This is a genomic window from Pseudomonas sp. (assembly GCF_035497915.1).
Classification (GTDB): Bacteria; Pseudomonadota; Gammaproteobacteria; order Pseudomonadales; family Pseudomonadaceae; genus Serpens.
Map to the genome: position 1 here is coordinate 1 of NZ_DATJCS010000033.1, position 41,833 is coordinate 41,833.

The following is a 41,833-nucleotide window of genomic DNA, read 5'->3' on the forward strand; positions in this document are numbered from 1 at the left end:
CCATGCGCCGGGTCAGGCCGACCACGCGGTAATGGTTGCGGCGGATCTTCAGCTCGTCGCCGAGCCGAAAGCCCGTGGCGATGTCGGCCACCGCCTCGTAATGGCCACGGGTGATCTGCCGGCCGGCGATCAGATACGGCGGCCACCCCGGGGTGGCGCCGGGCTGGCCGGGGGCGATGCCCACCACCATGGTGCGCACATCGCGCTCGCCCTGGCGCACCTGCATGGTCAGGTAGGTCACGTTGGCGGCGCGGGCAACGCCCGGCATGGCCAGCACGGCGCGATACAGGTCGTCGTTGAGGCTGGAGGGTTCCGCATACGGGCCCAGGGTGTCCTTCTGCACCACCCACAGGTCGGCGCCGCTGTTGTCCAGCAGGGCCCGGCCGTCGGCCACCATGCCCCGGTACACGCCGGCCATGACCAGGGTGACGCCGATCAGCAGGCCCAGGCCGACGCCGGTGAACACGAACTTGCCCAGTGAATGCAGGATGTCGCGCCCGGCCAGGCTGATCATCGCAGCGCTCCGGCCATCTGCTCGACCACCTGGATGGTGCTGCCCTCGCTCAGCGCCTTTTCGCTGTAGACCACCACCTGATCGCCGATGGCGAGGCCCTCGCGCACCTGCACCGCGCCGTCCAGGTCGGTGGCGCCGAGCGTCACGGGGATGAAGCGCAACGCGCCGGACTCGACCCGCCAGACGCCGATGCGGTCGCCCTGGCGGCGCACGGCGGCATTCGGGATGGTCGGCGCGGCCGGCAGCGCGGCGAGTTCGACCGTCACCTCGGCCAGCTCGCCGACCGGCGGGAACGGTTGCGGGAGCTGGTCGAAGACCACCTTGGCCAGCGTTTCCTCGGTCACCGCGTCGGCCTTGGGTTCCACACGCAGCACCCGGCCCGGCAGCAGCTGGCCACCCTGCGAACGCAAGGCGATGCGTGCCGGCAGCCCGCTAGCCAGACCCGCCGCGCTCAGTTGGTCGAAGCGCACGTTGATCCACAGGCTGGCGGGATCGATCACTTCCACCACGGTCTGGCCGGCGACCAGGGTTGTGCCGGGATCGGCGTCACGCTGCACCACCACGCCCGCCACCGGCGCAATCAGGCGCAAGTTCCCGCGCTGCGCCACCAGCGCTTCGCGTTCGGCGTCCACGCGGGCCAGCTCTTCCTGCGCGACCGCCAAGGCGGCTTCGGCGATCTGCAGTTCCTGCCGCTTGGTGGCGGCGGTTTCCTCGCTGGTCGAGCGCACTGCGAAAAGCCGCTCGTAGCGCTGCGCCTGGCGGGCGGCGTGGTCGTGGCGCGCCTGGGCCTCGCGCACCAGCGCCTGGGCACGCTTGAAGGCCGCCTCCTGGGCACGCACCCGGTGGTCGAGATCGACCGGGTCCATTTCGCCGAGCAGCTGTCCGGCCTGGACCGCGTCACCCACATGCACGTCCAGGCGCTTCACGCGGCCGGCCGCCGTCGGGCCGATCTTGTAGACGTAACGGGCTTCCACCGCGCCGATGCCGAACAGCGCCGGGCGGATTTCGCTCGCTTGTACGCTGGTCAGCGTCACCGCCACCGGCGCGAGCGGGCCGGAGCGCACGCCGACATAGATGAACAGCGCCAGCAGCGGCACGATAATGGCCAGCAGCGCCAGGCTGCGGCCGCGCAGGGGCAAGCGTTTCATTGCGGGCACCTGATGCCGTTCCGGTAGATCGCAAAGACCCGCGGCGCATCGCGGCGCATGCGCGCGACGTCTCCAGCCAGCAGCGACTGCATGACCAGGCCCTGAATCGTGCCGATGAACAGGATCGCCGCCGCCTCGCTGTCCAGGCCGGAAGGCAGTTCGCCGTCGCTCTTGGCCGTCTCGATCAGGCGATGCAGGCGCTCGCCATAGCGCTTGAGCAGGGTCTGCACCATGCGCTTGGCCGGGGTCGGCTCGGCGCGCTGCAGCTCGCCGAAGAGCATGCGCGGCACGCCGGGGTGCTCGATCACGAACTCGACATGGCTCATGAACATCGCCTCCATGGCCGCCAGTGGTGACGCGATGCCTTGGGCGGATTGGTCGATGCGCTTCAGCAGACGCTCCGCCACCCACTCCATGACGGCCTGCCAGATGGCTTCCTTGCTGGGAAAATGCCGGAACAGCGCGCCCTGGGTCACGCCCATGTGCTGGGCGATGGCTGCCGTGGTGATCTCGCTGGGATTGCTCGCGCCGGCCAGCTGCACCACGGCCTCCACGGTCAGGGTGCGGCGCTCGTCGGCCGGAAGGTGCTTGCTGTGGCTGTTCATGCTTGCCCCGAAAGATAGTAATCGGTCACTACCTTATCACCGGGCAGTCACGCCGGTAACCCCGTCGGCGCAGGTTGCGGGAACTCGCCGCGCCGGCCAGCTTCGTACTGTTGCAGGGATGCCGTTCGTTCCCACGCCGGAGGGCCTACCCACAGGAGCCCAGCATGCTCTCAAGCCATCCATACGATGCGGCGGCGGCGGACGACGCGGATCGCGTCCGCCGCTCCACGTCAGACGAGGTCAACGACGAGATCGATCGCCGGACCCAGCAGAACATCCACCATTTCAGCGGCCTGGACCGCGACGACATCCTGCGGCGCATCGACGCGCTGGAGCGGGAATGGGATGTCGAGCGCATTCTCGAGGTCAATGCCTCGACACTCGCGCTGACCGGCCTGGTGCTGGGGCTCACCGTGAACCGCAGGTGGTTCCTGCTGCCCGGCGTGGTGCTGCCCTTCCTGCTGCAGCATGGCCTGCAGGGCTGGTGTCCGCCGCTGCCGATCCTGCGCCGCCTGGGCGTGCGCACCCGGGGCGAGATCGACCGGGAGAAGTTCGCCCTGCTGGAAGCCCTGCAGGGCAGCCGCACCCGCCCGTGACGCTCAACGCTGCGCCGCGAACATCGGCGACTGCGCGAACGCCTCCACCAGGTAGTCGATCATCGCGCGCACCTTGGCCGGCGGGCGGCGGTCCGGCGGATACAGCACATGGATGCCGCCCAGGGTGCAGGTGGGCTGGTCCAGCGTCACTTCCAGCAGGTCACCCCGCTCGAGGGCATCGGTGACGATGAACAGCGGCTGGTAGATCAGCCCCTGGCCGCCGATGGCCGCCGCCGTCAGTGCGTCGCCATTGTTGGCGGCCAGGTCGCCGGTGACCGGCACCCGCACGCCGCCATCACGGCCGAACGCCCATTCCTTGCCGCCCGCCCAGGACGACAGGCTGTAGCCCAGGCAGTTGTGCTGCACCAGCTCGGCCACGCGCCGGGGAATACCGCGTTGCTCCAGATAAGCCGGAGCGGCACACACGCACATCGGACAATCACCCAGCTTGCGCGCTTGCATCTGGCTATCGGCCAGGTGGCCGATGCGGACGATGAGATCCCAGCCGCCTTCGAGCATGTCGACCTGGCTGTCGGTCAGTCCCAGCTCGATGCGCACGGCGGGATGGCGGCGACTGAATGCCGGCAGCAAGGGCGCGATGAAACGACTGCCGAACGACAGCGGCGCGTTGAGGCGCAACAGGCCGCGCGCCTCGATGCGCTGCGAGGCGGCCACGGCCTCGGCCTCATCGATCTCCGGCAGGATTCGCTGGCAGGCCTCCAGGTAGTCGCTGCCCGCTTCGGTGAGGCTCAAGCGACGCGTGGTGCGGTGCAGCAGCTTGACGCCCAGGCGCGACTCCAGCGCATCGATGTGCTTGGTGGCCATGGCGGCGGACATGTCCAGCTGGCGCGCCGCCGCTGACAGACTGCCGGCGGCAACCGCCCGCACGAATACCCGCATTCCAGTGACCCGATCCAGCATGATTTCCAACCCTTGGTTAAAGGTGAACCCTCAGATCGGCCGATTATCACTTCTTCGACAGCAAGAGATACTGCCTACAGAACTATTTACCGGAGCACGCCCATGGCCACCGCCGCCCCCCTTCGCCAACCGACGCTGTTTATCCCCCATGGCGCTGGCCCCTGCTTCTTCATGGACTGGAACCCGCCGACCGCATGGAACCGCATGGCCGACTACCTGCGCAGCGTGGGCGACACGCTACCCGAGCGGCCGCGCGCCATCGTCATGGTCTCGGCGCACTGGCTGGAGCCGGCGTTCGGCGTGACAGGTACGCCCCGCCCCGAGCTGATCTACGACTATTACGGTTTTCCGCCGCACACCTACGAACTGCGTTACCCCGCGCCCGGCGAACCGGCGCTGGCCGAACGGGTGGCCACGCTGCTCAATCAGGGCGGCCAGCCCGCCCGGGTGGATCCGCAACGCGGCTTCGACCATGGCATGTTCATTCCGCTGAAGCTGATGTTCCCGGATGCGGACATCCCGGTCATCCAGCTGTCCCTGCGCCATGACCTGGACCCGCAGGCCCACCTGGACGCCGGCCGCGCGCTGGCGCCACTGCGCGACCAAGGCGTGCTGATCATCGGCAGCGGCATGAGCTTTCACAATATGCGCGCCTATGGCGACGCCCGTTTCGGGGCGCCGTCCGAACAGTTCGACCGCTGGCTGACGGAAACCGTGGAAGCCGAGCCCGCCGAGCGCTACCAGCGCCTGGTCGACTGGGCGCAGGCACCCGCCGCGCGGCTGTGCCATCCGCCGCGCGCCGAGGAGCATCTGATCCCCTTGCTGGTGGTGGCGGGTGCCGCGGACGAAGACCCTGGCCGGCGCGCCTTCACCGATCAGGTGCTTGACGTCACCCTTTCCGCATTCCACTTCGGCTGAGGGTCTTTAACAATGCCGGAATCCAACACCCAGATCGCCACGGACAATCCACAGCGCCTGATCACCCGCCTGAGCAATCACTGGGCGCACAAGTTCCCCGTCACGCGCGGGGAAGGACGCAGCGAAATATCGCTGAGCCTTGGCCTGTGCCAGCTCGAGGCGCACGGAACCACACTGCGGGTGCGACTGAAAGGCGAGGAAGACGCGCTACGGCAACTCGAGACGGTGGTGGCCAATCATTTGCAACGCATGGCGACCGAACCTTTGCCCGAGTTCATCTGGAACCCAAGTCACCCCGATTCGACAAGGAGCAACCCATGAACGACTCAGCCCACCGCTATGGCAGCGTGAGCCGCATCCTGCACTGGGGCATGGCCCTGCTGCTGACCCTGCAATTCCTCAAGCTGGGGGACCGCATCGACGAAGGCGATCACTGGATCGGCCAGACCCTGGTGCCCACTCATGTGAGCATTGGTGTCTTGCTGCTGGTACTGGTGCTGCTGCGCCTGACCTGGGCGGTGGTGCAGCGGGGTCGGCGACCGCAGCCGGCGGGGCCGCTGGGCGGGCTGGCACGCATCGGCCACGGCTTGCTGTATCTGTGCATGCTGGCGATGCCGCTGCTTGGCCTGGCCGTGATGCTCGGCAACGGTTACGGCCTGAAGGTGTTCGGCGTGCAACTGGTGGCCCGCGGCGGCGAGGAAATTCCCTGGCTGGCCAGCCTGGGCAGCCTGCACTCGCCGCTGGCCTGGTTGTTCCTGTTGCTGGTCCTCGGCCACGTTGCCGCGGCGCTGTTTCACCATTTCGTGGTGAAGGACGACACCCTGCGCCGCATGGCGGGTTGAAGACGGAGCGGGCATTGCGCCCGCTCCCTGCCCCTCAGCCCAGCGCATCTTCGATGGCCTGCACGAGCAGCGGATCATCCGGCGCGGTGCGCGGCGCGAAGCGGGCCAGCACGCGACCGTCCGGAGCCACCAGGAACTTCTCGAAGTTCCAGGTGATGTCGCCGGGAAACTCCGCGCCCTCGCCGGCCAGCAGGCGGTACAGCGGATGGCGGCCCGGCCCGTTGACTTCGAGCTTGCGGCTCATGGGAAAGCTCACCCCATAGTGCTTCTCGCAGAAGCGTGCGATCTGCGCCTCGCTGCAGGGCTCCTGGGCACCGAACTGGTTGCAGGGCACGCCCAGCACGCTGAAGCCGCGCGTGGCGTAGCGGCGCTGCAGCTTCTCCAGCCCGGCGTACTGCGGGGTCAGCCCGCACTCCGAAGCGACGTTCACGATCAACAGCACCTTGCCCTCGTAGGGTTTGAGGGGTAGCTCCTCGCCCGTGAGGCTCGTCAAGGTAAGGTCGTGCAGGGCACTCATGGAAAACAACTCCTTTCTCGCACGCAAATAAAAAAGGCGCCCCGCTGGGCGCCTTCTTGAGCAGTCCAGCCCGGGCTGCAATCAGTGGTGGTGACCACCTTCGCCATGGATGTGGCCATGGGCGATTTCTTCGGGGCTGGCTTCACGCACCTGCACGACCTTGACGTCGAAGCTCAGGCGCTGGCCGGCCAGCGGGTGGTTGCCGTCGACGGTGACGTCGTTGCCTTCGATGTCGCGAATGGTGACGACCTGCATGCCGCCGTCCGGCGCCGAGGCGTGGAACTGCATGCCGACTTCCAGTTCGTCGACGCCTTCGAACATGGCGCGGTCCAGCACGGCGACCAGTTCGGCGCTGTATTCGCCGTAGGCGTCTTCGGGTTCGATGGTGACGGTCAGCTGATCGCCAGCCTGCTTGCCTTCCAGTGCCTTCTCCAGGCCGACAATGATGTTGCCGCAACCGTGCAGGTAGACCAGCGGCGCGCCGCCAGCGGAGCTGTCGATCACCTCGCCGGCATCGTTGGTGAGGGTATAGTCGATGGAGACAGCCTTGTTGGCGGCGATCTGCATGGGGAAGACCTTTTGATAGAGAGTTTGGAGCGCGCAAGTTTACCCGCGCGGGCAGCTGAAAGCGAACCATACGCGGACAGGCGGGTCGCGCCGGCGCTGCTCGGCTACCGCCAGGACGATGAGGGCCACTGGGTTGCGCTACTGTCATGTGGACACACCCAGCACCTGCGTCATTCGCCGCCCTGGCAGTCGCGGCCCTGGGTACTGAATGCCGCCAGCCGCGCCCGCCGCATCGGTCAACCGTTCGATTGCGGCTGGTGCCGGCAGGCCGGCCCTGCCGAGGGAGTCCCCGATGGGTGCGCGCAACGTTCTGGTGATCAATTGCGGTAGTTCGTCACTGAAGTTCTCGCTGCAGTGCGAGGCCCATTCCCGGCCGTTGCTCAGCGGCCTGGGCGAACGCCTAGGCAGCGCCGAGGCCAGCCTGCGCTGGTGGCGCGGCGAAGCCATCCGCCAGCAGCGGGCGCTGCCCGGCGCGGACCACGGCGAGCTGCTGCGCCAGCTGCTGCCGATGGTCAACGAAGCCTGTGGCGGACGACTGCACGGCGTCGGCCACCGGGTGGTGCATGGCGGGGAGCGTTTCACCCAGTCCTGTCGCATCGACGCCGAGGTGATCGACACCATCCGCGCCACCGTGCCGCTGGCGCCGCTGCACAATCCGGCCAACCTGCTGGGCATCGAGACGGCCATGCAGGTCTATCCCGATCTGCCGCACATTGCCGTGTTCGACACCGCCTTTCACCAGAGCCTGCCGGAACACGCCTTCCGCTATGCCCTGCCCGATCAGCTGTACCGGGAACAGGGCGTGCGCCGCTACGGCTTCCACGGCACCAGTCACCGCTACGTCAGCCGACGTGCCGCGCAGTTCTGCAACCTGGCGGTCGGCGACAGCTGCTGGCTGGTCGCGCACCTGGGCAACGGCAGTTCCACCTGCGCCGTCGTCGATGGCCAGAGCCGCGACACCAGCATGGGGCTGACGCCCCTGGAAGGCGTGGTGATGGGCACCCGCAGCGGCGACGTGGACCCGAACCTGCACGGCCACCTGGCCCGCACGCTGGGCTGGAAGCTGGAGGATGTGGAGCGGCTGCTCAATCATCAGAGCGGCCTGCTTGGCCTCTCGGGGCTGTCCAACGACATGCGCACCCTGGAACAGGCGCGCGGCGAGGGGCATCGACTCGCGACCCTGGCCATCGAGGTGTTCTGCTACCGGCTGGCCAAATCGCTGGCAGCCATGAGCTGCGCCCTGCCGCGCCTGGACGGGCTGTTGTTCACCGGCGGCATCGGCGAGAACTCGGTGCTGGTGCGCGCCCGCACCGTGGCCTGGCTGCCGCTGTTCGGCCTGGCCATCGACCCGCAGGCCAACGCCATCTGTGTCGGCGGGGTGATCGGCGCCATCCACCGCCCCGGCACGCCGCGCATCCTGGTGGTGCCGACCAACGAGGAAAAACAGATCGCGCTGGATACCCTGGCCCTGCTCGATTGACGCACGAACGGCTCTGAACGGCGGTTTTCGTGACCATTCGGTCACTCGTGACGCTTGCAGTTGAGTGCACAATCGTTAACCTTGCGGCCAATTTTCCCTGACGAGAGTCGGCCAATGCTGAGTTTTCTCCCCGCCACCCTGCGCGGCATCATCGCCGGCCTGATCCTGGCGCTGAACACGCTGATCTGTTGCTGGCCGCTGTTCGCACTGTCCCTGCTCAAGCTGCTGCTGCCCATCCCGGTGGCGCAACGCGCGTTGCGCCATGGCATGCACTGGATCGCCGAGAGCTGGATGGCCATCAACAGCTTCTGGATGGACCTGGTCTGCCGCACCCGCTGGGATGTACAGGGCCGCGACCTGGTGGACATGCGCCAGTCCTATCTGGTGAGCAGCAACCACCAGAGCTGGGCGGACATCCTGGTCCTGCAGTACCAGTTCAACCGCCGCATGCCGATCCTCAAGTTCTTCCTCAAGCAGGAGCTGATCTGGGTGCCGGTGATCGGCCTGTGCTGGTGGGCGCTCGAGTTTCCGTTCATGAAGCGCTACAGCAAGGAATACCTGCGCAAGTATCCGCACAAGCAGGGCCAGGACCTGGCCACCACCCGCAAGGCCTGCGAGCGCTACAAGACCAACCCGGTGTCGGTGTTCAACTTCCTGGAAGGCACCCGCTTCACCCCGGCCAAGCACGACCAGCAGCAGTCGCCGTTCCAGCACCTGCTCAAGCCCAAGGCCGGCGGCATCGCCTTCGTGCTGGACGCCATGGGTGAACAGCTGGAGTCGATGGTCGACGTGACCATCCACTACCCGGCCGGCCGGCCCACCTTCTGGGATCTGCTGAGCGGTCGTATTCCCCAGGTGGTCATGCGCGTGCGCAAGCGCGAGATCCCCGCGCAATTCATCGGCCGCAGCTATGACAGCGACCCGGAGTACCGCCTGGCCTTCCAGCAGTGGGTCAACCAGCTGTGGCAGGAAAAGGACGCGGAACTGGAGCAGCTGAAGCAGCAGTTTCCCGGCTGAGATCCCGCGCCGGGACGGCCCGCTGGGTGGTCAAGGCAAAGCCTTGGCCACCGGAGGGATGCTTCACACCGTACGGCGACCAGACCAGCGCTGAGCCGGCCGGCGTAAAGCCGGCCCTACAGGAGAGCAAGGCGCTTCGGCCTTGTGTAGGGCCGGGTTTATCCCGGCCGACGGTGTTAAGACCCACCACAGGTTTTCAGCTCATACCACCAGCGCCGCCAACCAGCGGCTCAGCCCGCCCAGCAGCACCACCACCCCCACCGTCATCAACAGCAGAAACAAGGGCCGGAACGGCCGACGCTCGACCCGGTGCTGCGGGGCGTTGAGGTACTCGTTCACGCGCTGCTGATCTTCGCTGCTCAGGCGACTCGGCATGGCTCCATCCTCCGACAGGTTCCCCACCGGTATAGCCCAGGATGACCAGCACCTATAGTGTGTCGAGCATTCATTCCACGGAGCAGCGCCATGGGCAAATGGATCGGCATTCTCCTGTTGGCCACGCTGGCTACGCTCGCGCGCGCCGCCGACTATCCCAGCGAACAGGGCACTCTGCAGGTCGATGAAATGATCGGCGGCCTGGAACATCCCTGGTCGCTGGCCTTCCTGCCGGATGATCAGGGCCTGCTGATCACCGAGCGCCCCGGGCGTTTACGCCTGCTGAAGATCGGCGGCGCACTGTCGCCGCCCATCGACGGCGTGCCGGCGGTGTATGCCCGGGGCCAAGGCGGCCTGCTGGAGGTGGCGCTGTCGCCGCAGTTCGCACAGGACCGGCTGATCTACCTCGCCTACGCCGAAGCCGGCGACGGCAAGGCCGGCACCGCCGTGGGCCGCGGGCGATTGAGCAATGACGGCGCCCGCCTGGAGAACTTCCAGCGCTTCTTCCAGCAGCAGCCCAAGCTCTCCACCGGCATCCATTTCGGCGCGCGCCTGGTGTTTGATCGCGACGGCTATCTGTTCATCGCCCTGGGCGAAAACAATCAGCGCCCCACGTCCCAGGACCTGGACAAGCTGCAAGGCAAGCTGGTGCGCCTGCACGCCGATGGCCGCGTGCCGGCCGACAACCCCTTCGTGAACCGCCCGGGCGCGCGCCCGGAAATCTGGTCCTATGGCCATCGCAACCCGCAGGGCATGGCCCTCGATCCGCGCAGCGGCACGCTGTGGCTGCACGAGCACGGCCCGCGCGGCGGTGACGAGATCAACATCCCGCGCCCCGGCCGCAATTACGGCTGGCCGCTGGCCACCCACGGCATCAACTACAGCTTCACAGCGATCCCGGAGGCCAAGGGCAAGCAAGTCGAGGGCACCGAGCCGCCGCATTACGTCTGGGAAAAATCACCGGCGATCAGCGGCATGGCCTTCTACAGTCACACGCGTTTCCCCGCCTGGCGCGACAACCTGTTCATCGGTGCGCTCAAGGGCGAGCTGATCCGCCTGCAACTGGACGGCGAGCGCGTCGTCCACGAGGAGCGCCTGCTCGGCCAACTGGGCAAGCGCATCCGCGACGTGCGCCAGGGGCCGGATGGCTTCCTGTATCTGCTCACCGACGAGCCGAACGGCAAACTGCTGCGTGTCGGCCTGAAGTAGGAAACCGCGTAGAATGCGCGCCCTGACGTAGCGAGGCACACCCCAACATGGCACTGATCGGTCGATTCAATTCACTGCAGGTCACCAAGCACACCGACTTCGGCCTGTATCTGGACGACGGTGCCGGCGACGAAATCCTCCTGCCCAAGCGTTACATCCCCAAGGATGAGCCCAGCGAGGAAGGTGACTGGCTGAACGTCTTCGTCTATCTCGACAGCGAAGACCGCCCCATCGCCACCACCCTCAAACCCAAGGTGGAAGTCGGCGGTTTCGCCAGCCTCAAGGTGGTGGAGATCAACCGCATCGGCCTGTTCCTCGACTGGGGACTGCCCAAGGATCTGCTGCTGCCGCATTCGGAAGAAAAGCGCCCGCTGCAGGTCGGCGACTACTGCGTTGTGTATGTCTACCTCGATCCGCGCACCCGGCGCATCACCGCCACCGCCCGCCTGGATCGCTACCTGGACCAGACCCCGCCGCGTTACACCCGTGGCCAGCAGGTCGACCTGCTGGTGGCGGAGAAGACCGACCTGGGCTTCAAGGCCATCATCGACAACAGCCACTGGGGCCTGATCCACAAGAACGAGGTGTTCAAGTTCCTGCGCCCCGGCTCGCGGGAGACCGGCTACATCCGCGAAGTGCGCGAAGATGGCAAGATCAGCCTGAGCCTGCAGCCGCCGCCCGAGCAGGTGCGCGACAGCCTCGGCGAGCAGATTCTCGAAAAACTGCGCGCCAATGGCGGCAGCCTGCCGCTCGGCGACAAAAGTGACCCGCAGCTCATCGCCCAGCATTTTGGGGTCAGCAAGGGCAACTTCAAGAAGGCCATCGGCGGACTCTACAAGCAGGGGCTAATTCAGATCCACGACGACCAGATCGAACTGAGCTGACCACGCTTCAAGGAAGAAACCATGCCCTGGAAACGCCTGCTCGGCCCGCTGCAACGCTTGCCCGCCTCGCCCCTGCCGGCGTGGTACGCCCAGTTGCAGGAACAGGCCCAGGGTTTGTCGACTGCGCAAATGGCCATCCTTGGTGGACGCCTGTCCGCCACTCCGGGGCTGGCCTTTCTCGCCGGTTACCAGGCGGCGCTGCGCGCGCTCTGGCCGGAAGCGCCGGCAAGTCTTGGTGCTTTCTGCGTGACGGAACGGCGTAGTGTGCGTCCGGCGGATATGAGCACTCGGCTGGAGAATGGCCGGCTGAGCGGCTGCAAGGATTTCGTCACCGGCGGGACCGAGGCTGACTGGTTTCTGGTTGCCGCGCGCAGCGAGCCGGAGGGCGAGGCTGTGCGCATCAGCCTGTGCCATGTTGCGCGCGATACTTCCGGGGTCGCGTTGGAAAGCCTGCCGCCGCTGCCCATCGCCACGGACATCCCCCACGCCCGCCTGCTGCTCGATGCCGCCGTGGCGCAGGCATTGCCCGGCGATGGCTGGGATGACTACGCCAAGCCGTTTCGCACGCTGGAGGATGTTCACGTGCTATTGGCATTGAGCGCCTGGCTGTATGGGGTCGGCCTGGAATGCCAGTGGCCGCAGGCGTTGCGCCTGAAACTGGCCGGCGTGTTGGCGGCAGGCAGCGAAGTCGCCCGCCTTGATCCCCGTGAAGCCGCGACGCATCTGCTACTGGGCGGGGTGTTTGCGCAGTTCGAATCCCTGCAGGCCGAACTCGACATCGCCTTGGACAGCGCAGGTGAATGGGCCGCACTCTGGCGGCGCGACAGCGGGCTGCTGAAGATCGCCGGATCGGCGCGGCAAAAACGTCTGGAAAAGGCCGAAGCAGCGGTGATGAACGCCCCGCTCCTGTAGGAGGGGCTTCAGCCGCGACCCGGCGCGCACCAAACCCAAAAGCTCGCGATTGAATTCGCTCCCACAGGTTGTGTGAGTTCCGCCTCGCCCTCTTTTCGCCGCCCCGTAGGGTAGACAACGGCAAAGCCTTGTCTACCGGGACGCCCTTGCGGTGGATAATCGCTGCGCGAGTTATCCACCCTACACCCTGTCCCTTTTTTTGTACGGCTGATCCCAGCCGGCTGACATCCACAGCAGCGGTACCCCGTGAAAATTGGCAAGCTTAAACGACAAAGCCCCGCCAAAAAGGCGGGGCTTTGGGAGAGCAGAGGCAGAAATAAATCTGTCCCCTTTGGATGCTTTTCTTCTTAATTTACTTACAGGAGCCAGGAAGGTATTTAGCAGGAACACCGGCGGCACCAGCACCAGGCATGCACTTCCAAGATACAACTGCCTTACCCAAATCAGTAGCTACGGCCATAGCTACGGTCGAGGCAGCATCAGAATACGGGGTCATAGTAATAGTCTTACCGTCAATAGTAGCGTCGTTAAAGCCTTGAGTAGTTACAGTAACAACACCATTCTCAGTGGTGGAAACAGACGCCACGTATTTGGTAGTTGCTGTTGCCGATTCGCAACCCCAACCATTTGCACCGGGACCCGCAGTGCCACTCATGCTCTGATACGACTCAGTAATCGTAGTGCGGCATGCACTGCCCGCCAGAACAACTTCTGCCATTTTGGCTTTAACGGTGTAATCCTGATACGCCGGCAGCGCCACCGCCGCCAGAATGCCGATGATCGCCACAACGATCATCAATTCGATCAGGGTAAAACCTTTCTGCATTTGAGCTTTCATGCTGTATCTCCCTTGGGATTGTTCAAGGTCCGATGACCTGCCCAGGAAGCAGCAGCCGGCGTGCCAGAAAGCCGACATGCCTTGGCCCGCTCAGCGCTCGAAACTCATCTCATATCGACATAACTCATTGTTTAATCAGTCTTTTATCGAGAAAACAAACAGCCTTTGAACTGTCATATTTGTGACGCGCAATAAAAACCCGCAGAGATGCCGATCACGCTAAAAAATGGCCATCTGATATCAAACAGTTGCCATCCTCGCCGAACATTCCGGCAAACACCCATTAGCGGACACTCTCCGACCAGAAAGTGACAACCCGCGTCACTGTGTGCGCCAGGTTTCAGAAGTCGCTGCGTGGCTGCGTTATAAGGCGGCCATTGCCACGGAGTGTGCCGATGAATACCGCCCTTTCCCTTTCCGGTCTGGCCCGCCAATTGGTGCAGGCCGGGCTGCTCGATGAGAAGACCGCCCAGCAGGCGCAGGTGCAGGCCCAGCGCAGCGGTCAGTCGCTGATCAGTTATGTGGTGCAGAACAAGCTGGCCCGAGGCCGCGCGGTGGCCGAGCTGGCCGCCGAGCAGTTCGGCGTGGCCCTGCTGGACCTCGGCGCCATCGACCGGGAGCAGCAACCCAGGGAGCTGATCAGCGAGAAGCTGGCCCGCCAGCATCGCCTGCTGCCGCTGTGGAAGCGCGGCAACAAGCTGTTCGTGGCGGTCTCCGACCCCTCCAACCAGCAGGCCATCAACGATGTGCAGTTCAGCACCGGGCTGACCACCGAGGGCATCCTGGTCGAGGACGACAAGCTGGGCGTGGCGCTGGACAAGTTCTTCGAGAACGCCACCTCGTCGCTCAGCGATCTGGACGATGTGGACCTGGATGGCCTGGACATCGAGAGCGGCAACGACGACAAGGCCGCCCGCGACGATGGCGAAGCGGCTGACGACGCTCCGGTGGTGCGCTTCGTCAACAAGATGCTGCTGGACGCCATCAAGGGCGGCTCCTCGGATCTGCATTTCGAGCCCTACGAGAAGACCTACCGGGTGCGCTTTCGCACCGACGGTGTGCTGCACGAGGCGTCGCGTCCACCGATCCAGCTGGCCACGCGCATCGCCGCGCGCCTGAAGGTGATGGCCGGGCTGGACATCTCCGAGCGGCGCAAGCCGCAGGACGGCCGGATCAAGATGAAGATCTCCAAGACCAAGGCCATCGACTTCCGCGTCAACACCCTGCCGACGCTGTGGGGCGAGAAGATCGTGATGCGGATCCTCGACCCCACCAGCGCGCAGCTGGGTATCGACGCCCTGGGTTACGAAGAGAATCAGAAGGAACTGTACCTGCAGGCGCTGCAGCAGCCGCAGGGCATGATCCTGGTCACCGGCCCCACCGGCTCGGGCAAGACCGTTTCCCTGTATACCGGCATCCACATTCTCAACACGGCGGACATCAACATTTCCACCGCCGAAGACCCGGTGGAAATCAACCTGGAAGGCATCAACCAGGTGAACGTCAACCCGCGCCAGGGCATGGACTTCGCCCAGGCGCTGCGCGCCTTCCTGCGCCAGGACCCGGACGTGATCATGGTCGGGGAAATCCGTGACCTGGAAACCGCCGAGATCGCCATCAAGGCGGCGCAGACCGGCCACATGGTGATGTCCACCCTGCACACCAACAGCGCGGCGGAAACCCTCACGCGCCTGCGCAACATGGGCGTGGCGGCGTTCAACATCGCCACCTCGGTGAACCTGATCATCGCCCAGCGCCTGGCCCGCAAGCTGTGCGCCAGCTGCAAGAAGCCGGTCGAGGTACCGCGCGAGACGCTGCTGCGCGAAGGCTTCCGGGACAGCCACATCGGCAAGTTCAAACTGTATGGCCCGGTCGGCTGCGAACACTGCAAGGATGGCTACAAGGGCCGCGTCGGTATTTATGAAGTGGTTAAAAATACCCCCAACCTGCAGCGCCTTATCATGGCCGACGGCAATTCCATCGAAATCGCCGCGCAGATGCGTGAGGACGGTTTCAACGATCTGCGCACTTCCGGTCTGCTGAAAGTGATGCAGGGCGTGACCAGCCTCGAAGAAGTCAACCGGGTGACCAAGGACTAACCATGGCCGAGAAAGCATTGAAGACCAGCCTGTTTACCTGGGAAGGCGTCGACCGGCGCGGCGCCAAGGTAAAGGGCGAGCTCAGCGGCAGCAACCCGGCGCTGGTGAAGGCCCAGTTGCGCAAGCAGGGCATCAACCCGACCAAGGTGCGCAAGAAGGCCGTGTCGATCTTCGGCGCGGGCAAGAAGATCAAGCCGCTGGACATCGCGCTGTTCACCCGCCAGATGGCCACCATGATGAAGGCCGGTGTGCCGCTGCTGTCGGCCTTCGACATCATCGGTGAGGGCTTCGACAACCCCAACATGCGCAAGCTGGTGGACGACGTGAAGCAGGACGTGGCGGCGGGCAACAGCCTGGCCAGCTCGCTGCGCAAACGCCCGCAGTACTTCGACGAGCTGTACTGCAACCTGGTGGATGCCGGCGAGCAATCCGGTGCGCTGGAAACCCTGCTGGACCGGGTGGCCACCTACAAGGAGAAGACCGAGGCGCTCAAGGCCAAGATCAAAAAGGCAATGAACTACCCGATCGCGGTGGTGCTGGTGGCGATCATCGTATCGGCCATCCTGCTGATCAAGGTGGTGCCGCAGTTCCAGTCGGTGTTCGCCAACTTCGGCGCCGAGCTGCCGGCCTTCACGCTGATGGTCATCGGCCTGTCCGAAGCGCTGCAGGAATACTGGCTGATGCTGCTGGTCGCTTTCTTCGCCGCCGGCTTCCTGTTCAAGGAAGCCCACAAGCGCTCGCAGAAATTCCGCGACTTCGTCGACCGCTCGGTGCTCAAATTGCCGATCGTCGGCGACATCCTCTACAAGTCCTCCATGGCGCGCTATGCCCGCACCCTGGCGACCACCTTCGCCGCCGGTGTGCCGCTGGTCGACGCGCTGGACTCGGTGGCCGGCGCCACCGGCAACATCGTGTTCAAGAACGCGGTGCTGAAGGTCAAGCAGGATGTGTCCACCGGCATGCAACTGAACTTCTCCATGCGCACCACCGGCGTGTTCCCGGCCATGGCGCTGCAGATGACCGCCATCGGCGAGGAATCCGGTTCGCTGGATGGGATGCTCGACAAGGTGGCGACCTTTTATGAGGCTGAGGTCGATAACATGGTCGACGGCCTGACCGCGCTGATGGAACCGATGATCATGGCGGTGCTCGGCGTGCTGGTCGGCGGCCTGATCATTGCCATGTACCTGCCGATCTTCCAGCTGGGCGCGGTGGTGTAAGGCGGGCTGGCGCTTTTCGTGTGGGAGCGGACTTGTCCGCGAGCTTTTCGGCTGTGGGTACTGGGCCTGCCCAGGAGCTCGCGAACAAGTTCGCTCCCACAAGGAGGCCATACAATCATCTGGCGTTTAAAGAGGGTTGACGATGTCCCTTGCCGCTTACCTGGCCAGCCACCCGCTGGCCTTTGTCTTGTGCGCCCTGCTGCTCGGCCTGCTGGTTGGCAGCTTCCTCAATGTACTGGTCTATCGCTTGCCGCTGATGCTGCAGCGCGACTGGCAGCAGCAGGCCCGTGACGTGCTGGCGCTGCCCGCCGAACCCGCCGGGCCGGCCTTCAACCTGTTGACGCCGAACTCGACCTGCCCGCACTGCGGCCACGCCATTCGCCCCTGGGAGAACATTCCACTGCTCAGCTGGCTGGCGCTGCGCGGCAAGTGTTCCAGCTGCCAGGCCGCCATCAGCGCGCGCTACCCGCTGGTGGAGCTCGCCAGCGGCCTGCTGTCGGCCTTCGTCGCCTGGCACTTCGGTTTCGGCTGGGCCTGCGCCGCCATGCTGCTGCTCAGCTGGGGCCTGCTGGCCATGAGCCTGATCGATGCCGATCATCAGCTGCTGCCCGACGCGCTGGTGCTGCCGCTGCTCTGGCTGGGCCTGATCGCCAACCACTTCGGCCTGTTCACCAGCCTGGAAGACGCCCTGTGGGGCGCGGTCGCCGGCTATCTGAGCCTGTGGTCGGTGTACTGGCTGTTCAAGCTGCTGACCGGCAAGGAGGGCATGGGCTACGGCGATTTCAAGCTGCTGGCCATGCTCGGCGCCTGGGGCGGCTGGCAGGTCCTGCCGCTGACCATCCTGCTGTCCTCGCTGGTCGGCGCGGTACTCGGGGTGATCCTGCTGAAGCTGCGCGGCGCAGCGCACGGCTCGCCCATCCCCTTCGGCCCCTACCTGGCCATCGCCGGCTGGATCGCGCTGATCTGGGGCGATGCGATCACCGCCAGTTACCTGCGTTTCGCCGGATTCTGATCCCGGGCCTGAACTATGGTTACAGGCACGCTCACCTGCGCAGGGGATATGCCATGGAACAACCGGTCCACAGCCTGGCCAGCCTGTTCAAGCAACTCGGCCTGGAATCCGATGAGGCCAGCATCGACGCCTTCATCGCCCGCCATTCGCCGCTGCCACCCGGCATGAAGGTGGGCGATGCGCCGTTCTGGACAGCTTCCCAGGCGGCATTGCTCAAGGAGGAAATCCTCGACGACGCCGACTGGGCGGTGGTGGTCGATGAACTGAACATGCTGCTGCACCCGCATCGCTGACGCGCTGGCGCAAGGCTCCTCTTTTCCCTGGGCGGCGGAATGCCGCCCACCGTCTCGACGCCGGCCGGAGGTGCTGCGTGCCGCTCAAGGATGTGTTGCTGGCCCTGGTGGTGATCACCGTCTGGGGGCTGAATTTCGTGGTCATCAAGATCGGCCTGCAGGGCGTGCCGCCGCTGTTGCTCGGCGCGCTGCGCTTTCTGCTGGTACTGTTCCCGGCCATCTTCTTCATCCCGCGCCCGCGGCTCCCCTGGCGCTGGCTGCTGGCCTACGGCCTGACGATCTCGCTCGGCCAGTTCGCCTTTCTGTTCTACGCCATGTCGGTGGGCATGCCGGCCGGACTGGCCTCGCTGGTGCTGCAAGCGCAAGCCTTCCTCACCCTGCTGTTCGCCGTGCCGCTGCTCGGCGAACGGGTGCGCACCGGCCAATGGCTCGGCTTGCTGGTCGCCGCCACGGGGCTGACGCTGATCGGTTTGCAGAGCGGCCAGGGCATGACGCTGGCGGGCTTTGCGCTGACCCTGTGTGCCGCGTCCATGTGGGCACTGGGCAATATTGTGTCGCGACGGATTGGCCGCGTGGACATCCTGGGCCTGGTGATCTGGGGCGCGCTGGTGCCGCCGCTGCCGTTCCTGGCGCTGTCCCTGTGGCTGGAGGGGCTGGCGACCCTGGAGCGGGCATTGCTCGGCCTCGATCTGACTTCACTGCTGGCCATCGCCTACCTGGCCTTTGCCGCCACCATGCTCGGCTATGGCCTGTGGGGCCGACTGCTGAGCCGCTACCCGGCCAGCCAGGTCGCGCCTTTCTCGCTGCTGGTGCCGGTGGTGGGCCTGAGCGCCTCGGCCCTGCTGCTGGGGGAGCGTCTGGACACCCAGCAGGGGGCCGGGGTCGGACTGGTGCTGGCCGGCTTGTTGGTCAATCTGTACGGCGCACGCCTGCCGGCACGCGCCCCGGCGCGGTAGCTGCGCTTAGCTCGGGGCATGGCTGCCCAGCAGTGTCGCGCCCGACTTCCTGGCCCGCTTGGCCTGGCGTTTCTCCTGCAGGGTGCGCTGGGGTTTCTTCTTGCCCTGCTTGCGGGTTTCATGGCCTTTCATGACGGTAATCCTCGGTGGATGACGCCGTAACAGCATAGTTCAGCCTGACCACCGCGCCGCGCTCGACTTGCACGCCCGCCCTGCGCCACACTCCCCGCCATTCATGAACACTGCTCATGGGCGCGCCGTCGCTCCGGGAGAGTTGCGCAATGCTGGAAATCCGCCACCTGAAAACCCTTCATGCGCTACGCGAGGCAGACAGCCTGGTGGAGGCGGCCGAGCGTCTGCATCTGACCCAGTCGGCGCTGTCCCACCAGTTCAAGGAACTGGAGGAACGCCTGGGCATGCCGCTGTTCGTGCGCAAGACCAAGCCGGTGCGCTTTACCAGCGCCGGCCTGCGCCTCCTGCAACTGGCCGACGCCGTGCTGCCGCAGTTGCGCGGCACGGAACGCGACCTGGCGCGCCTGGCCGGCGGCACCGCCGGCCGCCTGCACATGGCCATCGAGTGCCACAGTTGCTTCCAGTGGCTGATGCCGACCATCGACCAGTTCCGCGATGCCTGGCCGGAAGTGGAGCTGGACCTGGCCTCGGGCTTTTCCTTCGCACCGCTGCCGGCGCTGGCCCGGGGCGACCTGGATCTGGTGGTGACCTCCGATCCGCTGGAGCTGTCCGGCATCACCTACGTGCCGCTGTTCACCTACGAGGCACTGCTGGCGGTGGCCAACCAGCATCCGCTGGCCAGCCGTCCCTACGTGGTGCCGGAAGACCTGCAACGGGAAACCCTGATCACCTACCCGGTGGAACGCGACCGGCTGGACATCTTCACCCGCTTCCTGGAGCCGGCCGACATCGAGCCCGGCCAGGTGCGCACCGCGGAGCTCACGGTGATGATGATGCAGCTGGTGGCCAGCGGGCGCGGCGTGTGCTGCCTGCCCAACTGGGCGCTGCACGAGTACAGCTCGCGCGGTTACGTGACGGCCAAGCGGCTGGGCGAGAAGGGCCTGTTCGCCACCCTGTACGCGGCGATCCGCGCCGACATGCTGGACGCGCCCTTCATGCGCGACTTCCTGCTCACCGCCAAGGACACCTCCTTCGCCACCCTGGAGGGCGTCAGCGCGGCGACCCGGGTGCGCTGAACAGCGGCACAGCCCTGCGCCAAGATGTCGCAGGTCGGGCACAGGGTCAGGTGCTGGCTGGGCTACAGGGTGCGGCGCATAATGCCGCGCCCCGCCCCTCCCCCGTTTTACCCCCTGGATATCCCCCCTGAATGATCGTTCGCCCGCGCCCCGGTGCGTTGCAGCTGTTCTTCATCCTGCGCGGTTCCATCCTGCCCAAGATCGCCGCCAAGATTCTCTTCATCAGCCTGCTGGCCTGCGTAACCGTCTGGTTCTACGAACATGGCGACCTGGAATCGCTGCGCACCCTGAGCGCTCCGGCCTTCTCGCTGCTGGGCGTAGCCCTGTCGGTGTTCCTCGGCTTTCGCAACAGCACCTGCTACGACCGCTGGTGGGAAGCCCGCAAGCTGTGGGGCGAGCTGGTCATCCAGAGCCGCGGCCTGGCCCGTGACACCCACGCCCTGCTCGGTGACGAGGCCCATGCCGCCCTGCGCGAGCGCACCCTGCGGCGCTGCATCGCCTTCGCCCATGCGCTGGCCGCCTCGCTACGTGGTCAGGACCCTTTGCCCGCGGTGCGGCCGTGGATCGGCGCCGAGGACGCGGCTGCGCTACGGAGCCGCCATCAGGTGCCGGATGGCCTGCTGAACAGCATGGCCAGTGACCTGGCGGCCTGCCTGCGCCGGGGCGAGCTCAGTGACGTGCTCTACCAGAACCTGACCCGCCGGCTGGATGGCATGAGCACGGCGCAGGCCAGCTGCGAACGGATCAAGAGCACGCCGACGCCCTTCGCCTATTCGCTGCTGCTGCACCGCACCGCCTGGCTGTTCTGCCTGATGCTGCCGTTCGGCCTGGTCAGCTCGCTGGAGCTGATGACCCCACTGGTGGTGGCCATCATCGCCTACACCTTCTTCGGCCTGGACGCGCTGGGCGACGAGCTGGAGGACCCGTTCGGTTTCGCCGACAACGACCTGCCGCTCGATGCACTGGTGCGCGTCATCGAGCGGGACGTGCTGGAAGTGCTCGGCGAGCCGCTGCCGGAGGCCGTGCAGCCGAAGGGCTTCGTGCTGAACTGACACGCTGCCTGACCTGTGGCGGCCGGGTTTATCCCGGCCAAGGCTGGCGCAGCCGGCCTGGATTGCACAACCTCAGCTCCGTCGGCCGGCGTTAAGCCGGCCCCACAGGAAAGCAATCCCACAACACGGAGCGGCACCAACCGGTGTGGGGCCGGGTTTATCCCGGCCAAAGGCCGGCGTTAAGCCGGCCCTACAGGAGGTAATCCCACGGCACGGACCTGCGCCAAACTGTGTGGTGGCCGGGTTTATCCCGGCCAAGGCTGGCGCCAGCCGGCCTGGATTGCACAACCTCAGCTCCGTCGGCCGGCGTAAAGCCGGCCCCACAGGAAAGCAAAGCAATCCCACAACACGGAGCGGCACCAACCGGTGTGGGGCCGGGTTTATCCCGGCCAAAGGCCGGCGCCAGCCGGCCCGCCGCCTCAGATGTGCGCGTCCTGGTATTCCTTCTCGGCAATATCGAAGCGCCGCTGGATGTCCGCCGTCGGTTCCTTGCCCATCAGGCTGACCACGTAGATGGTCAGGCTGGCCAGGATGAAGCCCGGGATGATCTCGTACAGGCCCAGGCCGATGAAGTTCTTCCACACCACCACGGTGATGGCGCCCACCAGCATGCCGGCCAGCGCGCCGTTGCGGGTCATGCGCTTCCACAGCACCGAAATCAGCACCACCGGCCCAAAGGCCGCGCCGAAGCCGGCCCAGGCGTACGACACCAGGCCCAGCACCTTGCTGTCCGGGTTGGAGGCGATGCCGATGGCGATCAGCGCGATCAGCAGCACCATGCCGCGGCCGACCCACACCAGTTCGCGCTCGGAGGCCTGCTTGCGCAGGAAGGACTTGTAGAAGTCCTGGGTCAGCGCGCTGGAAGACACCAGCAACTGGGCACTGAGGGTACTCATCACCGCCGCCAGCACCCCGGACAGGATCACCCCGGCCACCCAGGGGTTGAAGAGGATCTTCACCAGCTCCATGAACACCCGCTCACCGTTCTCGGTCACCGGGCCGGCCTGCTCGGGATGGCCGGCGAAATAGGCGATGCCGAGGAAGCCGACCGCCACGGCGCCGGCCAGGCAGAGGATCATCCAGGTCATGCCGATGCGCCGCGCCCGGGGAATGGCGCGCACCGAGCTGGCGGCCATGAAGCGCACCAGGATGTGTGGCTGGCCGAAATAGCCGAGCCCCCAGCCCATCAGCGAAATGATGGCGATGAAGGACAGGCCGCGGAACATGTCGAAGTTGGACGGGTCCTGGGCGGCGATGGTGTCCATCGCCACGCCCAGGTCGCCGAGGGCGAGAATCACGAACAGCGGCGTGATCAGCAGCGCCAGGATCATCAGCGAAGCCTGCACCGTGTCGGTCCAGCTCACCGCCAGGAAGCCGCCGACAAACACGTAGAGGATGGTGGCCGCCGCGCCGAGCCAGATGGCGTACTGGTACGGCACGCCGAAGGTGGTTTCGAACAGCCGCGCCCCCGCCACCACGCCGGAGGCACAGTAGATGGTGAAGAACACCAGGATCACCAGCGCCGAGAAGATGCGCAGCAGGCGACTGTTGTCCTCGAAGCGGTGGGTGAAGTAATCCGGCAGGGTGAGGGCGTTGTGGTTGTGCTCGGTGTGTACGCGCAGCCGGCCGGCAACGAACAGCCAGTTGAGCCAGGCGCCGATGATCAGGCCGATGGCGATCCAGCTTTCCGACAGGCCAGCGACGAAGATCGCCCCCGGCAGGCCCATCAGCAGCCAGCCGCTCATGTCCGAGGCCCCGGCGGACAACGCCGTGACAAAACTGCCCAGACTGCGACCACCGAGGATGTAGTCGTTGAAGTTCTTCGTGGCGCGGTAGGCGATGAAGCCGATCAGCACCATCGCCAGGATATACAGCACGAAGGTTATCCAGGTGGGGTTGTTCCAGGACATGGGCGTGTTCCTCTAGGCTGTGCGGGCGAAAGGCTGCAACCGGGACACTCAAGAGAGTAGACGCCCCGGTTGAGCCCATCCGCCCACCACCCATGCGCAAGCCAACCCCGCCGGATCAGAAGGTGAGCCGCGCCCCCAGGGTCAGGTTGCGTCCCGGCAGCACCACCTCGTCCTTGATCAGCGAACTGTGCTGGCGTGCCTCCACGTCCAGCAGGTTGTCGGCCTTCAGGTAGACCAGCCAGTCGCCCTCGCTGAGCGCGCCCTGCCAGGCCAGCCCGGCACCCAGCAGGTTGTAGCCGGCGGTTTCGGTTTCGAACGCGGCCAGGCGGTCCTGACGCTGCACGCGCTGGAAGGACAGTTCGCCGCTCAGGGCAGACCCGAACTTCTGCTCCAGGCGCACGCCGAGCCGATCGGCGGGAATGCGCGGCAGGTCGCCGCCCTCCTTGAGCCGGCCGCGCACCCGATCGCCGAACAGGGTCAGCGCGGTGGCCTCGCTGAAGGTGTGGCGTACTTCGCCCTCGACGCCGGTCAGCACGGCATCCGCCTGGCGATACTCGACCACGCGATAGTCGCTTTCGGTGTCCAGGCCCAGGTCGGCGGCGTAGATGAAGTCATCCACTTCGTTGTGGAACAGGCCGAGACTGAAGGTGGTCGCGCCGGCGAACTTGCGCAGGGTGAGGTCGGCGTTGTGCGCGGTTTCCTCCGCCAGCAGCGGGTTGCCCGTCTCGATGGTGCGGCTGGCGGCGTGCGGGCCGTAGGCATACAGCTCCTCGGCGCTGGGCAGACGTTGCGAACGCGACAGCGAGACGCCCAGCGAGTATTCGGGAGCGAAGGTCCACACCGCGCCGGCCGACAGCGACACGCCGCTGTGCTCGGTGTCCGGCTTGCCGGCGTCGGCCTCGATGTCCTGCCATTCATAGCGGCTGCCCAGCTCGTAGCGCCAGGCGCCGGCGGTGTACTCCTCCAGGAGGAACAGCGCATGGTTGCGGGTCAGGGTCTGCGGCATCGGGTGTTCCTCGGTCCGGCGCTCGAAGTCACGGTGCGTGGTCTGCCCGCCGAGCACGCCGCGCCAGCCGAACAGCGGCCGATGGGTCAGTTCCAGACGCGCTTCGCTGGCCTGGTTGTCGAAGATCGCCGCCGTCTCGCCCTCTTCCATTTCGGCATGCTGGTAGTCGCTGTGGCCGACCCGCAGGCGCGCCAGCTCGAAGCCGGGCAGCGGATCGCTCAGCTCGCCCCGCAGGTCCCAGCGGTTCTGCCTGAGGCTGATGTAGGGCACCGCTTCGCCTTCGTGGTCATGATCGTGATCGGGATCGGCCGGATCGTGGCTGCCGCAATGCCAGTCGCCGCCATGCAGGTGACAGTCGGCGTGTTCGTGGGCCAGCAGGCCATAGCGGTTCTCCTGGCGGCTGTAGGCCAGGCCCAGGTAGCCGCGCGCGCCGACGAAGCTGCCGCCGAGGCTGTAGCTGTCGGTGTCGTTGTAGGCGCCGACCTGCTTGTCGCTGGAGTCGGGCAGCTCGTAATCATCGGCCTGGCGTTTCACCCCTTCGATGCGCAGCGCGACGTTGCCCTGACCCACGGTCAGGCCGAACAGGCCGGCGCCTTCGTTGGCCACGCTGTTGGCGCGCAGCTCCACTTCGCCTTCGTAGCCGTTCGCCGGCACGTAGGCCGGCACCTTCTTGTCGATCAGGTTGACCACCCCGCCAATCGCGCCGCCGCCGTACAGCAGGGTCGCCGGGCCCTTGAGCACTTCGATGCGCTCGATCAGCAACGGCTCGACGCTGACCGCATGGTCCTGACTGAGGGTGGAAGCATCCAGCACATCCACGCCATCGCTCATGACCCGCACCCGCGCGCCATCCAGGCCGCGAATCTGCGGGCGCGAGGCGCCGGCGCCGAAGCCGCTGGCGCGCACGCCGGGCAGGCTGTCCAGGGTGTCGCCCAACGTCGCCTCGCGGCGCTGCACCAGGGCATCGCCTTCCAGTACGGCGGCCGGCGTGGTCATTTGCTGAGCCGGGGTATCCAGCGCGCTGGTGCGGATCAGGCTGCTGTCGAGTTCGATCGTCGCGCTCCAGGCGGTGGGCGCCAGGATCAGACCGATGGCCAGGGTCAAGGGGTGAAGCCTGCTGTGCATGTTGGTTTTCTCTCGCAATACATCGGTTGCTCGACCCGCAGGTCGAGGAGGAGGCGCGAAATTAAACATGTTATATCGTAACATTTGCAATCCCATTGAATCGCTCACCGGCTTGAAATGCGTGCACCGATGCCCATCTAACGTGAAAGATTGCTGCTCAGGTGCGCCATGAACGACCAGGACAACGCCCCGGAAACCGTCGAAACCGTCAGCGGCCAGCTGGCGCTGCCCGGCCAGAACCTGCCGGACAAGCTGTATGTGATTCCCATCCACGGCCGGCCGTTCTTCCCGGCCCAGGTGCTGCCGGTGATCGTCAACGAAGATCCCTGGAGCGAGACGCTGCAGCGGGTCGCCAACACCGAGCATCACAGCCTGGCGCTGTTCTTCGTCGAGGGCGACGGCAGCGAGTTCGACCTGAACGACTTGCCCGAGCATGGCACCGTGGTGCGTGTGCACCACGCCAGCCAGGAAGGCGGCAAGCTGCAGTTCGTGGCCCAGGGGCTGACCCGCGTGCGCATCCGCGGCTGGCTGCGTCGGCGGCCGCCCTATCTGGTCGAGGTGGAATACCCGCAGAGCGCCAGCGACCCGCGCGACGAGGTCAAGGCCTACGGCATGGCGCTGATCAACGCCATCAAGGAACTGCTGCCGCTCAATCCGCTGTACAGCGAGGAGCTGAAGAACTACTTGAACCGTTTCAGCCCCAACGATCCGTCGCCGCTCACCGACTTCGCCGCCGCGCTGACCACCGCCCCCGGCAAGGAGCTGCAGGAGGTGCTCGACTGCGTGCCGGTGCTCAAGCGCATGGAGAAGGTGCTGCCGCTGCTGCGCAAGGAAGTCGAAGTGGCGCGCCTGCAGAAGGAGCTGTCCGCCGAGGTGAACCGGCAGATCGGCGAGCGCCAGCGCGAGTTCTTCCTCAAGGAGCAGCTGAAGATCATCCAGCGCGAGCTGGGCATGACCAAGGACGACAAGAGCGCCGACGCCGACGAGTTCCGCGCGCGCCTGAAGGGCAAGACGGTGCCGGCGGCGGCGCAGAAACGCATCGACGAGGAACTGAACAAGCTGTCGATCCTGGAAACCGGCTCGCCGGAATACGCGGTGACCCGCAACTACCTGGACTGGGCGACCAGCATGCCGTGGGGCGTCTACGGCACCGACAAGCTGGACCTCAAGCGCGCCCGCAAGGTGCTCGACAAGCACCATGCGGGGATGGACGACATCAAGCAGCGCATCGTCGAATTCCTCGCCGTCGGCGCCTTCAAGGGCCAGATCGCCGGCTCCATCGTGCTGCTGGTCGGCCCGCCCGGCGTGGGCAAGACCAGCATCGGCAAGTCCATCGCCGAAACCCTCGGCCGGCCGTTCTACCGCTTCAGCGTCGGCGGCATGCGCGACGAGGCGGAGATCAAGGGCCACCGGCGCACCTACATCGGCGCCCTGCCCGGCAAGCTGGTGCAGGCGCTCAAGGACGTCGAGGTGATGAACCCGGTGATCATGCTCGACGAGATCGACAAGCTGGGCGCCAGCCACCAGGGCGACCCGGCCTCGGCGCTGCTGGAAACCCTCGACCCGGAACAGAACGTCGAATTCCTCGACCACTACCTGGATCTGCGCCTGGACCTGTCCAAGGTGCTGTTCGTGTGCACCGCCAACACCCTGGACTCGATTCCCGGCCCGCTGCTCGACCGCATGGAGATCATCCGCCTGTCCGGCTACATCACCGAGGAAAAATTGGCCATCGCCAGGCGCCACCTGTGGCCGCGCCTGCTGGAAAGGACCGGGGTACCCAGGAATCGCCTGGCGATCAGCGATGCCGCCCTGCGCGCGGTGATCGAGGGCTACGCTCGCGAGGCCGGCGTGCGCCAGTTGGAGAAGCAGCTGGGCAAGCTGGTGCGCAAGGCCGTGGTGCGCCTGCTGGAGGATCCCGAACTGACCCTGCGCATCGGCCCGAAGGATCTCGAAGACTCCCTCGGCACGCCGGTGTTCCGCCGCGAGCAGCGCCTGCAGGGCATCGGCATCGTCACCGGACTGGCCTGGACCAGCATGGGTGGCGCCACCCTGCCCATCGAAGCCACGCGCATCCACACCCTCAACCGCGGCTTCAAGCTCACCGGCAAGCTGGGCGAGGTGATGAAGGAGTCGGCGGAAATCGCCTACAGCTACGTCAGTTCGCACCTGAAACAGTACGGCGGCGATCCGGTGTTCTTCGACCAGGCCTTCGTGCACCTGCACGTGCCGGAAGGCGCCACGCCCAAGGACGGCCCGAGCGCCGGCATCAGCATGGCCAGCGCGCTGCTGTCGCTGGCGCGCAGCCAGGAGCCGAAAAAGGGCGTGGCGATGACCGGCGAGCTGACCCTGACCGGCCAGGTGCTGGCCATTGGCGGGGTACGCGAAAAGGTCATTGCCGCGCGCCGGCAGAAGATCTTCGAACTCATCCTGCCCGAGGCCAACCGGGGTGATTTCGAGGAACTGCCCGAGTACCTGCGCGAGGGACTGACGGTGCATTTCGCGCGCAAGTTCGCCGACGTGGCCCGGGTGCTGTTCTGAGACGCTGCACACGTGACACCTGTCGAACCGCTAGCAGTTTCGCAAACAGCAACTACTGTTGAGGTGTCCAGCCGCACGCCGGCTGCTCCGGCTGGCCGGACCGCCAGCCGGGCACCTCACCGGGTTCCGCTCCGCAATCAGGCATCACGGGCCCCCGTACGTAAAGGGACTTACCGATGCCTCGCACCCACCGTTTCAGTGTTCTGGACAGCCTCCGCGGCCTGGCGGCCCTGGCCATAGTCCTCTTCCATACCCCCTTGCTGCTGGGCGCAGGCGGCGCGGAGCTGTTTCGCCACAGTGAACCGTTCGTGCAGTTCTTCTTCGTGCTCGGCGGATTCGTGCTGTTCCATGCCTATGGCCAGCGCCTGAGCACGGCGACGTTGTTCGGGCGCTTCGTGGCGGCGCGCAGTTTTCGCATCCTGCCACTGCACCTGTGTCTCCTCGGCCTGTTTCTGCTGCTGGATGTCGCGCTGCCCCACATGGTCGGCGCCGCGCCGAACCTGCTGGCCAACCTGCTGCTGCTCCCGGCCTGGCTGCCCGGCGCGAACGGCCTGTCGCTGAATCCGGCCGCCGCCAGCCTCGGCATCGGCTTCTACCTCAGCCTGCTGTTCGGCCTGGCGCTACTGATCCTGCCGCGCGGGCGCGGCGGCGCGTGCCTGCTGCTCGTGGCTGCCGCGCTCTGGGGCCTGCTGAGTGGCGTCGATGGTCTGGGCCGCAGCGTGCTCATGGGCGTCGGCGGCTTCTGCCTGGGCGCCCTGTCCTATTCGCTGCACCTTCGCCTGGGTCTGCTGCCGCTCGGCCAGCGCGCCTTCACCCTCCTGGAAGTCACGGTGCTGGCGCTGCTGGCGCTGATCCTCGACAGCGCCTACGCGTATCGCGATCTCTACGCCGTCGCGCTGTTCGCCCTCGCACTGTTCATCTTCGCCTTCGAGGGCGGGCTGGTCTCGCGCCTGCTGCATCGCGGCCTGTTCCGCCACCTGGGTCGCTGGGCGTTCGCCATCTATCTGGGCCACCTCGCCGTGTTCATGGCGCTCGGCAATCTCGTCCCGCTGCTGTTCCGCGACGGCCGCCCGGCACTGCTCGACACGCTGCTGGCGCCGGTTGCGGTACTGGCGGTGATCGCGCTGGCCGCGCTGCTGCATCGCTATGTCGAACGGCCCGGCATGTCCCTCGGCCGGCGCCTGCTGACCCCGCGCGCAGGCACCGCGCGGGCGGGCAAGGTTTCCCAGGCGAGTGGCTGAGGCGCGGACGGTCTCGCAAAGCAGCCGTCACAAGCCCTAAAATGCGCGCCTTTCCAGCCAAACCGTTAGCGCCGCATGTCCCAGGAAGCCGACCGTCTCTTCGCCCACCCGCTGGGCCAGGTGCCCGATTTCGTGTTCAACGAGGACGTGGCCCGGGTCTTCCCGGACATGATCAAGCGCTCGGTGCCGGGCTACCCCACCATCGTCGAGAACATCGGCGTGCTGGCTGGCCACTTCGCCCGGCCGGACAGCGTCCTGTACGACCTGGGCTGCTCACTGGGTGCCGTCACGCAAGCCCTGCGTCGCCATGTGAAGGCCGAGCGTTGCCAGGTGATCGCGGTGGACAATTCCGCCGCCATGGTGGCGCGCTGCCAGGAATACCTGCAGGCCCAGGACGCCATGTTCCAGGAGCTGCTGCCGGTTGACGTGGTGGAAGCCGACATCCTGCAGCTCGACTACCAGCCCTGCTCGCTGGTGGCGATGAATTTCACCCTGCAGTTCGTCGCCACCGAACAACGCCCGGAACTGCTGGCGCGCATTCGCCGCGCGCTGCTGCCGGGGGGCGCGCTGATCCTCTCCGAGAAGCTGCGCTTCGAGGATGCCGCCGAGCAGGCGCTGCTCACCGACCTGCACCTGGACTTCAAGCGCGCCAATGGCTACAGCGAGCTGGAAATCGCCCAGAAACGCAGCGCCATCGAACACGTCATGAAGCCCGACAGCTTGCAGCAGCATCGCGAACGCTTGCTGGATGCCGGCTTTTCCCGGGTGGTGCCCTGGTTCCAGTGCCTCAACTTCGCCTCGCTGATTGCCCTGCCATGATCGATTTCAACCCGCTGATCCGCCGCCTGGCTGGCACTCCGCTGGCAGCCTGGGCAGACACGCTGCCGCAACAGTTCGCCGACAAGCTGGCGTGCGGCCACGGCGACCTGGCGCGCTGGCGCCAGGCGCTGGACGCCCTGCCGCCGCTGCACGCGGAAACCATCGAGCTGCTGGAGCAGTTCCGGCTGGACGGCCCCTGTTCGGACGAGCAACGCGAGCACCTGCGCGGCGCGCTGATGGGCCTGTCGCCCTGGCGCAAGGGTCCCTTCTCGCTGTTCGACATCGAACTGGACACCGAGTGGCGTTCGGACTGGAAGTGGGCGCGCGTCGCCCCGCACCTGGACCTGCGCGGCAAACGCGTGCTGGATGTCGGCTGCGGCAACGGCTACTACATGTGGCGCATGCTGGGCGCCGGTGCCGATTCCGTCATCGGTATTGACCCCAACTGGCTTTTCTTCTGCCAGTTCCAGGCGATGGTCCGCTACCTGCCGGAGCGGCCCGCCTGGCATCTGCCCTTTGCCCTCGAAGAGCTGCCGCCCAGCCTGCAGGGCTTCGACAGCGTGTTCTCCATGGGCGTGCTCTACCATCGCCGCTCGCCCATCGACCACCTGCTGGCCCTGAAGGACTGTCTGGCGCCTGGCGGGGAGCTGGTGCTGGAAACGCTGGTGATCGAGGGGGATGAGAACGCCGTTCTGGTCCCGGAAGACCGCTACGCGCAGATGCGCAACGTCTGGTTCCTGCCTTCGGTGCCGGCCCTGGCACGCTGGCTGCGCCGCGCCGGTTTCAGCGATGTGCTCTGCGTGGATGTCAGCCTGACTTCGGTCCAGGAACAGCGACGCACCGACTGGATGCGCTTCCAGTCGCTGGCCGACTTCCTCGACCCGCAGGACCCGTCCCTCACCGTGGAAGGCCTGCCGGCGCCCCGGCGCGCCGTGCTGCTGGCTCGCAAACCCTGATCCGCCTGCCCCTGCAGTGAAATTTATGACCTGATTCGTCGCCCTTTTGGCCGAAACGATGGCAGACTGATATCGGGATTTGGGACATACTGCCCCGGCATGTCCCTGCAGAACAACGACAAGAAAAGACGGCCATGGACAGGATTCTTTCGCGTTTTTGGCGGCGCCTGCGCACCGACTTCCCGTTCGCCACCCTCAGCCTGATGGGGTTGTTCGGCATTCTGGGGGTCTCGCCCTTCATCATCTACCGCGCCCTGGAAGGCAATTACCTGATCGCCATCGCCGACACCCTCATGGTGCTGGCGACCGTCAGCGCCATTGTCTACGCCTGGGTGACCCACGACACGGCCAAGGCCGGCATCTTCCTGCTGTGCATCTTCACCCTGGTCGCGCTGCTGGTGGCGATTACCATCGGCCTCGACGCGGTGTTCTGGATCTACCCGCTGATCCTCGCCAACTTCTTCCTCGCCGAACCTCGCATCGCCCTGGTCGCCACGCTGGCCCTGCTGATGACCCTGACAGGCTACTCCCTGCTGGAGCCGGGACTGCTGTTCGAGAACCCGCGGCAGCTGGCGTCCTTCCTGGTGACCAGCCTGATGGCCGGCGCCCTGACGTACATCTTCGCGTCGCGCTCCCGAACGCAGCGCGAGCAGCTGGAGACGCTGGCCATCCAGGACCCGCTGACCGGGGCGCGTAATCGCCGGGCCATGAACCAGGACCTGCAGCTGGCCAGCGCCCGCCAGAAGCGCCAGAAGCAGCCGCAGGCACTGATGGTCATGGATCTGGATCACTTCAAGCAGATCAACGACCGCTTCGGCCACCCGGCCGGTGATCAGGTGCTGGTGGACTTCGTGAGCCTGGTCAAGCGCTGCACGCGCAGTAGCGACATGCTTTACCGCTTCGGCGGAGAGGAGTTCCTGCTGCTGCTGCCCGACACCGACCAGCAGGGATTGCAGCAGGCCGCCCAGAATCTGCAACGCCGCGTCCGCCAGCAACTGGTCGGCCCGGGTGGCACGGTGACGGTCTCCATCGGCGGCGCGCTGCTGCGCATCGACGAACACTGGAACAGCTGGCTGCAGCGGGCCGATAAGTGCCTCTACCAGGCCAAGGGCAGCGGCCGCGACTGCATCATCCTCGACTGCGAGCCGACGGGCACAGACAGCGTGGCCGCTGCGCCGCACGCCTGACGGCCATTACTGCTGCAGCATGCTCATGGCCGAGCGCAGGGCGCCATGCAGGTCCTGATCGGACTGGATGTCGGCCTTGGGGTTGAGGCCCAGTTTGGCGAAGGCGGGAATGCTGCCCCAGTCCAGCTGGGTGAGCGGATGGCGCGTGCCCAGGTGGCTTTGCAGGATGGCCACCTGCACGATGTCCACGTAGTCTACCGCCGGGGAATTGCGGGTGAAGTCCTGCATCTGTCCCGGCACCACGGCGAGAGCCTCGGGAAACTCCCAGGCGCGCAGAATGCGCTCGCCCAGCTGCGGGTGAATGCGCTCGATCACATGATCGAGGCTGGCCGTATCGGCCAGCAGCAGCTCATGCTCCTCGGCGTAGGTGAGGATCGGCAGGACGCCGATCTGGTGAACGAGGCCGGCCAACGTGGCCTGGTCCGGTTGCAGGCGGGTGAAGTGGCGGCACAGCACCTGGCTGATCGCGGCGATTTCGGTGCTCTTGACCCATACCTCCCGCAGCTTGGCATCCACCAGCTCATGGGTGGCCTGGAACATCTGCTCCATTGCCAGACCAATCGCCAGGCTGCAGGTGTAGTTGATGCCCAGCCGGTCAACGGCCGACTGCAGGTCGTTTATCTCCCGGTTGCCGCGCAGCAGCGGGCTGTTCACCACCTTGATCAGCCGCGCGCTCAGTGCGGCATCGTTGCTGATCACCCGGCTCAACGCATGGGTGCCGATGTTGGGATTCTCGGCGGCTTCGCGCACGCGGATGGCCACCTCCGGCAAGGTGGGCAGAATCAGCGCATCATCTTCGATGGCCTGGAGAAGTTCTTCCTGAATCCGATCGACCAGCTGGCTCATCTACTACTTACTCCATGTCAGCGTTGAATTTCCCGTTCGCTGTCCAGGCCATAGGGCAAGTCCAGCACCCGCAGACTCGGTCCCTGCGGATTCCCCAGGTGAAGGCGACCATCCTGCACGGCATCCTCCTGCAGAACGGCCAGCAACTCGACCTCCTCGGCGGACCGCGCAGCCAGTACCACTTCCCCGACACTGCTGCCATGCACCGGCGAGAACAACTCGACGCCAGGCACCGGCGGGGCTTCGGCCTGCACCGCCAGACGGTACATGCGTCGCTTCAGGCGTCCCAGGTACTGCATGCGGGCGACGATCTCCTGGCCGGTGTAGCAGCCCTTGCGAAAACTGACGCCATCCAGCGCCTGCAGATTGATCATCTGCGGAATGAACAGCTCGCGGGTGGCACCAAATACCTGGCCAATGCCGGCCCGTACCTGGGTCAGCAGCCAGTCGTTGAGCGGCGCCTCCGGCATCTGCTGCGCCAGGCTGGCCCGCACGGCGGCCGCACGTTCGGCCGGCGCCCACACCTCGAGGCGCCCAGCGGACAGGCGAATACCCAACAGTCCATCGGACTCGACCAGGGCGTTGGCCTCGGCGGGCACGTCAAGACCGAGCGAACCCAACGCGGCATCGCCGTTGTAGAGGCCGAAACGCACCCACTGGGCGCTCTCGTCCGCCAGACGGGTGCCCCGCGAGAACACGGCGTACTTTTTCAGATCGGCCAGCTGCGCTTCGAGCAGCTCGCCGGCCAGGGCCAGCAGGAAGCCATCGCCCTGCGGCACGATGCGAAAGCTCGACTGCATGCGACCCTTGGGGGTGCAGCGCGCGCCCAGACTGGCGCGCCCGGTGAGGTACTTGATATTGCAGGTCAGCTGGCCCTGCAGGAACGTGCCGGCGTCCGTTCCGCGCACGGCGAACACCCCTTCGTGGGTCAAGGGGCTGAAGAATGCGGATTCGGCCATGAGGATGCCTGGGCTCGGTGTGGAAAAGGCAGATCATAGAGGGGCTGAGTGGTGCTTGTCAGCGGTTGCCATCTTCTCGCCGCATGGGCCACCTGCGGACCTGGCGACCCGGCTCGCGACGAGACACGGCCAGACCCTATAATGCCGGCCTCTCTGCTAAGGAGCCTCGCATGGCCGACGATATCGAACTCAAGCGTCTTTTCTGGCACAGCCGTCGCGGCATGCTCGAGCTGGACGTGCTGCTGGTGCCCTTCGTTCAGGAGGTCTACCCGAACCTGGACCCGGAAGACCAGGCGCGCTACCGCCAACTGCTGGAATGCGAGGACCAGGACATGTTCGGCTGGTTCATGCAGCGCGGCGAGCCCGAGGACGCTGACCTGCGCCGCATCGTCAAGATGATCCTGGACCGTGTCCAGCCCAAGTGAGTCCTTCGAGTGCCATTGGCGGTCCTCGCGACTGCTGCTGGCGACCTACCTGCTGAGCCTGGCGCTGGCCCTGGCCGCCCTGCTGCTCGCCGCGCTGCCGGCCTGGGCGCAGCTCACCGGCGTGTTCCTGTGCGGCCTGCACGCCCTGTGGACCCTGCCGCGCCATCTGCTGCTGCGCTCACCGACCGCGGTTACCGCCCTGCGTCGCGACGCCAGCGGCTGGCATCTGTTCAGCACCGCCCACGGCTGGCAGGCGGTGCGCCTGCTGCCCGACAGCCTGGCACTGCCCTGGCTGATCGTGCTGCGCTACCGCCGCCCCGGCCGCGGGTTCAGCCAGGGCCTGTGCATTCCCCGTGACGCCCTGCCGCCCGACCAGCACCGACGTCTGCGCGTGCGGCTGAAATTCAGCCGCAACCGCTGGGCCGACCCGAGCTAGCCGCCCCCTACCTCCCAGGCACGCCGATCCCGAAGAAGGAACCGGCAGCCCCTGCCGCTGCCCACCAAGGTCTGGAAGCTCTCACCAGGGATTTCCTTCACCCGGAAGCGGAGAACCCCATGCGTGCACTGACCTACCACGGCGCTCACGACGTCAGAGTCGACACTGTTCCCGACCCGCAGCTGCAGCAGCCCGACGATATCCTGCTGCGTGTCACGGCCACGGCAATCTGCGGCTCCGACCTGCACCTCTACCACGGCAAGATTCCAGAGACCCGCGACGGCGACATCCTTGGACACGAGTTCATGGGCATCGTCGAGGAAGTCGGAACCGGAGTGACGGCGCTCAAGCCCGGCGACCGGGTCATCGTGCCCTTCGTGATCGCCTGCGGCGACTGCTTCTTCTGCCGCCAGGACCTGTTCGCCGCCTGCGAAACCACCAACCCGGGGCGGGGTGCGATTCTCAACAAAAAGCAAATCCCCCCGGGCGCGGCGCTGTTCGGCTACAGCCATCTGTATGGGGGTATTCCCGGCGGCCAGGCAGAGTTTGTGCGGGTGCCCCAGGCCAACACAGGGCCGTTCAAGGTGCCCACCTCGCTACCCGACGAGCGCGTACTCTTTCTCACCGATATCCTGCCCACCGGCTACCAGGCGGCGGTGAACGCCGGCCTGAAGGCCGGCTCCAGCGTGGCTATCTACGGGGCCGGGCCGGTGGGGCTGATGACTGCGGCCTGCGCGCGCCTGCTCGGCGCCGAGCAGATCTTCATGGTCGACCAATTCGCCCACCGGCTGCAGTTCGCCCAGGAGGCCTATGGCGTCATTCCCATCGATTTCACCCAGGACGACGACCCCGCGGCAACCATCATCGAGCAGACTGCCGGACATCGCGGCGTGGATGCCGCTATCGACGCCGTCGGCTTCGAGGCCAAGGGCAGCACCACGGAAACCGTGCTGGCCACCCTCAAGCTGGAAACCAGCGTCGGCAAGGTGCTGCGCCAGTGCATCGCCGCCGTACGCCGGGGTGGCGTGGTCAGCGTGCCGGGGGTCTATGCCGGCTTCCTGCACGGCTTCCTGTTCGGCGATGCCTTCGACAAGGGGCTGACGTTCAAGATGGGACAGACCCACGTCCAGGCGCTGCTGCCGCAGCTGCTGGAACATATCGAACAGGGTCGACTATCGCCCGAGATCATCATCAGCCACCGCCTGCCCCTGGCAGAGGCCGCCAAGGGATACGAGCTGTTCGACAAACATCAGGACGAATGCCGCAAGGTGATCCTGCTGCCCTAGATGCCGGCAACGGCGGATTGCGCCCGGCCCAGCCGGGCGCAATCGCATCAGGGCGTCAGGATGGTATCGACCGCCTCGGGCAGCAAGTTCGGGTAGTCCAGCGTGTAGTGCAGGCCGCGCGATTCCTTGCGCTCGAGCGCCGAGCGGATCATCAGGTCGGCGACCAGCGTCAGGTTGCGCAGTTCGATCAGGTCGCGGGTGACCTTGTAGTTCGAATAGAACTCGTCGATCTCGGCGAGCAGCAGCCTGACCCGGTGCTGGGCGCGCAGCAGGCGCTTGGTGGTGCGCACGATGCCCACGTAGTCCCACATGAAGCGCCGCAGCTCGTCCCAGTTGTGGGCGATGATCACGTCCTCGTCGGAATCGGTGACCTGGCTGGCGTCCCAGCTGGGCAGCGCCTGCGGCAACTCGGTGGCGTCCAGCTTGGCGAGCATGTCCTGCGCCGCCGAACGGGCGTACACGAAGCACTCCAGCAGGGAATTGCTGGCCATGCGGTTGGCGCCGTGCAGGCCGGTGAAGCTGGACTCGCCGATGGAATAGAGGTCCGGCACGTCGGTCAGGCCATGCTGGTCCACCAGCACGCCGCCGCAGGTGTAGTGCGCCGCCGGCACCACCGGGATGGGCTGGCGGGTGATGTCGATGCCGAAGTCCAGGCAGCGTTCGTAGACCGTGGGGAAGTGCTCCTTGATGAACGCCGCCGGCTTGTGGCTGATGTCCAGGTACACGCAGTCGATACCCAGGCGCTTCATCTCGTGGTCGATGGCCCGCGCCACCACATCGCGGGGCGCCAGCTCGGCACGCTCGTCGAAGCGCGGCATGAAGCGCTCGCCATTGGGCAGCCGGAGCAGCGCGCCCTCGCCACGCAGCGCCTCGGTGATCAGGAAATTCTTGGCCTGCGGGTGGTACAGGCACGTCGGATGGAACTGGTTGAATTCCAGATTGCCGACCCGGCAACCGGCGCGCCAGGCCATGGCGATGCCGTCGCCGGTGTTGCCGTCCGGATTGCTGGTGTACAGGTAGACCTTGGCGGCACCGCCGCAGGCCAGCACCACGAAACGCGCCGCGAAGGTGTCCACCTCGCCGGTCGCCCGGTTCAGCACGTAGGCACCCAGGCAACGCCGGCCCGGACGGCCCAGCTTGTGTTCGGTGATCAGGTCGACCGCCACACGCTCGTCCAGCAGCTCGATGTTCGGCCGCTGGCGGGCCTTGTCCAGCAGGGTATTGAAGATGGCGGCGCCCGTGGCATCGGCGGCATGGATGATGCGCCGGTGGCTGTGCCCGCCCTCGCGGGTCAGGTGGAAGCCGAAGCCGTTATCGTCGTGGGCCGAGTTCTCGCGGGTAAAGGGCACGCCCTGGGCGATCAGCCATTCGATGGCAGCACGGCTGTGCTCGACGGTGAAGCGCACCGCGTCCGGCCGGCACAGCCCGGCGCCGGCGACCAGCGTGTCCTGCACATGGGAATCCACTGTGTCGGCGTCATCCAGCACGGCGGCCACGCCGCCCTGGGCGTGGGGGGTCGAGCCATTGTCCAGCTGCCCCTTGCTGAGCACCGCGATGCGCAGGTTGTCCGGCAGGGTGAGGGCCAGGGTGAGGCCGGCGGCGCCGCTGCCGATGATCAGTACGTCGTGCCCGAAATGCTGGCTCATGAAGTGAATCCCGCGAAATAACGGCGTCTAGTATATCGGGGGCTCGGTCGACACAATAGCGAGCACGACAGGGGAGGATGCACAACGTGCGGAACTTTTTGCCGAATCGGTTTTCCATAGCAGGATTGCTTCGCGCGCCCTGCTTCGCCAAGGCGCGCCACAACATCCACAACCAGACGCCTGAATATGAACAACGACAGGCAGTGGGCCTGATGTGCGGCGAGCCTTGCCTCGATAATCCGCTTGCCTGTACGGGGGAGAACTTTTTGCATAACGCCTGGGTCTATCGACGTAAGCCAGACCGGCAGCCAGTGCGGCGGGAAAGATGCGGAGAGGAGTTCGCATGCTAACCCAGGAGCAGGACCAGCAGCTCGTCGAGCGTGTACAGCAGGGAGACCGCCGGGCTTTCGATCTGCTGGTGATGAAGTATCAGCACAAGATCCTCGGGCTGATCGTGCGCTTCGTGCATGACTCGCATGAAGCTCAGGATGTGGCTCAGGAAGCCTTCATCAAGGCCTATCGGGCCTTGGGCAACTTCCGCGGGGAAAGCGCCTTCTACACCTGGCTGTATCGCATTGCCATCAACACGGCCAAGAACCACCTGGTCGCCAGAGGTCGGCGTCCGCCGGATAACGATGTCAGCGCCGAGGATGCCGAGTTCTACGATGGCGACCACGCCCTCAAGGACATCGAGTCACCCGAACGCGCGATGCTGCGGGACGAAATCGAAGCGACGGTGCATCGCACCATTCAGCAGTTGCCCGAAGATCTACGCACGGCGCTGACCTTGCGTGAGTTCGACGGGCTGAGTTATGAGGACATTGCCAGCGTCATGCAGTGTCCGGTGGGAACCGTGCGCTCACGCATCTTCCGAGCGCGTGAGGTCATAGACAAGGCGTTGCAACCCCTGTTGCACGAGCAGATCTGAGACGGTGGGGCGATGAGCCAAGAGAGGAAAGAAATGAACCGTGAATCCCTGCGGGAATCGCTGTCCGCGGTGATGGATAACGAGGCGGACGAGCTCGAGTTGCGCCGCGTGCTCGCCGCTGGCGGCGAACCGGAGCTGCGGGCCACCTGGTCGCGCTACCAGATCGCCCGTGCAGCCATGCGCGGCGAGTACTTTACGCCGAGCCTGAGCCTCGCCGCCGGCGTCAGCGCCGCGCTGGATGAGGAGCCTGCGTTGCGCCCCGCACGCGCCGGCCTGCCGATCTGGCGCAGCGTCGGTCGCGTGGCCATCGCCGCCTCCGTCACCGTGGCCGTGCTGGCCGGGGTGCGCTTCTACAACCAGGACGCGCTTGACGGCGCGCAGATGGCCCAGCAGACCGTGCAACCCGTTGCGCCGTCCGGCAGCGCGGCTCCCCTGGTGGTGCAGGGGCCGGCGGTACTGGCGGGCTACAGCACCTCCGGCGAGGCCGCCCTGGCCGTGCCCGCCGACCAGGAGCGGCAACTGGCCGCCGAGGACCAGCGTCTGCTCGACTACGTGCGCCAGCATGCCCGCCAGGCCGGCAGCGGCGCAGAAACCACCCTGCCCCACGCACGGGCCGCCAGTCTGGAAAATCGCTGACAGGGAGTCGCATGCGCTTCATTCCATGCTTGTTGGCCGGCGCACTGATCAGTCCGCTGGCCCTGGGCGCGGACAGCCAGAGCTGGCTGCTGCGCCTGCAGGAGGCCGAGCAGCGCCAGGAGTTTCAGGGCGCCTTCGTCTACGAACGCAATGGCAGCTTCTCCAGCCATGAAATCCACCGCCAGGTGCGCGATGGCCAGGTGCGCGAGCACATCCTGCAGCTGGATGGCGCGTTCCATGAGAGCCTGCGCAACAATGGCCGGCTGGAGTGCATGACCGGCCCGCGCTACGAGCAGATCGTGGAGAACCAGGCGAACGGTCTGCGCCGCGTCGAACCGCGCACGCTCGCCCAGTGGTACGACATCCGCACCGCCGGCCTGTCGCGGGTGGCCGGCCGCGAAACCGTGGTGCTCTCGCTGCGCCCACGCGATCAGCACCGTTACGGCTTCGAGCTGTATCTGGACCGTGAAACCGCCCTGCCGCTCAAGTCGCTGCTGCTCAACGAGAACGGCCAGCCGCTGGAACGCTTCCAGTACATCGTCTTCGAACCCGGCGCCCAGGCGAACCTGCAGGCCGGACAAGCCTGCCGCCCGGTCACCGACCGCGAGGTGCGTCCGCTGGAAGAACAGGCCTGGCGCTCGGAATGGCTGCCGGCCGGCTTCGCCCTCACCCGCATCGTCGAACAGCGCGCCTCGCGCGAGGATCCCCCGGTAGCCTGGCTGGTGTATGGTGACGGCCTGGCGCGTTTTTCCGTGTTCCTGGAGCCCTGGCGCGAGGGCCTGAGCATTGACCAGCGCAGCCAGCTGGGGCCCACCGCCGCCGTGTCGCGGCGCCTGGCCACCGACCAGGGCGATCTGCTGGTCACGGTGATCGGCGAGATTCCGCTGGGCACCGCCGAGCGGGTTGCCCTGTCGATTCGTTCCGGCTCGGGAGTCGTGTTGCAGTGATTGAACAGGAAGGTCGCGTCATCGCCGTGGAAGCCGACGCCGTCTGGGTGGAAACCCTGCGTCGTGGCGCCTGCGCCAGCTGCTCGGCGCGCGCCGGCTGCGGCCAGGGCCTGATGAACAGCCTGGGGGTCAGCGAGCGTCGCGGACAGGTGCGGGCGCTCACCGACCTGCACCTGAACGTCGGCGACGCCGTCGCCATCGGCGTACCGGAGCGAGCGCTGCTCGCCGCCTCCATCCAGGCCTATCTCCTGCCCCTGCTGGGGCTGTTCGCCATCGCCCTGCTGGCCGATCGCCTGGGGGCCGGCGAGCCCTGGGTGATCCTCTGCGGCCTGGCGGGCCTGTTCGGCACCTGGATCTACATTCGCTGGCGCAGCTTGCGCACGGCGGATGATCCGGCGTGGCAGCCAGTCGTGCTGCGCGCCTGTCTGACCGTGCACCGGCCGGACTTTGTAGCTCTTGGCAAAGGGGAGTAAATCTTGAAAGCACAACTACGGACTTATGTGGGCGCCCTGCTGCTCGTGCTGCTGGGCAGCCACGCCCTGACGGCGCAAGCCCAGTTGCCGGACTTCACCGAACTGGTGGAAGAGGCCTCGCCCGCCGTCGTCAACATCAGCACCCGGCAGAAGATGCCGGCGCGCGGCCAGTCGCAACTGATGGTTCCCGACCTGGAAGGCCTGCCGCCGCTGTTTCGCGAGTTCTTCGAGCGCAACCTGCCGCAGGTGCCGCGCAACGACCGGCAACCCGAGGCCCAGTCGCTGGGCTCGGGCTTCATCATTTCCTCCGACGGCTATGTGCTGACCAACAACCACGTGGTCGCCGACGCCGACGAGATCCTCGTGCGCATGTCCGATCGCAGCGAACTGGAAGCCAAGCTGGTGGGCGCCGACCCGCGCAGCGACGTGGCATTGCTGAAGATCGAGGGCAAGAACCTGCCCACCGTGAAGCTCGGCAGGTCCGAGAACCTCAAGGTCGGCGAATGGGTGCTGGCCATTGGCTCGCCGTTCGGCTTCGACTATTCGGTAACCGCCGGCATCGTCAGCGCCAAGGGCCGCAGCCTGCCCAACGAAAGCTATGTGCCGTTCATCCAGACCGACGTGGCCATCAACCCGGGCAACTCCGGCGGCCCGCTGTTCAACCTGGACGGCGAAGTGGTGGGCATCAATTCGCAGATCTTCACCCGCTCCGGCGGCTTCATGGGCCTGTCGTTCGCCATCCCGATCACCGTCGCCCTGGACGTGGCCAACCAGCTCAAGGAAACCGGCAAGGTCAGCCGCGGCTGGCTCGGCGTGGTGATCCAGGAAGTGAACAAGGACTTGGCCGAATCCTTCGGCCTCGACCGGCCCGCCGGCGCCCTGGTGGCCCAGGTGCTGGAAGACGGCCCGGCGGCCAAGGGCGGCCTGCGGGTCGGCGACGTGATCCTGCGCCTGGACAACCATCCCATCGTGATGTCCAGCGACCTGCCGCACCGCGTCGGCATCCTCAAGCCAGGCACTACCTCGCGCCTGGAAGTGATGCGCGAAGGCCAGCGCCGCACCCTCAACGTGACCATCGGTGCCCTCCCCGAGGAAGGCGACCCCGTGGCCATGCCGCGTGGCGACAACGGCGCCGAACGCAGCGCCAACCGGCTGGGCGTGACGGTCATCGAGCTGACCGCCGAGCAGCGCAAGAGCCTGGACCTGCAGGGCGGCGTGGTGATCAAGGAGGTGCAGGGCGGCCCGGCAGTGGCCATCGGCCTGCGCCCGGGCGATGTCATCAC

General features: G+C 66.2%; 44 protein-coding genes. 30 read left to right on the forward strand and 14 right to left on the reverse strand.

What is annotated here, in order from left to right; genetic code table 11:
• From VL129_RS09700 to VL129_RS09710, 3 genes are all read right to left on the reverse strand, one after another.
• Window positions 1–514: ABC transporter permease (locus VL129_RS09700; RefSeq protein ID WP_325412524.1), on the reverse strand; the 514-nt coding region annotated here is incomplete at its 3' end.
• Complete coding sequence (locus VL129_RS09705) at window positions 511–1,662, reverse strand: efflux RND transporter periplasmic adaptor subunit (RefSeq protein WP_325412525.1); 1,152 nt, start codon at window positions 1,660–1,662, stop codon at window positions 511–513. The genes VL129_RS09705 and VL129_RS09700, both read right to left, overlap by 4 nt.
• Window positions 1,659–2,267, reverse strand: a complete 609-nt coding sequence (locus VL129_RS09710) for a TetR/AcrR family transcriptional regulator (protein WP_325412527.1) — start codon at window positions 2,265–2,267, stop codon at window positions 1,659–1,661. The genes VL129_RS09705 and VL129_RS09710 overlap by 4 nt, the downstream gene beginning before the upstream one ends.
• Before the next feature lie 164 nt (window positions 2,268–2,431).
• Between VL129_RS09710 and VL129_RS09715 the strand changes: the two genes are divergently transcribed.
• Window positions 2,432–2,863: a hypothetical protein gene (locus tag VL129_RS09715; protein WP_325412529.1), complete on the forward strand. Its 432-nt coding sequence runs from the start codon at window positions 2,432–2,434 to the stop codon at window positions 2,861–2,863.
• Window positions 2,864–2,866: 3 nt separating this feature from the next.
• Here VL129_RS09715 and VL129_RS09720 read toward each other — a convergent pair whose 3' ends face one another.
• Window positions 2,867–3,784: a LysR family transcriptional regulator gene (locus VL129_RS09720; RefSeq protein WP_325412532.1), complete on the reverse strand. Its 918-nt coding sequence runs from the start codon at window positions 3,782–3,784 to the stop codon at window positions 2,867–2,869.
• Between the two features lie 102 nt (window positions 3,785–3,886).
• On the opposite strand from VL129_RS09720, the gene VL129_RS09725 reads away from it, so the two are divergent.
• Genes VL129_RS09725 through VL129_RS09735 form a run of 3 tightly spaced genes read left to right on the forward strand, consistent with a single transcriptional unit; the run spans window position 3,887 to window position 5,544 of the window.
• Window positions 3,887–4,702, forward strand: a complete 816-nt coding sequence (locus tag VL129_RS09725) for a DODA-type extradiol aromatic ring-opening family dioxygenase (protein WP_027591494.1) — start codon at window positions 3,887–3,889, stop codon at window positions 4,700–4,702.
• Window positions 4,703–4,714: 12 nt separating this feature from the next.
• Complete coding sequence (locus tag VL129_RS09730; RefSeq protein WP_081798328.1) at window positions 4,715–5,023, forward strand: DUF2218 domain-containing protein; 309 nt, start codon at window positions 4,715–4,717, stop codon at window positions 5,021–5,023.
• Window positions 5,020–5,544 carry a cytochrome b gene (locus VL129_RS09735; protein ID WP_325412535.1) on the forward strand — a complete coding sequence of 175 codons (525 nt, stop codon included), beginning with the start codon at window positions 5,020–5,022 and terminating at the stop codon, window positions 5,542–5,544. The genes VL129_RS09730 and VL129_RS09735 overlap by 4 nt, the downstream gene beginning before the upstream one ends.
• A gap of 34 nt (window positions 5,545–5,578) precedes the next feature.
• Here VL129_RS09735 and VL129_RS09740 read toward each other — a convergent pair whose 3' ends face one another.
• On the reverse strand, window positions 5,579–6,061 hold the full coding sequence (locus tag VL129_RS09740) for a glutathione peroxidase (RefSeq protein WP_325412537.1): 483 nt from the start codon (window positions 6,059–6,061) through the stop codon (window positions 5,579–5,581).
• Between the two features lie 81 nt (window positions 6,062–6,142).
• Window positions 6,143–6,628, reverse strand: a complete 486-nt coding sequence (locus VL129_RS09745; RefSeq protein ID WP_027591497.1) for an FKBP-type peptidyl-prolyl cis-trans isomerase — start codon at window positions 6,626–6,628, stop codon at window positions 6,143–6,145.
• On the opposite strand from VL129_RS09745, the gene VL129_RS09750 reads away from it, so the two are divergent.
• The 3 genes from VL129_RS09750 (at window position 6,623) to VL129_RS09760 (ending at window position 9,125) form a co-directional block, all read left to right on the forward strand.
• Window positions 6,623–6,958, forward strand: a complete 336-nt coding sequence (locus VL129_RS09750) for a DUF3565 domain-containing protein (RefSeq protein WP_325412603.1) — start codon at window positions 6,623–6,625, stop codon at window positions 6,956–6,958. The genes VL129_RS09745 and VL129_RS09750 overlap by 6 nt on opposite strands.
• Window positions 6,921–8,108: an acetate kinase gene (locus VL129_RS09755; protein ID WP_325412540.1), complete on the forward strand. Its 1,188-nt coding sequence runs from the start codon at window positions 6,921–6,923 to the stop codon at window positions 8,106–8,108. The genes VL129_RS09750 and VL129_RS09755 overlap by 38 nt, the downstream gene beginning before the upstream one ends.
• 114 nt (window positions 8,109–8,222) lie before the next feature.
• Window positions 8,223–9,125: an acyltransferase gene (locus tag VL129_RS09760; RefSeq protein ID WP_325412542.1), complete on the forward strand. Its 903-nt coding sequence runs from the start codon at window positions 8,223–8,225 to the stop codon at window positions 9,123–9,125.
• Between the two features lie 201 nt (window positions 9,126–9,326).
• Here VL129_RS09760 and VL129_RS09765 read toward each other — a convergent pair whose 3' ends face one another.
• Window positions 9,327–9,500, reverse strand: coding sequence for a DUF3094 family protein (locus VL129_RS09765; RefSeq protein ID WP_325412544.1), 174 nt, complete (start codon window positions 9,498–9,500; stop codon window positions 9,327–9,329).
• Window positions 9,501–9,590: 90 nt separating this feature from the next.
• Between VL129_RS09765 and VL129_RS09770 the strand changes: the two genes are divergently transcribed.
• From VL129_RS09770 to VL129_RS09780, 3 genes are read left to right on the forward strand one after another with little or no spacing between them, the layout of a single operon-like run.
• Window positions 9,591–10,709 (forward strand): PQQ-dependent sugar dehydrogenase, encoded by a 1,119-nt coding sequence (locus tag VL129_RS09770; RefSeq protein WP_325412546.1) that lies wholly within the window; start codon window positions 9,591–9,593, stop codon window positions 10,707–10,709.
• Between the two features lie 47 nt (window positions 10,710–10,756).
• Window positions 10,757–11,593, forward strand: a complete 837-nt coding sequence (locus VL129_RS09775) for a CvfB family protein (RefSeq protein ID WP_325412548.1) — start codon at window positions 10,757–10,759, stop codon at window positions 11,591–11,593.
• Window positions 11,594–11,614: 21 nt separating this feature from the next.
• The gene (locus VL129_RS09780) at window positions 11,615–12,505 is read left to right on the forward strand and encodes an acyl-CoA dehydrogenase middle domain-containing protein (protein WP_325412550.1); all 891 of its coding nucleotides are present in this window, start codon (window positions 11,615–11,617) and stop codon (window positions 12,503–12,505) included.
• Between the two features lie 352 nt (window positions 12,506–12,857).
• On the opposite strand, the gene VL129_RS09785 is transcribed toward VL129_RS09780, so the two are convergent.
• The gene (locus VL129_RS09785; RefSeq protein WP_325412552.1) at window positions 12,858–13,343 is read right to left on the reverse strand and encodes a pilin; all 486 of its coding nucleotides are present in this window, start codon (window positions 13,341–13,343) and stop codon (window positions 12,858–12,860) included.
• A 395-nt stretch (window positions 13,344–13,738) separates the two neighbouring features.
• Here VL129_RS09785 and pilB point away from each other — a divergent pair, with 395 nt between their 5' ends.
• From pilB to VL129_RS09810, 5 genes are all read left to right on the forward strand, one after another.
• Window positions 13,739–15,442, forward strand: coding sequence for a type IV-A pilus assembly ATPase PilB (gene pilB / locus VL129_RS09790; RefSeq protein ID WP_325412554.1), 1,704 nt, complete (start codon window positions 13,739–13,741; stop codon window positions 15,440–15,442).
• A gap of 2 nt (window positions 15,443–15,444) precedes the next feature.
• Complete coding sequence (locus VL129_RS09795; protein ID WP_325412556.1) at window positions 15,445–16,662, forward strand: type II secretion system F family protein; 1,218 nt, start codon at window positions 15,445–15,447, stop codon at window positions 16,660–16,662.
• 142 nt (window positions 16,663–16,804) lie between these two features.
• Window positions 16,805–17,674: a prepilin peptidase gene (locus tag VL129_RS09800; protein WP_325412559.1), complete on the forward strand. Its 870-nt coding sequence runs from the start codon at window positions 16,805–16,807 to the stop codon at window positions 17,672–17,674.
• A gap of 53 nt (window positions 17,675–17,727) precedes the next feature.
• Complete coding sequence (locus tag VL129_RS09805; RefSeq protein ID WP_325412561.1) at window positions 17,728–17,967, forward strand: DUF2789 domain-containing protein; 240 nt, start codon at window positions 17,728–17,730, stop codon at window positions 17,965–17,967.
• 77 nt (window positions 17,968–18,044) lie between these two features.
• Window positions 18,045–18,923 (forward strand): EamA family transporter, encoded by an 879-nt coding sequence (locus VL129_RS09810; RefSeq protein ID WP_325412563.1) that lies wholly within the window; start codon window positions 18,045–18,047, stop codon window positions 18,921–18,923.
• Between the two features lie 6 nt (window positions 18,924–18,929).
• On the opposite strand, the gene VL129_RS09815 is transcribed toward VL129_RS09810, so the two are convergent.
• Window positions 18,930–19,055, reverse strand: a complete 126-nt coding sequence (locus VL129_RS09815) for a hypothetical protein (RefSeq protein ID WP_325412565.1) — start codon at window positions 19,053–19,055, stop codon at window positions 18,930–18,932.
• 149 nt (window positions 19,056–19,204) lie between these two features.
• On the opposite strand from VL129_RS09815, the gene metR reads away from it, so the two are divergent.
• Both metR and VL129_RS09825 read left to right on the forward strand, forming a co-directional pair.
• On the forward strand, window positions 19,205–20,131 hold the full coding sequence (metR, locus tag VL129_RS09820; protein ID WP_325412567.1) for a transcriptional regulator MetR: 927 nt from the start codon (window positions 19,205–19,207) through the stop codon (window positions 20,129–20,131).
• 131 nt (window positions 20,132–20,262) lie between these two features.
• Complete coding sequence (locus VL129_RS09825; RefSeq protein ID WP_325412569.1) at window positions 20,263–21,183, forward strand: bestrophin family protein; 921 nt, start codon at window positions 20,263–20,265, stop codon at window positions 21,181–21,183.
• A gap of 419 nt (window positions 21,184–21,602) precedes the next feature.
• Here the strand turns inward: VL129_RS09825 and putP are convergent, their stop codons facing one another.
• Entirely contained in the window at window positions 21,603–23,093 is a 1,491-nt protein-coding gene (gene putP, locus VL129_RS09830) for a sodium/proline symporter PutP (RefSeq protein ID WP_325412571.1), read from the reverse strand.
• A gap of 115 nt (window positions 23,094–23,208) precedes the next feature.
• On the reverse strand, window positions 23,209–25,224 hold the full coding sequence (locus VL129_RS09835; protein ID WP_325412573.1) for a TonB-dependent receptor: 2,016 nt from the start codon (window positions 25,222–25,224) through the stop codon (window positions 23,209–23,211).
• A 168-nt stretch (window positions 25,225–25,392) separates the two neighbouring features.
• On the opposite strand from VL129_RS09835, the gene lon reads away from it, so the two are divergent.
• From lon to VL129_RS09860, 5 genes are all read left to right on the forward strand, one after another.
• On the forward strand, window positions 25,393–27,765 hold the full coding sequence (gene lon, locus VL129_RS09840; RefSeq protein ID WP_325412575.1) for an endopeptidase La: 2,373 nt from the start codon (window positions 25,393–25,395) through the stop codon (window positions 27,763–27,765).
• Window positions 27,766–27,941: 176 nt separating this feature from the next.
• Window positions 27,942–29,006 carry an acyltransferase family protein gene (locus VL129_RS09845; RefSeq protein WP_325412577.1) on the forward strand — a complete coding sequence of 355 codons (1,065 nt, stop codon included), beginning with the start codon at window positions 27,942–27,944 and terminating at the stop codon, window positions 29,004–29,006.
• Between the two features lie 75 nt (window positions 29,007–29,081).
• Window positions 29,082–29,825 (forward strand): carboxy-S-adenosyl-L-methionine synthase CmoA, encoded by a 744-nt coding sequence (cmoA, locus tag VL129_RS09850; protein WP_325412579.1) that lies wholly within the window; start codon window positions 29,082–29,084, stop codon window positions 29,823–29,825.
• Complete coding sequence (cmoB, locus tag VL129_RS09855; protein WP_325412581.1) at window positions 29,822–30,781, forward strand: tRNA 5-methoxyuridine(34)/uridine 5-oxyacetic acid(34) synthase CmoB; 960 nt, start codon at window positions 29,822–29,824, stop codon at window positions 30,779–30,781. The genes cmoA and cmoB overlap by 4 nt, the downstream gene beginning before the upstream one ends.
• A gap of 134 nt (window positions 30,782–30,915) precedes the next feature.
• Window positions 30,916–31,968, forward strand: coding sequence for a GGDEF domain-containing protein (locus VL129_RS09860; protein ID WP_325412583.1), 1,053 nt, complete (start codon window positions 30,916–30,918; stop codon window positions 31,966–31,968).
• A gap of 6 nt (window positions 31,969–31,974) precedes the next feature.
• Here the strand turns inward: VL129_RS09860 and VL129_RS09865 are convergent, their stop codons facing one another.
• Window positions 31,975–32,814: an HDOD domain-containing protein gene (locus VL129_RS09865; RefSeq protein ID WP_027589479.1), complete on the reverse strand. Its 840-nt coding sequence runs from the start codon at window positions 32,812–32,814 to the stop codon at window positions 31,975–31,977.
• A gap of 17 nt (window positions 32,815–32,831) precedes the next feature.
• Window positions 32,832–33,773: a CAF17-like 4Fe-4S cluster assembly/insertion protein YgfZ gene (ygfZ, locus tag VL129_RS09870; RefSeq protein ID WP_039560686.1), complete on the reverse strand. Its 942-nt coding sequence runs from the start codon at window positions 33,771–33,773 to the stop codon at window positions 32,832–32,834.
• Between the two features lie 170 nt (window positions 33,774–33,943).
• Between ygfZ and VL129_RS09875 the strand changes: the two genes are divergently transcribed.
• The 3 genes from VL129_RS09875 to VL129_RS09885 all read left to right on the forward strand — a co-directional run bounded on the left by VL129_RS09875 (window position 33,944) and on the right by VL129_RS09885 (window position 35,920).
• Entirely contained in the window at window positions 33,944–34,198 is a 255-nt protein-coding gene (locus tag VL129_RS09875; RefSeq protein WP_027589477.1) for an FAD assembly factor SdhE, read from the forward strand.
• The gene (locus VL129_RS09880; protein ID WP_325412587.1) at window positions 34,182–34,634 is read left to right on the forward strand and encodes a protein YgfX; all 453 of its coding nucleotides are present in this window, start codon (window positions 34,182–34,184) and stop codon (window positions 34,632–34,634) included. The genes VL129_RS09875 and VL129_RS09880 overlap by 17 nt, the downstream gene beginning before the upstream one ends.
• 119 nt (window positions 34,635–34,753) lie before the next feature.
• Window positions 34,754–35,920, forward strand: a complete 1,167-nt coding sequence (locus tag VL129_RS09885) for a zinc-dependent alcohol dehydrogenase (RefSeq protein WP_325412589.1) — start codon at window positions 34,754–34,756, stop codon at window positions 35,918–35,920.
• A 47-nt stretch (window positions 35,921–35,967) separates the two neighbouring features.
• On the opposite strand, the gene nadB is transcribed toward VL129_RS09885, so the two are convergent.
• Window positions 35,968–37,566: an L-aspartate oxidase gene (nadB, locus tag VL129_RS09890; RefSeq protein ID WP_325412591.1), complete on the reverse strand. Its 1,599-nt coding sequence runs from the start codon at window positions 37,564–37,566 to the stop codon at window positions 35,968–35,970.
• A gap of 343 nt (window positions 37,567–37,909) precedes the next feature.
• On the opposite strand from nadB, the gene rpoE reads away from it, so the two are divergent.
• The 5 genes from rpoE to VL129_RS09915 all read left to right on the forward strand — a co-directional run.
• Window positions 37,910–38,494, forward strand: coding sequence for an RNA polymerase sigma factor RpoE/AlgU (gene rpoE, locus VL129_RS09895; RefSeq protein WP_325412593.1), 585 nt, complete (start codon window positions 37,910–37,912; stop codon window positions 38,492–38,494).
• A 33-nt stretch (window positions 38,495–38,527) separates the two neighbouring features.
• Complete coding sequence (locus VL129_RS09900) at window positions 38,528–39,130, forward strand: sigma-E factor negative regulatory protein (protein ID WP_325412595.1); 603 nt, start codon at window positions 38,528–38,530, stop codon at window positions 39,128–39,130.
• Window positions 39,131–39,141: 11 nt separating this feature from the next.
• Window positions 39,142–40,077, forward strand: a complete 936-nt coding sequence (locus VL129_RS09905; protein WP_325412597.1) for a MucB/RseB C-terminal domain-containing protein — start codon at window positions 39,142–39,144, stop codon at window positions 40,075–40,077.
• On the forward strand, window positions 40,074–40,550 hold the full coding sequence (locus VL129_RS09910) for a SoxR reducing system RseC family protein (RefSeq protein ID WP_325412599.1): 477 nt from the start codon (window positions 40,074–40,076) through the stop codon (window positions 40,548–40,550). The genes VL129_RS09905 and VL129_RS09910 overlap by 4 nt, the downstream gene beginning before the upstream one ends.
• Window positions 40,551–40,577: 27 nt before the next feature.
• A partial coding sequence (locus tag VL129_RS09915; RefSeq protein ID WP_414705185.1) for a DegQ family serine endoprotease occupies window positions 40,578–41,833 on the forward strand: 1,256 nt, incomplete at its 3' end.

Coding starts and splice junctions, on each gene's coding strand:
- VL129_RS09705 (WP_325412525.1), bottom strand. CDS start 1,662: ATGAAACGCTTGCCCCTGCGCGGCCGCAGCCTGGCGCTGCTGGCCATT.
- VL129_RS09710 (WP_325412527.1), bottom strand. CDS start 2,267: ATGAACAGCCACAGCAAGCACCTTCCGGCCGACGAGCGCCGCACCCTG.
- VL129_RS09715 (WP_325412529.1), top strand. CDS start 2,432: ATGCTCTCAAGCCATCCATACGATGCGGCGGCGGCGGACGACGCGGAT.
- VL129_RS09720 (WP_325412532.1), bottom strand. CDS start 3,784: ATGCTGGATCGGGTCACTGGAATGCGGGTATTCGTGCGGGCGGTTGCC.
- VL129_RS09725 (WP_027591494.1), top strand. CDS start 3,887: ATGGCCACCGCCGCCCCCCTTCGCCAACCGACGCTGTTTATCCCCCAT.
- VL129_RS09730 (WP_081798328.1), top strand. CDS start 4,715: ATGCCGGAATCCAACACCCAGATCGCCACGGACAATCCACAGCGCCTG.
- VL129_RS09735 (WP_325412535.1), top strand. CDS start 5,020: ATGAACGACTCAGCCCACCGCTATGGCAGCGTGAGCCGCATCCTGCAC.
- VL129_RS09740 (WP_325412537.1), bottom strand. CDS start 6,061: ATGAGTGCCCTGCACGACCTTACCTTGACGAGCCTCACGGGCGAGGAG.
- VL129_RS09745 (WP_027591497.1), bottom strand. CDS start 6,628: ATGCAGATCGCCGCCAACAAGGCTGTCTCCATCGACTATACCCTCACC.
- VL129_RS09755 (WP_325412540.1), top strand. CDS start 6,921: ATGGGTGCGCGCAACGTTCTGGTGATCAATTGCGGTAGTTCGTCACTG.
- VL129_RS09760 (WP_325412542.1), top strand. CDS start 8,223: ATGCTGAGTTTTCTCCCCGCCACCCTGCGCGGCATCATCGCCGGCCTG.
- VL129_RS09765 (WP_325412544.1), bottom strand. CDS start 9,500: ATGCCGAGTCGCCTGAGCAGCGAAGATCAGCAGCGCGTGAACGAGTAC.
- VL129_RS09770 (WP_325412546.1), top strand. CDS start 9,591: ATGGGCAAATGGATCGGCATTCTCCTGTTGGCCACGCTGGCTACGCTC.
- VL129_RS09775 (WP_325412548.1), top strand. CDS start 10,757: ATGGCACTGATCGGTCGATTCAATTCACTGCAGGTCACCAAGCACACC.
- VL129_RS09780 (WP_325412550.1), top strand. CDS start 11,615: ATGCCCTGGAAACGCCTGCTCGGCCCGCTGCAACGCTTGCCCGCCTCG.
- VL129_RS09785 (WP_325412552.1), bottom strand. CDS start 13,343: ATGAAAGCTCAAATGCAGAAAGGTTTTACCCTGATCGAATTGATGATC.
- pilB (WP_325412554.1), top strand. CDS start 13,739: ATGAATACCGCCCTTTCCCTTTCCGGTCTGGCCCGCCAATTGGTGCAG.
- VL129_RS09795 (WP_325412556.1), top strand. CDS start 15,445: ATGGCCGAGAAAGCATTGAAGACCAGCCTGTTTACCTGGGAAGGCGTC.
- VL129_RS09800 (WP_325412559.1), top strand. CDS start 16,805: ATGTCCCTTGCCGCTTACCTGGCCAGCCACCCGCTGGCCTTTGTCTTG.
- VL129_RS09805 (WP_325412561.1), top strand. CDS start 17,728: ATGGAACAACCGGTCCACAGCCTGGCCAGCCTGTTCAAGCAACTCGGC.
- VL129_RS09815 (WP_325412565.1), bottom strand. CDS start 19,055: ATGAAAGGCCATGAAACCCGCAAGCAGGGCAAGAAGAAACCCCAGCGC.
- metR (WP_325412567.1), top strand. CDS start 19,205: ATGCTGGAAATCCGCCACCTGAAAACCCTTCATGCGCTACGCGAGGCA.
- VL129_RS09825 (WP_325412569.1), top strand. CDS start 20,263: ATGATCGTTCGCCCGCGCCCCGGTGCGTTGCAGCTGTTCTTCATCCTG.
- putP (WP_325412571.1), bottom strand. CDS start 23,093: ATGTCCTGGAACAACCCCACCTGGATAACCTTCGTGCTGTATATCCTG.
- VL129_RS09835 (WP_325412573.1), bottom strand. CDS start 25,224: ATGCACAGCAGGCTTCACCCCTTGACCCTGGCCATCGGTCTGATCCTG.
- lon (WP_325412575.1), top strand. CDS start 25,393: ATGAACGACCAGGACAACGCCCCGGAAACCGTCGAAACCGTCAGCGGC.
- VL129_RS09845 (WP_325412577.1), top strand. CDS start 27,942: ATGCCTCGCACCCACCGTTTCAGTGTTCTGGACAGCCTCCGCGGCCTG.
- cmoA (WP_325412579.1), top strand. CDS start 29,082: ATGTCCCAGGAAGCCGACCGTCTCTTCGCCCACCCGCTGGGCCAGGTG.
- cmoB (WP_325412581.1), top strand. CDS start 29,822: ATGATCGATTTCAACCCGCTGATCCGCCGCCTGGCTGGCACTCCGCTG.
- VL129_RS09860 (WP_325412583.1), top strand. CDS start 30,916: ATGGACAGGATTCTTTCGCGTTTTTGGCGGCGCCTGCGCACCGACTTC.
- VL129_RS09865 (WP_027589479.1), bottom strand. CDS start 32,814: ATGAGCCAGCTGGTCGATCGGATTCAGGAAGAACTTCTCCAGGCCATC.
- ygfZ (WP_039560686.1), bottom strand. CDS start 33,773: ATGGCCGAATCCGCATTCTTCAGCCCCTTGACCCACGAAGGGGTGTTC.
- VL129_RS09875 (WP_027589477.1), top strand. CDS start 33,944: ATGGCCGACGATATCGAACTCAAGCGTCTTTTCTGGCACAGCCGTCGC.
- VL129_RS09885 (WP_325412589.1), top strand. CDS start 34,754: ATGCGTGCACTGACCTACCACGGCGCTCACGACGTCAGAGTCGACACT.
- nadB (WP_325412591.1), bottom strand. CDS start 37,566: ATGAGCCAGCATTTCGGGCACGACGTACTGATCATCGGCAGCGGCGCC.
- rpoE (WP_325412593.1), top strand. CDS start 37,910: ATGCTAACCCAGGAGCAGGACCAGCAGCTCGTCGAGCGTGTACAGCAG.
- VL129_RS09900 (WP_325412595.1), top strand. CDS start 38,528: ATGAACCGTGAATCCCTGCGGGAATCGCTGTCCGCGGTGATGGATAAC.
- VL129_RS09905 (WP_325412597.1), top strand. CDS start 39,142: ATGCGCTTCATTCCATGCTTGTTGGCCGGCGCACTGATCAGTCCGCTG.